This window comes from Paucimonas lemoignei (assembly GCF_004342585.1).
Classification (GTDB): Bacteria; Pseudomonadota; Gammaproteobacteria; order Burkholderiales; family Burkholderiaceae_D; genus Paucimonas; species Paucimonas lemoignei.
The window spans coordinates 226,937-281,399 of record NZ_SLZQ01000004.1; the positions used below are offsets into that span (position 1 = coordinate 226,937).

Annotated in this window: 62 protein-coding genes, 1 tRNA gene and 1 pseudogene (2 of these 64 cut by a window edge); 30 read left to right on the plus strand and 34 right to left on the minus strand. The window is 60.4% G+C overall.

Going from position 1 to position 54,463, the window contains the following annotated elements; all coding sequences use genetic code 11:
• The 9 genes from bioD to aceK form a co-directional block, all read right to left on the minus strand.
• A protein-coding gene (bioD, locus tag EDC30_RS08375; protein WP_132258369.1) for a dethiobiotin synthase crosses the window boundary here: on the minus strand, window positions 1-149 show its 5' portion. Its footprint begins 568 nt before the window's first position; 149 of the gene's 717 nt are visible here — the first part of the coding sequence; its start codon is at window positions 147-149; its stop codon lies off the left edge, out of view.
• Window position 150: 1 nt separating this feature from the next.
• Entirely contained in the window at window positions 151-1,326 is a 1,176-nt protein-coding gene (gene bioF / locus EDC30_RS08380) for an 8-amino-7-oxononanoate synthase (RefSeq protein WP_132258370.1), read from the minus strand.
• Complete coding sequence (gene bioA / locus EDC30_RS08385; protein ID WP_132258371.1) at window positions 1,323-2,663, minus strand: adenosylmethionine--8-amino-7-oxononanoate transaminase; 1,341 nt, start codon at window positions 2,661-2,663, stop codon at window positions 1,323-1,325. Before bioA ends, bioF begins: the two co-directional genes overlap by 4 nt.
• 12 nt (window positions 2,664-2,675) lie before the next feature.
• Window positions 2,676-3,347 carry an enoyl-CoA hydratase-related protein gene (locus EDC30_RS08390; protein ID WP_165973768.1) on the minus strand — a complete coding sequence of 224 codons (672 nt, stop codon included), beginning with the start codon at window positions 3,345-3,347 and terminating at the stop codon, window positions 2,676-2,678.
• Window positions 3,348-3,354: 7 nt separating this feature from the next.
• Window positions 3,355-3,753 carry a YchJ family protein gene (locus EDC30_RS08395; protein ID WP_132258373.1) on the minus strand — a complete coding sequence of 133 codons (399 nt, stop codon included), beginning with the start codon at window positions 3,751-3,753 and terminating at the stop codon, window positions 3,355-3,357.
• A gap of 18 nt (window positions 3,754-3,771) precedes the next feature.
• Window positions 3,772-4,377, minus strand: a complete 606-nt coding sequence (locus EDC30_RS08400; RefSeq protein ID WP_132258374.1) for a 2-hydroxychromene-2-carboxylate isomerase — start codon at window positions 4,375-4,377, stop codon at window positions 3,772-3,774.
• A gap of 38 nt (window positions 4,378-4,415) precedes the next feature.
• Complete coding sequence (locus EDC30_RS08405) at window positions 4,416-5,081, minus strand: SDR family oxidoreductase (RefSeq protein ID WP_132258375.1); 666 nt, start codon at window positions 5,079-5,081, stop codon at window positions 4,416-4,418.
• A 65-nt stretch (window positions 5,082-5,146) separates the two neighbouring features.
• The gene (locus EDC30_RS08410; RefSeq protein WP_132258376.1) at window positions 5,147-6,328 is read right to left on the minus strand and encodes an acetyl-CoA C-acetyltransferase; all 1,182 of its coding nucleotides are present in this window, start codon (window positions 6,326-6,328) and stop codon (window positions 5,147-5,149) included.
• A gap of 87 nt (window positions 6,329-6,415) precedes the next feature.
• Window positions 6,416-8,212, minus strand: coding sequence for a bifunctional isocitrate dehydrogenase kinase/phosphatase (gene aceK, locus EDC30_RS08415; RefSeq protein ID WP_132258377.1), 1,797 nt, complete (start codon window positions 8,210-8,212; stop codon window positions 6,416-6,418).
• 221 nt (window positions 8,213-8,433) lie between these two features.
• Between aceK and EDC30_RS08425 the strand changes: the two genes are divergently transcribed.
• On the plus strand, window positions 8,434-9,498 hold the full coding sequence (locus tag EDC30_RS08425) for an MBL fold metallo-hydrolase (protein ID WP_132258379.1): 1,065 nt from the start codon (window positions 8,434-8,436) through the stop codon (window positions 9,496-9,498).
• 398 nt (window positions 9,499-9,896) lie between these two features.
• Window positions 9,897-10,310, plus strand: a complete 414-nt coding sequence (locus tag EDC30_RS08430; protein ID WP_132258380.1) for a hypothetical protein — start codon at window positions 9,897-9,899, stop codon at window positions 10,308-10,310.
• On the opposite strand, the gene EDC30_RS08435 is transcribed toward EDC30_RS08430, so the two are convergent.
• The 4 genes from EDC30_RS08435 to argS form a co-directional block, all read right to left on the minus strand.
• Window positions 10,307-11,116 carry an SDR family oxidoreductase gene (locus EDC30_RS08435; protein ID WP_132258381.1) on the minus strand — a complete coding sequence of 270 codons (810 nt, stop codon included), beginning with the start codon at window positions 11,114-11,116 and terminating at the stop codon, window positions 10,307-10,309. The genes EDC30_RS08430 and EDC30_RS08435 overlap by 4 nt on opposite strands.
• Window positions 11,117-11,204: 88 nt before the next feature.
• Window positions 11,205-11,879, minus strand: coding sequence for a thiol:disulfide interchange protein DsbA/DsbL (locus EDC30_RS08440; protein ID WP_132258382.1), 675 nt, complete (start codon window positions 11,877-11,879; stop codon window positions 11,205-11,207).
• A 19-nt stretch (window positions 11,880-11,898) separates the two neighbouring features.
• Complete coding sequence (locus EDC30_RS08445) at window positions 11,899-12,537, minus strand: SPOR domain-containing protein (protein WP_132258383.1); 639 nt, start codon at window positions 12,535-12,537, stop codon at window positions 11,899-11,901.
• A 28-nt stretch (window positions 12,538-12,565) separates the two neighbouring features.
• Complete coding sequence (argS, locus tag EDC30_RS08450) at window positions 12,566-14,302, minus strand: arginine--tRNA ligase (RefSeq protein ID WP_132258384.1); 1,737 nt, start codon at window positions 14,300-14,302, stop codon at window positions 12,566-12,568.
• Window positions 14,303-14,590: 288 nt separating this feature from the next.
• Between argS and EDC30_RS08455 the strand changes: the two genes are divergently transcribed.
• The gene (locus tag EDC30_RS08455) at window positions 14,591-15,292 is read left to right on the plus strand and encodes a hypothetical protein (protein WP_132258385.1); all 702 of its coding nucleotides are present in this window, start codon (window positions 14,591-14,593) and stop codon (window positions 15,290-15,292) included.
• Window positions 15,293-15,429: 137 nt separating this feature from the next.
• Here EDC30_RS08455 and EDC30_RS08460 read toward each other — a convergent pair whose 3' ends face one another.
• The gene (locus EDC30_RS08460; protein WP_243656705.1) at window positions 15,430-17,778 is read right to left on the minus strand and encodes a putative bifunctional diguanylate cyclase/phosphodiesterase; all 2,349 of its coding nucleotides are present in this window, start codon (window positions 17,776-17,778) and stop codon (window positions 15,430-15,432) included.
• Between the two features lie 457 nt (window positions 17,779-18,235).
• Here EDC30_RS08460 and EDC30_RS08465 point away from each other — a divergent pair, with 457 nt between their 5' ends.
• Window positions 18,236-19,783: a CYTH and CHAD domain-containing protein gene (locus tag EDC30_RS08465; RefSeq protein WP_132258387.1), complete on the plus strand. Its 1,548-nt coding sequence runs from the start codon at window positions 18,236-18,238 to the stop codon at window positions 19,781-19,783.
• An 18-nt stretch (window positions 19,784-19,801) separates the two neighbouring features.
• Here EDC30_RS08465 and pgl read toward each other — a convergent pair whose 3' ends face one another.
• Both pgl and EDC30_RS08475 read right to left on the minus strand, forming a co-directional pair.
• On the minus strand, window positions 19,802-20,560 hold the full coding sequence (pgl, locus tag EDC30_RS08470; protein ID WP_132258388.1) for a 6-phosphogluconolactonase: 759 nt from the start codon (window positions 20,558-20,560) through the stop codon (window positions 19,802-19,804).
• Between the two features lie 72 nt (window positions 20,561-20,632).
• Window positions 20,633-21,556 carry a hypothetical protein gene (locus EDC30_RS08475; RefSeq protein ID WP_132258389.1) on the minus strand — a complete coding sequence of 308 codons (924 nt, stop codon included), beginning with the start codon at window positions 21,554-21,556 and terminating at the stop codon, window positions 20,633-20,635.
• A gap of 274 nt (window positions 21,557-21,830) precedes the next feature.
• Between EDC30_RS08475 and EDC30_RS08480 the strand changes: the two genes are divergently transcribed.
• Window positions 21,831-22,175, plus strand: a complete 345-nt coding sequence (locus EDC30_RS08480) for a hypothetical protein (RefSeq protein WP_165973769.1) — start codon at window positions 21,831-21,833, stop codon at window positions 22,173-22,175.
• Between the two features lie 106 nt (window positions 22,176-22,281).
• A tRNA-Ser gene (locus EDC30_RS08485) sits at window positions 22,282-22,372 on the plus strand.
• A gap of 33 nt (window positions 22,373-22,405) precedes the next feature.
• Here the strand turns inward: EDC30_RS08485 and EDC30_RS08490 are convergent.
• The 16 genes and pseudogenes from EDC30_RS08490 to EDC30_RS08565 all read right to left on the minus strand — a co-directional run bounded on the left by EDC30_RS08490 (window position 22,406) and on the right by EDC30_RS08565 (window position 32,665).
• On the minus strand, window positions 22,406-23,635 hold the full coding sequence (locus tag EDC30_RS08490) for a site-specific integrase (RefSeq protein WP_132258391.1): 1,230 nt from the start codon (window positions 23,633-23,635) through the stop codon (window positions 22,406-22,408).
• 163 nt (window positions 23,636-23,798) lie between these two features.
• Window positions 23,799-24,533, minus strand: coding sequence for a hypothetical protein (locus tag EDC30_RS08500; protein WP_132258393.1), 735 nt, complete (start codon window positions 24,531-24,533; stop codon window positions 23,799-23,801).
• Complete coding sequence (locus EDC30_RS08505) at window positions 24,530-25,084, minus strand: hypothetical protein (RefSeq protein ID WP_132258394.1); 555 nt, start codon at window positions 25,082-25,084, stop codon at window positions 24,530-24,532. The genes EDC30_RS08500 and EDC30_RS08505 overlap by 4 nt, the downstream gene beginning before the upstream one ends.
• Window positions 25,081-26,085, minus strand: a complete 1,005-nt coding sequence (locus EDC30_RS08510) for a phage Gp37/Gp68 family protein (protein WP_132258395.1) — start codon at window positions 26,083-26,085, stop codon at window positions 25,081-25,083. Before EDC30_RS08510 ends, EDC30_RS08505 begins: the two co-directional genes overlap by 4 nt.
• The gene (locus EDC30_RS08515) at window positions 26,082-27,830 is read right to left on the minus strand and encodes a DNA cytosine methyltransferase (protein ID WP_132258396.1); all 1,749 of its coding nucleotides are present in this window, start codon (window positions 27,828-27,830) and stop codon (window positions 26,082-26,084) included. Before EDC30_RS08515 ends, EDC30_RS08510 begins: the two co-directional genes overlap by 4 nt.
• A pseudogene (locus EDC30_RS19730) lies at window positions 27,827-28,039 on the minus strand (DNA translocase FtsK); the annotation flags it as partial. The pseudogene EDC30_RS19730 and the gene EDC30_RS08515, both read right to left, overlap by 4 nt.
• 726 nt (window positions 28,040-28,765) lie before the next feature.
• Window positions 28,766-29,257: a hypothetical protein gene (locus EDC30_RS08525; RefSeq protein ID WP_132258398.1), complete on the minus strand. Its 492-nt coding sequence runs from the start codon at window positions 29,255-29,257 to the stop codon at window positions 28,766-28,768.
• 3 nt (window positions 29,258-29,260) lie between these two features.
• The gene (locus tag EDC30_RS08530) at window positions 29,261-29,512 is read right to left on the minus strand and encodes a hypothetical protein (RefSeq protein WP_132258399.1); all 252 of its coding nucleotides are present in this window, start codon (window positions 29,510-29,512) and stop codon (window positions 29,261-29,263) included.
• The gene (locus tag EDC30_RS08535; protein WP_132258400.1) at window positions 29,509-30,048 is read right to left on the minus strand and encodes a deoxynucleotide monophosphate kinase family protein; all 540 of its coding nucleotides are present in this window, start codon (window positions 30,046-30,048) and stop codon (window positions 29,509-29,511) included. The genes EDC30_RS08530 and EDC30_RS08535 overlap by 4 nt, the downstream gene beginning before the upstream one ends.
• The gene (locus EDC30_RS08540; protein ID WP_132258401.1) at window positions 30,042-30,242 is read right to left on the minus strand and encodes a hypothetical protein; all 201 of its coding nucleotides are present in this window, start codon (window positions 30,240-30,242) and stop codon (window positions 30,042-30,044) included. The genes EDC30_RS08535 and EDC30_RS08540 overlap by 7 nt, the downstream gene beginning before the upstream one ends.
• Before the next feature lie 127 nt (window positions 30,243-30,369).
• Complete coding sequence (locus EDC30_RS08545) at window positions 30,370-30,732, minus strand: nucleoside triphosphate pyrophosphohydrolase family protein (RefSeq protein WP_132258402.1); 363 nt, start codon at window positions 30,730-30,732, stop codon at window positions 30,370-30,372.
• Window positions 30,733-30,743: 11 nt separating this feature from the next.
• The gene (locus EDC30_RS08550) at window positions 30,744-30,935 is read right to left on the minus strand and encodes a hypothetical protein (protein WP_132258403.1); all 192 of its coding nucleotides are present in this window, start codon (window positions 30,933-30,935) and stop codon (window positions 30,744-30,746) included.
• A gap of 1 nt (window position 30,936) precedes the next feature.
• The gene (locus EDC30_RS08555; RefSeq protein WP_132258404.1) at window positions 30,937-31,236 is read right to left on the minus strand and encodes a hypothetical protein; all 300 of its coding nucleotides are present in this window, start codon (window positions 31,234-31,236) and stop codon (window positions 30,937-30,939) included.
• Window positions 31,224-31,352 (minus strand): hypothetical protein, encoded by a 129-nt coding sequence (locus EDC30_RS19905; RefSeq protein WP_279389753.1) that lies wholly within the window; start codon window positions 31,350-31,352, stop codon window positions 31,224-31,226. Before EDC30_RS19905 ends, EDC30_RS08555 begins: the two co-directional genes overlap by 13 nt.
• A complete protein-coding gene (locus tag EDC30_RS08560) occupies window positions 31,349-31,786 on the minus strand; it encodes a DUF7673 family protein (protein ID WP_207907242.1) in 438 nt (145 codons plus the stop codon). The genes EDC30_RS19905 and EDC30_RS08560 overlap by 4 nt, the downstream gene beginning before the upstream one ends.
• A gap of 207 nt (window positions 31,787-31,993) precedes the next feature.
• Window positions 31,994-32,665, minus strand: coding sequence for a LexA family protein (locus EDC30_RS08565; protein ID WP_243656697.1), 672 nt, complete (start codon window positions 32,663-32,665; stop codon window positions 31,994-31,996).
• A gap of 79 nt (window positions 32,666-32,744) precedes the next feature.
• Between EDC30_RS08565 and EDC30_RS08570 the strand changes: the two genes are divergently transcribed.
• Window positions 32,745-32,942 (plus strand): helix-turn-helix domain-containing protein, encoded by a 198-nt coding sequence (locus tag EDC30_RS08570; RefSeq protein WP_165973770.1) that lies wholly within the window; start codon window positions 32,745-32,747, stop codon window positions 32,940-32,942.
• Window positions 32,943-33,073: 131 nt separating this feature from the next.
• Here the strand turns inward: EDC30_RS08570 and EDC30_RS08575 are convergent, their stop codons facing one another.
• Complete coding sequence (locus EDC30_RS08575; RefSeq protein WP_132258406.1) at window positions 33,074-33,379, minus strand: hypothetical protein; 306 nt, start codon at window positions 33,377-33,379, stop codon at window positions 33,074-33,076.
• Between the two features lie 139 nt (window positions 33,380-33,518).
• On the opposite strand from EDC30_RS08575, the gene EDC30_RS08580 reads away from it, so the two are divergent.
• From EDC30_RS08580 to EDC30_RS08675, 21 genes are all read left to right on the plus strand, one after another.
• The gene (locus tag EDC30_RS08580; RefSeq protein WP_243656698.1) at window positions 33,519-34,016 is read left to right on the plus strand and encodes a phage regulatory CII family protein; all 498 of its coding nucleotides are present in this window, start codon (window positions 33,519-33,521) and stop codon (window positions 34,014-34,016) included.
• Window positions 34,016-34,471, plus strand: coding sequence for a hypothetical protein (locus EDC30_RS08585; protein ID WP_132258407.1), 456 nt, complete (start codon window positions 34,016-34,018; stop codon window positions 34,469-34,471). The genes EDC30_RS08580 and EDC30_RS08585 overlap by 1 nt, the downstream gene beginning before the upstream one ends.
• The gene (locus EDC30_RS08590) at window positions 34,458-37,271 is read left to right on the plus strand and encodes a DUF5906 domain-containing protein (protein WP_132258408.1); all 2,814 of its coding nucleotides are present in this window, start codon (window positions 34,458-34,460) and stop codon (window positions 37,269-37,271) included. Before EDC30_RS08585 ends, EDC30_RS08590 begins: the two co-directional genes overlap by 14 nt.
• A gap of 253 nt (window positions 37,272-37,524) precedes the next feature.
• Window positions 37,525-37,767, plus strand: a complete 243-nt coding sequence (locus EDC30_RS08595) for a hypothetical protein (RefSeq protein WP_132258409.1) — start codon at window positions 37,525-37,527, stop codon at window positions 37,765-37,767.
• A gap of 5 nt (window positions 37,768-37,772) precedes the next feature.
• Window positions 37,773-38,378 carry a hypothetical protein gene (locus EDC30_RS08600; RefSeq protein WP_132258410.1) on the plus strand — a complete coding sequence of 202 codons (606 nt, stop codon included), beginning with the start codon at window positions 37,773-37,775 and terminating at the stop codon, window positions 38,376-38,378.
• A gap of 339 nt (window positions 38,379-38,717) precedes the next feature.
• Complete coding sequence (locus EDC30_RS08605) at window positions 38,718-39,320, plus strand: hypothetical protein (RefSeq protein WP_165973771.1); 603 nt, start codon at window positions 38,718-38,720, stop codon at window positions 39,318-39,320.
• 130 nt (window positions 39,321-39,450) lie between these two features.
• Window positions 39,451-39,975, plus strand: coding sequence for a hypothetical protein (locus EDC30_RS08610; RefSeq protein WP_132258412.1), 525 nt, complete (start codon window positions 39,451-39,453; stop codon window positions 39,973-39,975).
• Window positions 39,975-41,993, plus strand: a complete 2,019-nt coding sequence (locus EDC30_RS08615) for a phage terminase large subunit family protein (RefSeq protein WP_132258413.1) — start codon at window positions 39,975-39,977, stop codon at window positions 41,991-41,993. Before EDC30_RS08610 ends, EDC30_RS08615 begins: the two co-directional genes overlap by 1 nt.
• 8 nt (window positions 41,994-42,001) lie before the next feature.
• Window positions 42,002-42,235 carry a DUF6148 family protein gene (locus tag EDC30_RS08620; protein WP_132258414.1) on the plus strand — a complete coding sequence of 78 codons (234 nt, stop codon included), beginning with the start codon at window positions 42,002-42,004 and terminating at the stop codon, window positions 42,233-42,235.
• Window positions 42,235-43,818, plus strand: coding sequence for a phage portal protein (locus EDC30_RS08625; protein ID WP_132258415.1), 1,584 nt, complete (start codon window positions 42,235-42,237; stop codon window positions 43,816-43,818). The genes EDC30_RS08620 and EDC30_RS08625 overlap by 1 nt, the downstream gene beginning before the upstream one ends.
• Before the next feature lie 27 nt (window positions 43,819-43,845).
• Window positions 43,846-45,177 carry a signal peptide peptidase SppA gene (sppA, locus tag EDC30_RS08630; RefSeq protein WP_132258416.1) on the plus strand — a complete coding sequence of 444 codons (1,332 nt, stop codon included), beginning with the start codon at window positions 43,846-43,848 and terminating at the stop codon, window positions 45,175-45,177.
• Window positions 45,178-45,214: 37 nt separating this feature from the next.
• Window positions 45,215-45,589 carry a capsid cement protein gene (locus tag EDC30_RS08635; protein WP_132258417.1) on the plus strand — a complete coding sequence of 125 codons (375 nt, stop codon included), beginning with the start codon at window positions 45,215-45,217 and terminating at the stop codon, window positions 45,587-45,589.
• A 54-nt stretch (window positions 45,590-45,643) separates the two neighbouring features.
• Complete coding sequence (locus tag EDC30_RS08640; RefSeq protein ID WP_132258418.1) at window positions 45,644-46,576, plus strand: phage capsid protein; 933 nt, start codon at window positions 45,644-45,646, stop codon at window positions 46,574-46,576.
• A gap of 68 nt (window positions 46,577-46,644) precedes the next feature.
• On the plus strand, window positions 46,645-46,815 hold the full coding sequence (locus EDC30_RS19465) for a hypothetical protein (RefSeq protein WP_165973772.1): 171 nt from the start codon (window positions 46,645-46,647) through the stop codon (window positions 46,813-46,815).
• Between the two features lie 11 nt (window positions 46,816-46,826).
• A complete protein-coding gene (locus EDC30_RS08645; protein WP_132258419.1) occupies window positions 46,827-47,132 on the plus strand; it encodes a head-tail joining protein in 306 nt (101 codons plus the stop codon).
• Window positions 47,129-47,704 (plus strand): hypothetical protein, encoded by a 576-nt coding sequence (locus tag EDC30_RS08650; RefSeq protein ID WP_132258420.1) that lies wholly within the window; start codon window positions 47,129-47,131, stop codon window positions 47,702-47,704. The genes EDC30_RS08645 and EDC30_RS08650 overlap by 4 nt, the downstream gene beginning before the upstream one ends.
• 19 nt (window positions 47,705-47,723) lie before the next feature.
• On the plus strand, window positions 47,724-47,912 hold the full coding sequence (locus EDC30_RS08655; RefSeq protein ID WP_132258421.1) for a DUF2635 domain-containing protein: 189 nt from the start codon (window positions 47,724-47,726) through the stop codon (window positions 47,910-47,912).
• Window positions 47,912-49,390: a phage tail sheath C-terminal domain-containing protein gene (locus tag EDC30_RS08660; protein ID WP_243656699.1), complete on the plus strand. Its 1,479-nt coding sequence runs from the start codon at window positions 47,912-47,914 to the stop codon at window positions 49,388-49,390. Before EDC30_RS08655 ends, EDC30_RS08660 begins: the two co-directional genes overlap by 1 nt.
• A 53-nt stretch (window positions 49,391-49,443) precedes the next feature.
• On the plus strand, window positions 49,444-49,803 hold the full coding sequence (locus tag EDC30_RS08665; RefSeq protein WP_132258423.1) for a phage tail tube protein: 360 nt from the start codon (window positions 49,444-49,446) through the stop codon (window positions 49,801-49,803).
• Window positions 49,804-50,127, plus strand: a complete 324-nt coding sequence (locus EDC30_RS08670; RefSeq protein WP_132258424.1) for a phage tail assembly protein — start codon at window positions 49,804-49,806, stop codon at window positions 50,125-50,127.
• Between the two features lie 139 nt (window positions 50,128-50,266).
• Window positions 50,267-51,874, plus strand: coding sequence for a phage tail tape measure protein (locus EDC30_RS08675; protein ID WP_132258425.1), 1,608 nt, complete (start codon window positions 50,267-50,269; stop codon window positions 51,872-51,874).
• On the opposite strand, the gene EDC30_RS08680 is transcribed toward EDC30_RS08675, so the two are convergent.
• Window positions 51,871-52,122, minus strand: a complete 252-nt coding sequence (locus tag EDC30_RS08680; RefSeq protein ID WP_132258426.1) for a hypothetical protein — start codon at window positions 52,120-52,122, stop codon at window positions 51,871-51,873. The two genes, EDC30_RS08675 and EDC30_RS08680, sit on opposite strands and share 4 nt — an antisense overlap.
• Before the next feature lie 12 nt (window positions 52,123-52,134).
• Between EDC30_RS08680 and EDC30_RS08685 the strand changes: the two genes are divergently transcribed.
• Window positions 52,135-53,280: a DNA circularization protein gene (locus tag EDC30_RS08685; RefSeq protein WP_132258427.1), complete on the plus strand. Its 1,146-nt coding sequence runs from the start codon at window positions 52,135-52,137 to the stop codon at window positions 53,278-53,280.
• Window positions 53,277-54,463, plus strand: partial view of a phage baseplate assembly protein gene (locus EDC30_RS08690; RefSeq protein WP_132258428.1) — the 5' portion only. 1 nt of this gene lie beyond the right edge of the window; the window shows 1,187 of its 1,188 coding nt (coding positions 1-1,187); its start codon is at window positions 53,277-53,279; the stop codon is cut by the window's right edge — 2 of its three bases fall inside, at window positions 54,462-54,463. Before EDC30_RS08685 ends, EDC30_RS08690 begins: the two co-directional genes overlap by 4 nt.

Genomic DNA, 54,463 nt, shown 5'->3' on the forward strand with positions numbered 1-54,463 from the left:
TCCCGCTGCACGGCGCCGGCGGCGACCGGCTTCATGCCGGCGGCACGGATGCCATTTTCCGCCAGCACGTGCAGCATGGTGGCGGAAACCAGGGTCTTGCCGATATCGGTATCGGTACCGGTGACGAAGTATGCGCAGGATGCAGTCATGTCATGTCTCCAGGTTGTTAAGGGCTTGGGCCAGTTGATCCACTTGTTCTGCAGTGTGCGAAGCCGACACCGTCACGCGCAATCGCGCGGTGTTCGCCGGCACGGTGGGCGGACGGATCGCCGGCACCCACAAGCCTTGCTCATGCAATGCGGCGGCGACATCCAAGGCTTCCTGATTCGGGCCGATCACCACCGGCTGGATCGCCGTAATCGATGGCAGCCGTTGCCAGCGTTTGAGTTTAAGCGTCGCATCGAACCGGCCGATCAAGGCTTGCAGGTGAGCGCGGCGTGCCAGGCCTTCCGGGCCGGCGATGATATCCACGCTGGTCAGCAAGGCATGCGCCAGCGCCGGCGCGGCGGCCGTGGTGTAGATGTAGGGCCGGGCACGCTGCACCAGCCATTCGACTACCGTCTCATGCGCCGCCACGAAGGCGCCGCCGACGCCGGCAGCCTTGCCCAGCGTGCCCATGTAGACCAGGTTGGGAGAACGCAGCTTGAAATGTTCCAGGGCGCCGCGACCGTGCTCGCCCAGCACGCCGAAACCATGGGCGTCATCAACCACGAGCCAGGCGTCATGGCGCTCGCAAAGCGCCAGCAATTGCGGCAGCGGGGCGATATCGCCATCCATGCTGAAGACGCTATCGGTCACCACCAGCTTGGTCTTGGCACCGCTTGCGGCAAGCAGGTTTTCCAGCGCCGCCACATCGCCGTGCGGATACACCTGCACCTGCGCGCGCGCCAGACGGCAGCCATCGATCAGCGAGGCATGATTCAAGCCCTCGGAAAAGATTACGGCATCGGCGCCGCCAAGCGCTGACAGCAGCGCCAGATTCGCCATGTAACCGGTGCAGAAATACACCGCGCGCGGCCGTTCCAGATGCAGCGCCATGAAGTGCGCCAGCTTGTCTTCCAGTTGCGCATGGGCGCGGCTGTGGCCGCTGACCAGGTGCGAGGCGCCACTGCCGGCGCCGTACAGGCGGGCACCTTCGCGCAGCGCTTCGACCACTTCCGGATGCGCCGCCAGGCCCAGGTAATCGTTGCTGCAAAATGCCAGCATGTCGCGGCCATCGACGGCGACGCGCGGCGCGCAGGCGGTGTCGGCGGTGCGGCGGCGGCGCTGCAGGCTTTGCTCGCGCAATTGCTGCAAGCCCAGCTCCAAGTCGTCCAGCAGCTTCATGGCGCGATCACCTTGTCAAAGACGGTGCGCGTGCGCTCGGCGAGCAACTGCAGTTCCTCGTCATCGAGGATATATGGCGGCATGAGATAGACGGTCGTGCCGATCGGGCGCAGCAGCAATTCATGTTCGAGCGCAGTCGTGAAGTAGCGGCGCGAGAATGTCCCGGCATGCTCGGGATTCTGGATCGCGGCATCGAACGCCCAGATCATGCCGCGTTGGCGGAAGTGGCGTACCTGCGGGTGTGCTGCCAACGGCGCCAGCGCCTCGGACAGGCGCGCCGCCTTGGCGCGGTTGCGCTTCAGTACATCGCCTTCCTCGAAAATTTCCAGCGTCGCCAGCGCCGCACGGCAAGCCAGCGGGTTGCCGGTAAACGAGTGCGAATGCAAAAAGCCGCGCGTGACATCGCGGTCGTAAAAGGCCTGGTACACCGTGTCGGTCGTCATCACCAGCGACAGCGGCAGATAACCGCCGCTGATGCCCTTGGAGAGGGTGAGAAAATCCGGCCAGATGCCGGCTTGTTCGCAGGCGAAATACGTGCCGGTACGGCCATTGCCGACGGCAATCTCGTCGGCAATCAGGTGCACGCCATAGCGATCGCACAGTGCTCGTACCTGTTTCAGGTAAGCCGGATCATGCATGGCCATGCCGGTGGCGCATTGCACCAGCGGCTCGACGATCACGGCAGCGATGTATTGCGAGCGTTCCTGCAGCAAGCGCTCCAGTTCGCCGGCGGCGCGCAGCGCGACATCCGCCGCCGTTTCGCCTTCCTGCGCCAGGCGCGCATCGGGGCTGGCAACGACATGCACATTCCGCAGCAGGCTGCCGTAGGCTTCGCGAAATAGCGGCACATCCGTCACCGCCAGGGCGCCGAGCGTCTCGCCGTGATAACTGTTTTTCAAGCACACGAATTCGCGCTTGTCCGACTGCCCGGCATTGCGCCAGGCATGCGCGCTCATCTTCAAGGCGATCTCGACTGCGGATGCGCCGTCGGAAGCGTAAAAGCAATGTCCCAGCGCCTGACCGGTCAACTCGGCCAACTTTTCCGACAGGCGGATCACCGGCTCGTGAGTGAAGCCCGCCAGCATGGCGTGTTCGAGCTTGTCGAGCTGATCCTTCAGGGCGGCATTGATGCGCGGATTGGCATGGCCGAAAAGATTCACCCACCACGAGCTGATGGCATCCATGTAACGCCGGCCATCGGCATCGTACAGCCAGGCGCCCTGGCCGCGTTCCACGGGGATGAGCGGCACGGTTTCATGGTGTTGCATTTGCGTGCAGGGATGCCAGACGCTTTTCAAGCTCCGCGCCATCCATTCCGCTTGCTGATTCTGTTTCAAAATTTGACTCCGTCAAACTGCCTGATCCGGCTGGCGCGATGCCAACTGGCGTAATAACTGCCGGCGCCGGGCCAGCGCTTGCGGCTCTGTTCGCAACAGCGCGCCGACCATGATTTGCAGGCGTTCGTCCAGCGCATCCGCCGCCACCACCTCATGCACGAGGCCGAGTTGCCTGGCGTCGAAGGCGGAAAAGCGCTCGCCGGTTAAAAAATAACGCTGCACCGCGCGCGCCGGCATCGTTCGGGCCAGCCAGGAAAGCATGGCCTCCGCAGGCTCGCTTGCGTCATGCATGCTGAAGCTGGCCTGGCCTGCCGCCAGCACGATATCGCAGGCGGCAACAAGCGCCATTCCCACGCCATGGCAATCGCCCTGCACACTCGCCACGACCGGCACACGGCAGGCATGAATGGTATCGAGCAATGCCGCTATCGCCGCCGCCTCCGGCCGGCCGGGATTGGTAACATGCCCAGGATTTTCATCCGACGCGACGCCGGCACAAAATACCGGTCCACGCGCGGCCAGCACGATGGCACGCAACGATGGCGCGATATTGAGTTCGCCGAACACGGCGGACAATTCATCGAGCATCGTGGCATCGATGGCATTGCCATGTCCCGGACGATTCAGCCATACCGTCGCCAGGCTGCCGCCACCATGCTCGATGTCCACTGTGCGATATGCCATGCCAGCCTCAGGCGTCGTTGGGAAAACTGCCATCGACGTAATACCAGCGGCCATCCTCGCGGAGGAAGCGGCTGATCTCGTGCATGCGGTGCGCCCGTCCGCCCACCTTGTAGCGGGCGACGAATTCCACCGTCGCCTCGTCGCCTGATGGAACATGGCGGCGCACGTCCAATCCCAGCCATTTCATGCCAGGCTCGTTCGATACCAGCACGCCGTCCGGCAGCGTGCGCGGGTACCAGGTGGCGCGCACGTATGCTTCATTGCCCAAGGTGTAAGCGGTATAGCGCGAGCGCATCAATTGCTCGGCGGTCTGCGCGATTTGTCCCTGGTCGAGAAAGCGCCCGCAGCATGTCGCATACTCGCCGCCACCGCAGGGACACTTGCCGGATTCACTGGTGCGCGCCATGGCTTCGTTCAGCCTTCCTCAAATCTTCCCGTCTTTTAACAAGGCTTCGAGTTGCGCGAAACGGTCGAAGCCCCAGAAGGATTCATGGTCGACGATGATGAAGGGCGAGCCGAACACGCCACGCTTCATTGCCGCGTCAACTTGTTCCTTGAACTCGTCCTTGATGGCCGGGTCATTGCTGCCCTCGATCATTCTGGCTGCATCGATACCAAGGTCGAAGGCAATCTGCGCGAGGACTTCCGGGCGATCGATGCGCAAGCCATCGACAAAGTAAGCATGGTAGACCGCCTTGGCAAACGCCACCGCTTTCTCTTCGCCATCATGCTGGCGAATCCACAGCATGGCGCGCGCCGCCGCCTGCGTCGACAGGGGAAATTCCGCCGGCTTGCGGTAATGGATGCCATAGAATCGCGCGGTCCGCTCGAAGTCGTGCAGCGAATATTCGCCCTTGAGCGGCACGGTCGGCAAAGGCGCGGCGCCCGTGGTTTTGAAAATCGCACCCAGCAATACCGGATGCCACTTGACCGTGCGCCCGTATTTCGCCGCCAACTCGTCGATGCAGGTGGAAGCGAAATAGCCATAAGGCGAGGAAAAATCGAAATAGAAATCGATCGGTTTGCTCATGTTGTGGGATTCTTCTTGTATGAAATGAGACCGCTTGCCTACCAGGGCAGCGGCGTGCCATCAAAATTGCGGAAGCTGCCGCTTTCCTCCGGCTTGAGCTTGGCAATCACGTTAAGCATGCCCGCCACGCTTTTCTCGGGCGAGATCAAGGCATTCGGCCCGCCCATATCGGTTTGCACCCATCCCGGATGCAGCACCGCGAAAGTCGCATGGCGGTATTGGCAGGACGCCGCCTTGACCGCCATGTTGAGCGCTGCCTTGGAAACGCGGTACACCCAGCCCTGGCTTGACGATGCATCGTCGATGCTACCCATGCGGCTGGACAGGAACACACACTTGCCGCCCGCTTTGACCATCGGCACGACGGTCGGAATCAATTGCATGGCACCCAACACATTGGCATGCATGACCTGGTCGAAGGCTGCTTGCGTCGGCGCGGAATCGGCGCCCTGGTCCGGCCCGTAAACACCGGCCACGAACAGCGCCAGGTCCAGTTGTTCGCCATCGAGTTGCCAGCCCAATGTGGCAATCGACTCGGTCTTGGTGACGTCGAGCTTCAGGGTCTTTGCCCCGTCGCTCTGCAATTGCGCCAGGCTTGCATCGTCGCGCGCGGTGGCCCAGACGCTCCAGCCGCCTTGCAGCAATTGCCGGGTAAATTCCCGGCCGATGCCGCGCGACGCGCCAATCACTAATGCAGTAGGCATATCGTCTCCTTTCGCCAGACCTCCCCTTCCCGATCAAGAGAAAGGGAGGCCCGAATCAATGGCAATTACAGCATTTCGATCGCCATGGCGGTGCCTTCACCGCCGCCGATGCACAGCGAAGCGACGCCGCGCTTGCCGCCGGTGCGCTGCAAGGCGCCGATCAGGGATACGATGATGCGCGCGCCGGAAGCGCCGATCGGGTGACCGAGGGCGCAGGCGCCGCCATGGATATTGACCTTCTCGTGCGGGATGTTGTGCTCCTTCATCGCAGCCATCGGCACGGCGGCAAAGGCTTCGTTGATCTCGAACAGGTCGACTTCCGCGGTGCTCCAGCCCACCTTGCTGTAGAGCTTGGCGATGGCGCCCACCGGCGCGGTGGTGAACCATTCCGGCGCTTGCGAATGACGGGCATGGCCGAGGATGCGGGCGATCGGCTTCAAGCCGAGCTTTTGCGCAGTCGACTGGCGCATCAGCACGAGCGCGGCGGCGCCGTCGTTGATCGACGACGACGACGCGGCAGTGATGGTGCCATCCTTCTTGAAGGCCGGCTTCAAGGTCGGGATCTTGTCGAGCTTGGCTTTCAGCGGGCCTTCATCCTTGTCGATGACGGTCTCGCCGCCGCGTCCCTTGACGGTCACCGGGGCGATTTCGTTATTGAACCAGCCGTTGGCGGTGGCGGCCTGGGCGCGCTTGACCGACTCGATCGCGAAGGCATCCTGGTCTTCGCGGGTGAAGCCATACTTGGCGGCGCATTCCTCGCCGAAGGTGCCCATCGAGCGGCCGGCTTCGTACGCATCTTCCAGGCCGTCGAGCATCATGTGGTCGTAAATCGTGCCATGGCCGATGCGGAAGCCGCCGCGTGCCTTTGTGACCAGGTACGGTGCATTGGTCATGGATTCCATGCCGCCGGTGACGACGATCTCGTTGGTGCCGGCGAGGATGGAATCGTGGCCGTACATGGTGGCTTGCATGGCCGCGCCGCACATTTTCGACAGCGTGACGGCGCCGGTGGAAACCGGCAAACCAGCCTTGATCATGGCCTGGCGTGCCGGCGCCTGGCCCTGGCCGGCCATCAGGCAATTGCCCATGATGACGTCCTGCACCTGCTCCGGCGCGAGGCCGGCGCGCTCGACGGCGGCGCGAATGGCGACGGCACCGAGTTCATTGGCCGACAGCGAAGAAAAATCACCCTGGAAGGCGCCCATGGGAGTACGGGCAGCGCCGACGATAACGACTGGATCTTGCATATTGGTCTCTCCAATTGATAGTAATAAAAACCGCTCAGCATCCGGCCGGACGCACGACAGCGTGCCGGCATTCCCCTCAAAAACCGCTCACGCCGCTTGCGTGGATGGCACCGGCGGGCACATCTGGTTGCAAAAGCGTATCTCGGCCGGATAGGGAAATATGTCTTCAATATAGCCTTGCATTATCCGCTGTTTCCGGCTTTCCCAGTATTGCGGCGTTAGCAAATCGGCATGGTATCTCATGAAATACTTGCGCACCTTCGGATTGCCGAGCAAGAAAATATCGAACTGTTCCGGAAACACATCGTTTTTCGCGATCGGGTACCAGGGCTCGGCCGACATTTCATCTTCCTCGTTGCGCGGCGCAGGAATCGCGCGGAAATTGCAATCAGTGATGTATTCGATTTCATCGTAATCATAAAACACCACGCGGCCATGCTTGGTCACGCCGAAATTCTTGTACAGCATATCGCCGGGGAAGATATTCGCCGCCACCAGGTCCTTGATGGCATTGCCGTATTCGCGTATGCCATGCTCGAGCGCTTCGTCGTCGCCGCGTTCTTCCGCCTCGGTCAGCCAGATATTGAGCGGCACCATGCGCCGCTCAATATACAGGTGGCGAATGACGATCTGGTCGCGCTCTTCCTCGACCATCGACGGCGCGGTGGCCTTCAATTCCGCCAGCAAGTCCTTGTCGAAGCGATGGCGCGGAAAAGCCACGTAAGAAAACTCCAGGGTATCGGCCATGCGGCCGACGCGGTCGTGGTGTTTCACCAGCAGGTATTTCTCCGCCACCAGCGCCGGCGTCGTTTCCTTAGGCGGCGGGAAGGAATCCTTGATCACCTTGAAGACATACGGGAAGGATGGCAATTCGAACACCGCCATGACCAAGCCGCGGATGCCGGGCGAGGCCTGGAAACAATCCGAGGAATGACTGAGGTGATGCAGGTAATCGCGGTAAAACAGCGCCTTGCCGAGTTTTTGCAAACCGAGAATCGTATAGATCTCGCTCTTCGGCTTGTTCGGCATGATACTGCGTAAAAAGTGCACGTACGCCGACGGCACTTCCATGTCGACCATGAAATAGGCGCGGGTGAAGGAAAACAATACCGTGATCAGGGCCGGATCGACGATGATGGTATCGAGCAGCAGCTTGCCCTTGCGGTTTTGCAGGATCGGGATCACGAAGGGATAGGTACGATAGCCATTGATGCCCTTGCCTACGATGTAGGCGCCCTTGTTGCGGTAAAACAGGCTCGACAGTACCTGGATCTGGTGATTCGCTTCGCCATGGATGCGGCCGAAAATCTGTTCGATGCAGCGCTCGACGTAACCGATATCGCGGTCGAGGTCGACGAATTCTGCCTCCAGCTGGAAATTGGTGATGATGCGCTGCCAGACATTGCGCATGCCTTCGCGCCCCGGATAATACACGCGGTAAGTCGGCACGCCCTGCACCGGCTCGATGTATTCGGTGGATACCGCCGGGCGCACGAAAATGAAATCGTTGTTGAAATACGCGCGGTGCAAAATATTGCAGCACACCGAATTGAAAAAGGTCTCGGCCAGTTCCGGCTGCTTATGGTTGATCAGCAGCCCGATGTAATGCAGCTTAACCTCGCGCCAGACATCATCGGACAAATCTTCTTCGGCATATTCATCTTCCAGGATCTGAACGCATTCCTGCACGCGCTTGTCGTAAAAGGAAATGCGCTCGCGCGCATTGCGCTGCGCACTGGGCCAGTCGCCTTGTTCAAAGAGGACTTTGGCTTGCTGGCTGATCTGGCGAAACAGGCGGTAATGCTTGTCGAAGCCATCCAGAATCGTGCGCGCGATATCGAAGGCGATTTGCGACGACAGCAGTTTGGGGAAATCGGGTTGCATCTCGCTCTTTGCAAGAAGATCGGGACTGCTAGTTTAACCAATTCTGCTGGGCTACTGCGCGTTTGCCGGAAGACTTTGCTGCTTGCCGGCACGGCAAAGCAAATGCGCTTAAAATTTCAGAACGACCGTGCCGGGGCGAAAATTGTTGCGCATTGCATTACCAAAATTGCAATCAGCATCCACACGCCGGCCACTCCTTTTACCCACATCGAATATTCTTCATGAATCCGCTTGAATCTCAGTTGGACTATCCGTTTGGCGAAACCCTGCCCGCACCGGGCGCCGTGATCGAGGTCGCGCCTGGCATTCTCTGGCTGCGAATGGGCCTGCCGTTTGCGCTCAACCATATCAACCTGTGGCTGCTGGAAGACCAGATCGATGGCGATGACGGCCCGCGCAAGGGCTGGACCGTCATCGATTGCGGCATCGCCAGCGATGCCACGCGCGAAGCCTGGGAAAGCATCTTTGCCACGCAATTGCGCGGCTTGCCGATCTTGCGCGTCATCGGCACGCATTGCCATCCCGACCACGTCGGCCTGGCTGACTGGCTCTGCCAGCGCTGGCAAGCGCTGCTATGGATGAGCGCCGGCGAGTATGCCTTTGCCCGCATGATGTCGGCTGACTTGCCGGGTGCCGACGGCGCCTCGATGTTTCCGCATTTCCAGCGCCATGGCTTGCTGGACGCTTCCCGTCTCGAACAGCTGGAAGGCCGCCGGCATTACTATTCATCGCTGGTGCCGGCCTTGCCGCATGCCTTCGTACGCTTGCAGGATGGCCAGCAATTGCGCATCGGCGCGCATACCTGGCGGGTCATTACCGGCTTCGGCCACTCGCCGGAACATGTAGCGCTGCACTGCGACAGCCTCAACGTGCTGATCTCCGGCGACATGGTGTTGCCGCGCATTTCCACCAATGTCTCTGTATTTGCCATTGAACCCGAAGGCAACCCGGTCCAGCTCTACGTCGACTCCTTGGGCAAATATGCCGACCTGGCGGCGGATACCCTGGTGCTGCCATCCCATGGCAAGCCATTCCGCGGTTTGCATGTGCGTATCCGGCAATTATGCGAACACCATGCGGCGCGCCTTGGAGAAGTATGGGAAGCCTGCGCGGAGCCGCGCTCGGCGGCGGATATCCTGCCAGTCATGTTCCCGCGGCCGCTCGATTCCCATCAGTTGAGCTTTGCCTTAGGAGAAGCGCTGGCCCATCTGCATCAACTTTGGTATGCGGGTCGGGTGCGTCGCCTGACCGGAAACGATGGCGTGATTCGCTTTGTAACCGCCTAAACTAAACATAGTGACTTTCTTTAACCGTTGCTACCTTACACAGGCTACTGGTAATTCGCCTAGTATTAAGGTGCAACGGCTATTTCCGCATCAAATGTAACCGACTTTCCAACTGACATCCCAATCAATTTGGCTTACACTTGCTTACTAGATATCAATTATTCATGAAGGTGGTTTTTGCATAGCGAAAGCCATTCGGCGTTCTGTCGATGCTTCTTCGCGCATTCGGGTATAGCTTTCAGCCAGTAATTATTTTTTGCGCAAAATCTGCATTACAGGAATTATTGAATAGATCAAATGTCTGTCAAATAGACATTGATACAAATCAGCTGGGAAAATCGAGCGTCGGCTAGTGAAAGCCCGGCTGTCTTATTTTTGACAGGAAATAGTGCGCGGTCATGAAAGCATCAATTGAACGTGAGGATTTCAGTGAACGCTTGCAACAAGCATTGCGTAACGCTGACTATTCTCCCGATAGTCCTACCCAACTAGCGCGAGAGTTCAACATCCGCTTTTCAGGACGCCCGATTACCGTCCATGCTGCCCGTAAATGGCTGGTCGGCGAAGCCATTCCTACTCAGGAAAAATTGCGCACGCTCGCGCAATGGCTGGGCGTGCAAGCGGAATGGCTGCGATTCGGCAGCGGCCAGCAGGAACAGCGGCTTGCCGGCGCCACCGGCGAAGCAGGCGAGCGCTTCGATTCCAACGATGTCAAATTGATCGCCGACCTGCAGCGTCTGGATGAGCATCACCGCGCCATCGCCCGCGAATTCATTCGCATGCTGCTGCGCATGCACCGCGCCAAGGATTAAGACGCCAGCGGCGGCTCGCCCGCCTGCTCCGGCAACTGGCGCGGCTTGCGCCCCGCCCGCGCGCTCAAGGCATCAAACACTGCATTCGGCAACAGCCGCATGAGTTTCGCCACCACTCCCATCTGCCATGGAATGACCCGATAGCTGACGCCGGCCGCGATGGCTTGCTGCGCTCGCGCCGCGAATTTCTCAGCCGGCAGCAGGAAAGGCATGGGATAGGGATTAATGCGCGTCATCGGCGTATCGATGTAACCCGGCGCGATCGTCACCACGCGGATGCCGCTATCGCGCAATTCCACCCGCAGCGATTCGCAATAGCTGATCACCGCCGCCTTTGACGCGCTGTAGGCACCGGCGCCGGGCAGCCCACGGATACCGGCGACACTGCCGATACCGACCAGGCGACAGGCATGCCCTTGCGCCGCCTGCTGTTTCATCGTTGCGATAAACGGTGCAAAGGTCGCCACCGTGGCCGTCAAATTGGTGGCGATAATGCGCTCGAACACCGGCAAGTCTTCGGAAAATTCCGTCAGGGTACCCTGCGAAATACCGGCATTGGCGATCACGACATCCGCGCCTCCCGTCGCCGCGATGAAATCGGCAGCCGCCGCCGCCAGGGAAGCGTGATCCGTCACATCCAACGAATAGCAGCGATGCCGCGCCGGGTTCGGCAAACTGGCCGCCAGTTCACGCAAGGTTTCGGCGCGGCGCGCCACCAGCCCGAGGATGGCGCCGCTCTCGGCATAACGCCGCGCCAGGGCCGCGCCAATCCCGCTGGAAGCGCCCGTGATGAAAACTCGCTGCATGAATCTCACTCCTGAAAATAAAAAGTCCGCCGTCTTGCGAGCGGCGGACCGGTAAAGTCGTGGCGGCCTCGCCGCCCTCCTTATTTCCTTATTTCTTGGCAGCCGGCTTGGCGGACTTCGCAATCAGCCAATCCATGACTTTCATCGTGGCGGCATGCAATGCCGGTTCCGGCATGCGGCCATTGCCTTCGGAAATGATCGACGGCGAAGTCACGTAGCGGCCATCGATTGCCAGAGTCGGCACACCATTGATCTGGAAAGCCTGCTGCAGTTGTGGCACGCGCTTGACCTTGGAATCCACGCCGAAGGAATTATAGAGGTCGAGGAATTTCTGCTTATCGATTCCTTGCTTGGAGATGAAGTCGACGATCTGCGCTTCGGTGTCGAGCTGCTGGCGCTCGACGTGGATGGCACGCAGGATCTTCGGCTGCATTTCATCAGCCTTGCCCATGGCTTCCAGCGCATAGTACAGGCGCTGCTGCGGCACGAAGGAATCGCGGAACGCCACCGGCACGCGCTTGAAGCTGATCTTGTCGCCCTGCTTCTTTACCCAGTCGTGCAGCACGGGGTCGAGCACATTGCAGTGCGGGCAGTTGTACCAGAAGAATTCGAGGACTTCGACCTTGCCGGTGTTTTCGGTTTGCTGTGGCTTGTCGAGCGTCAGGTAATCCTTGCCGTTTTGCGGATTGTCGGGCGTGGCGCTCGCGCTTGCCGCCAACAGGGAAAAACCGACTGCCAGAAAAATACGAGAAAGAAGACGCATATAAATCCTTCTGAAAAAGTTATTTCTGAATGCGCACGACAGCGACATCGACGCCATTGTCGGATAGCTTCGAGCGCACCTTGTTCATGGCATCAACCTGGCCGAACGGACCGACACGGACGCGATACAGGGTACCGGTGTCGCCGTTGCGCTCATTGATGCTGCTCTCCACACCCAGCAGAGCCAGTTTAGCCTTGGCATTTTCCGCATCCGTCTGTTCGCGGAAAGCGCCGGCTTGCAGATAATACATCCACTTTTCTTCGCCTGCCGCGTCCTTGCCGGTGCCATCCTTGGCAACGGCATCAGCCGGCTTGGCCTTGTCGCTTGCCGCCTTGACCGGCGTAACCGGCGCTGCCGTATTTTCCGGCACGCTGACGACCGGGCCGGTCGCAGCCGGTTCCGTCGCTGCCGGCGCGGGGTCCTTCTGGAATTCCTTGGCCGCCTGGCGGGCCGGCTCACGGTTGCCGTACAAGGATTTGTTCAGGTCGGGCATCTGGGCGCCTTCGCCGGTATCCTTGGGCTTGAAGCCACGATCGACAAACGGGATCGGCGTTTTATTGATGGTGATCGCTACGCCGACTGCGATGCCCAGGCCGATGATGAGCCCGAGGATCAGCCCGAGAAAAGTGCCGCCGGCCTGTTTATGCCTGTAATTCATGTGTTTCTGCCGCTTCCAATAAAAACGATTACATCCTTGACGGCGCCGATACGCCGATCAGCGCCAAGCCATTGCGCAAGACCTGGCGGGTCGCCTGCAGCAAGGCCAGCCGCGCCAGGCGGACGGCCTCGTCATCGACCAGCACCCGCTCGGCATTGTAATAACTATGCAACTCGCCGGCCAGGTCGCGCAGGTAGAACGCTACCTGATGCGGGCCCAGTTCGTCGAGCGCTTTTTGCAGCATGTCCGGGTATTCCGCGAGACGGGCCAGCAAAGCCGCTTCGCGCGGCGATGTCAGTGGCGAAAGATCCACACCAGCCAGTGTCGATTCGTCACTGCCCCATTGGTTGAACACCGAGCAGATGCGCGCATGGGCGTACTGGACGTAGTACACCGGGTTTTCATCGGATTGCGCCAGCGCCAGGTCGACGTCGAACACGAATTCGGTATCGGCCTTGCGCGAAATGAGGAAGAAGCGCACGGCGTCGCGCCCGCGCGTCAGATCGCGCGCGCCACTCTCTTCCGCAGACGCTTCGCCGGCCGACCATTCGATCAGGTCGCGCAACGTGACGTAAGAACCGGCGCGCTTGGAAATCTTCACTTCCTCGCCATTTCTCATGACGGTGACCATCTTGTGCAGCACATAGTCCGGGTAGTCCTGCGGGATGCCCAGGCCGACTGCCTGCAGGCCGGCGCGCACGCGGGCAATGGTGCCGTGGTGATCGCTGCCCTGCACGTTGATGACCTTGGTGAAGCCGCGCTGCCACTTGGTGATGTGATACGCCACGTCCGGCACGAAATAGGTATAGGTGCCGTCGGACTTTTTCATGACGCGGTCCTTGTCGTCGCCGTAATCGGTCGAACGCAGCCACAGCGCGCCATCCTGCTCGTAAGTCTTGCCGGCCTTGATCAGCGCATCCACGGCGGCGGCCACCTTGCCGTCGGTGTAGAGCGAGGATTCGAGATAGTAATTGTCGAACTTCACGCCGAAGGCTTGCAGGTCCAGATCCTGTTCATGGCGCAGATACGCCACGGCAAAGCGACGGATCGAATCCATATCCTCGACGTCGCCGCTGGCGGTCACCGGGGCGCCATCGGAAGCCGACACGGTTTTCTTCGCCAGGAAGTCGACAGCGATGTCGGCGATGTAGTCGCCGTTATAAGCGGATTCCGGCCAGCCGGCGTCGCCCGGCTTCAAACCTTTGGCGCGTGCCTGCACGGAAGTGGCAAGCGTGGCGATCTGCACGCCGGCGTCGTTGTAATAAAACTCGCGGGTGACGTCGTAGCCCTGCTCTGCGAACAGCGACGACAGCGCATCGCCCAGCGCGCCCTGGCGACCATGGCCGACGTGCAGCGGGCCGGTCGGGTTGGCCGAGACGAACTCGATCATGACGCGCTTGCCGGCGCCGCTAGTGCCCTTGCCGAAGCGTTCGCCCTGCTGCTGAACGGCTGCCACGACCGCCTGCTTGGCGGCATCGGCCACGCGCAGGTTGATGAAGCCGGGGCCGGCAATCTCGGCGCTGGTGATCAGTTGTTCGCGCGCGGGGATGGCCAGCAGGTTGGCTACCAAGGCTTGCGCCAGTTCGCGCGGGTTCTTTTTCAGCGGCTTGGCCAGCTGCATGGCGATATTACAAGCGATGTCGCCGTGGGCCGGGTCGCGCGGACGCTCCAGCACGACATTCGGGGTAAGGTCGCTGCCGGCGACGAGGGGGGCCAGCGCCTGCTGGAACAAGCCAATGATTTCTTGTCTTTGAGTTGCGAGCATGAAAATATCAGTCTATACGGCGTCGGGCGCCTGGATTGGAATTCAGCCGTGATTATACTGGCTAGGCTGGCCGGACTGCCCATATTGCCTGCTTACTGGAAATATCGACCATCCTACCTTGGCGCGTCGCCTTCACCTGTAACATAATGAAACAGGATGTGAAAGCGGTAAGCCACGGCGGCAAAACTTGCGCAAACGATAAAACCAAGCCGCCGAATTTGGCAAGATAGCATTATTCTCCTTGTTGAGACCCCCTACGCATTGGCGCCCTTATCGAAGGAGCTCGATATGAAAAACCCGATTCTTTTGCCGGTCTATGCGCTGGCGCTGACCATGCTTGCCCCTGCGGCACTGGCGCAAGACAGTGGCAAATCCGCCTCCGGCCCCATTCCTGCCTCGCCGGAAGCGGCGGCCGGCGCGCCACAGGCAGACCATTCCACGAACGCTCCTCGCCCCGAAAGCGCATCCCGCGCAGAGCCGGCCCATCGCCCTGCCGCGGCGTCCAGGCGCGAGCCGACCCGCATCTACCGCCAGGTGCTGCCTGATGGCCGTATCGTCTATTCTGATGAAACGGTTAGCGGCGCCAAGGTCGACCATACCATCACCATGACGCCGCCCATCAAGGGCAACCTGTGGAGCACGGAGCCGGGCACGCCGCCGAAAGTCACGCCGCAACCCGTGCCGACGCCGGTTCAGCGCATCGATCCGGTACGCAAGCCGGCAGCGGGCAAAAGCACCATCGCCGTGCCGGATGCAGTGCTGAGCGAAGTCATACGCGCGGAAATGCTGCTGGAGGATGCGAAAAAGCGCCAGGCCGCCGGCACCAAGCCTTTGCCCGGCGAGGAGCGCGACAATAGCGATGGCGGCCTGTCGTTCAACCAGGCTTACTTCAGCCGGCAAAAGCGGCTCGCGCGCGATGTCGAGTATGCGGAAAGCGAGTTGAAGAAAGCGCTGGCCACGCGCGATGGCGTGGTACCGCCGCGTAAATGAGGTTCGCGGGGAAGTCGACTGTGCATTAGCTCGCATGGGCCCGCATTGGGGAGCGGAGGCCATCCCTGCGCGCTGCCATCCCGCGACGCCATAGATGACGCCGTTGCAGCGCCGCCGATCCGGCCACGCCGGTCTTGCTACGCTGATTTCACCACGCTGAAAGGAATAGCCCGGGCCGGACGCCGCTCGAACAGCTTTTCGCATTCGGCGGCGGTGACAGGCTTGTTGAAGTAATACCCCTGGCCGATGCCGCAGCCATGCCGCGCCAAAAACTCCTGCTGCTCGGCTGTCTCGATTCCTTCGGCCACCACGCCGATCTGCAACTGCCCCGCCATCGCCAGGATCGCCGTGACGATGGCGGCGTTATGCGTGTCGATGTGCACATCGCGCACGAAGGAGCGGTCGATCTTCAGGATATCGATGGGGAACTGGCGCAGGTACGACAGCGATGAATAGCCAGTGCCGAAATCGTCGATCGAGATCGTCACGCCCAGATCGCGGATCTGTTTCAGGCGTGCCGCGCTGTTGACCGGATCTTCCATGACGATGCTCTCGGTCAGTTCCAGTTCGAGCAAGTGCGGGTCCAGCCCGGTGCTTTCCAGGCATTGCGCGATCTTGCTCACCAGCGTCGGATCCTTGAACTGCCTTGCCGACACGTTGACCGACACGCCGATCGGTTCGGCTCCACGGCTTTGCCAATCCTGCGCCTGGCGGCAGGCTTCCTGCATCACCCAGTCGCCGATCGGCACGATCAGGCCCGACATTTCCGCCACCGGAATGAATTTCAGCGGCGCGATCATGCCCTGGCCGGGGCGGTTCCAGCGGATCAGCGCTTCGACGCCGACGATGGCATTGGTCTGCAAGTCATGCTGCGGCTGGTAATGCAAAATGAACTCGCCATTGTCGAGCGCGTGCCGCAACTGGTTTTCCAGGTTCAGGTTCTCGCGGGCCAGAGCGCTCATTTCGGCGGCATAGAAAGCAAAACCATTGCCGCCGGCTTTCTTGGCCTGGTACATCGCCGTTTCGGCGCGCAGGATCAATTGCTCGGGCGTGTCGCCATCGTCCGGGTAGGTGCCGATGCCGATGCTGGGCGTGAGATAGAGTTCCTCGCCTTCGATCGTGAAGGCTTGCTCGAAGCAGCGTTGCAGCTTCAATGCCGTGCGCGCCAGGTCTTGCGAATCCTTCACATACGGCAGCATGATCAGGAATTCATCGCTGCCGGGGCGGGCAATGATGTCCTCGGCGCGCAGGTTTTGCTTCAGGCGCTCGGCCACGGCGCAGATCAGCTCGTCGCCGGCGGCATGGCCAAGGCTGTCGTTGATGCCCTTGAATCGGTCCAGGTCGAACATCATCAAGCCGAGCTTGAACTTCTGGCGGCGCGCCAGCGACATCGACTGGCGCAGGCTTTCCAGCAGCTGGCTGCGGTTGGGCAGGCCGGTCAGGCCATCGTGCTGCGCCAGGTAGCGCACCTTGTCCTCGGCGGCGCGCTGGTCGGTGATGTCGCGCAGCGCCGCCAGCCGCACGCGGCGGCCCTCGTAATCGAAATCGCGCGATTGCACCACAAGCGGCACCTCGCGCCCGCGGACATCGGCCAAGGTGACATCATAGGTTTCATCGCGATGCGAGCGCAGCATCTTGTCCAGGCGGGCACGATGCGCGGGAATGACGAAATCGAGCGGCGAGCGCCCTACCAGGGCATCGACGGAAATACCTACCATGCGTGCAAATGCCTGGTTGGCGTTGATGATGACACCGTTTTCGTGGAACACCAGGCCTTCGCTGGCAACCGCCGCCAGGTGTTCGAAGCGAGCCTGGCTGGCGCGCGCGGTGGTGGTCGATTGCAGGGCGGCCTGTTCGGCTGCCTGGCGGATCGCCACTTCTTCCTGCAGCGACGCCACCAGCTCTTCATTATCGAATTGCACGCGCAAGGCTGCGCGCAGGGTGCGCGCCAGTCGCGTCGACGTCACCAGCATCAGGATCAGGAATACTGCCGCCATCACCGTCAGCTCGTGGCTGATCATGGTGGAACCGGCCAGGATGCCCCATGCCAGCATGGGCGCCGCCACGCAGGTCGCGAATATCCGGTACACCTGCGGCACAACCGAAAACATGGGCAGTGCGGCCGCGCTGATGCCCAGCGCCAGCACCGTCAGCGCAAGCCGGAACTCCAGTGGCAGGTATGCCGAAAACAGGATCGGGCAAAGCCCCCAGCACAATCCCGACAAGGCTGTGATGGCGGTAAATGCATCGGCCCAGCGCTTATATTGGCTCTCGCATCCGGCGACGCGTTTGCGCTTGCTGTGCATGCCGAGGAAAATTCCGGCCGCCAGAACGGTGATGCCTAGCCAACTCAACAGCAGCCACAGCGGAACCGTGGACGACACTGCCGCAGCAACCATCAGCGCGGTAGCTGCCGAAGCCAGCGCCGCGCCTTTGGATTGCTGATATAGCAGGTCGACCTGCCGGGACAGCAGGCGGTTCTCCATCTCCACTTTGGGCTCCGAGTAGGGTTTTTATCCGAGTATATTTCTACACGGAAATGTTGACGAGTGGCCGAACGGCCAGTGAATTGTCAAATGAACGTAAATTTTTTGCCACGCAGCAATAAAAGGGCGCGGATTGCTGAAAGCGCCGGTTGCCTGCGTCCTCCGTGATCGGCGCATCTTTCAACCATCGATAGCCAGATGCGACCAACGACGTGGAGACGGAAGTGTCAGATCAGCTCCAGCAGAACCGGCTGGTGGTCGGAGGCATCGCTTTCGGCATCCACAGCAATACTGCGCAAATGCGGCAGCAAGTCCCCACTAACAAAGAAATAGCCGAAGCTAAAGAGTGCGCCTGCTCCATCAGCCTGTCGTCCACCAGCCATTCAATATAATGTAGACCATTCCCCGGCAAGGAGCGAAGCTTGCGCGTGATGAACCTTATTCTGCGAGACAATCCATGGAAGTCGAATTAAAACTGACGATTGACCCTCGCCACGCTGCAACCCTGCGCCAGCTATCCTGGCTGCAGGCCTATGCCAAGGCGCCGGCGCGTACGCTGGACATGGCGGATATTTATTTCGACACGGCCGACCTGGCGATCCGCAACAGCAATGCCGGCTTGCGCGTGCGGGAAGTGGATGGCGCCAGGGTGCAGACGCTCAAAGGCGGCGGCGGCGTCGCCAGCGGTTTGCACAGCCGCCATGAATGGGAATCCACCGTGGCCGGCCCGCAGCCGGAACTGGATGCCTTGCGCAAGCTGGTCGATCCGCACAGCGCCTGGGCCAAGCTATTGGAGGAACCCGGACTGGATGCGCGCCTGGAAAAGGCCTTCACGACTTCTATCAAGCGCACCGTCTGGGACTTGCAGCTGCCGGACGGCGACCTGGTCGAATTGGCGCTCGATGAAGGCAGCATCAGCTGCCGCGACCGGACGATTCCAGTTAGCGAAATCGAGCTGGAGCTGAAATCTGGATTACCGGAGCATTTGTTCGACCTCGGCTTGAAGCTGATGGAGCATATCCCGCTACGCCTGGCCACCAGCAGCAAAGCCGCGCGCGGCTATGACCTGTTCCAGGCACAGGTGCCGACCGCCGTGCGCGCCAGGCCGATTCAACTGGCGCGCGAGATGAATGTCGAAGATGGCGTGCGCGTCATCGTGACCAATTGCCTGGCACAGATCCAGGGCAATGAAGCCGCGGTGCTGGACGGGCACGACCCGGATGCCATCCACCAGATGCGGGTGGGCTTGCGGCGGCTTCGCTCGACGCTCAAGCTGTTTGGAAAACTGGCGCCCTGCCCGCCCGACTTGCTAGCGGAATTGTGCTGGCTGGGCGACGCCCTTGGCGAAGGCCGCGACTGGGAAGTCTTGGTGGATTCGACCCTGCCGCGCATTATCGACGCGCTGCCTGAACAGGTGCAAGCGCTTACCCAGTTGCACCAGGCATGCGCCATCACCGCGCAGGAAAAGCGGCGGCAGGCGATCGATGCCGTAGCCTCGCCCCGGTTCGCGACGCTGGCGCTCAACCTTGGCGCCTGGTTGACCGGCAAGCGCTGGCGCGACGCAGGACGCAAAGCCAATAGTAAGAAACTGCAGGCGTCGTTACCTGAATTTTCCGACAAGGTGCTGAAGCGCCGGCATGCCACCCTGCTGCAGCGCGGCCGGCGCCTGGCCCGCGCCAATGCCGAGACACGGCACCGGCTGCGCATCGCCGCCAAACAAGCCCGCTATGCCGGCGAATTTTGCCAGTCGCTCTATCCGCCCAAGCGCATCAAGAATTATGTGGCGGCGCTGACCGGCCTGCAGGATGCGCTGGGTTGGCTGAATGACGCGGCAGTCGCCGCTGACTTGCTGAAAACTTGGCAGCAAACCGGCGCCACCGATCCCGCGCTGGCGGGCACGGCGGAATTTGTGCGCGGCTACCTTTGTGCGGCAGCCGACATGGAACAGCCGGAATTGCTCAAACTGTGGACGCGCTTTACCAAGACTAGGCAGCCATACCGCTAATGCCGCTGGCGGCCATGGCTAGTATTTACAGTGGAAAACCTGCAGCGTGACATGCGGGTCGGCCACCAGCCGCGCGAACGGGCCGGCGCTCTCCAGCGCGGAAGCGTCCACGGTGCCATCGTCCACCGCGGCAGCCAGGGCACGGGCGCGCATGATGACATCGAGCTTGTCGGCGCCGCCCGTCCAGACATAACAGACTTTCTGCGCCGCCAGCGCCTTGAGCGACAGGGTTACGCGCGCATGCGGCGCCTGCCCCGGCTGCAACGCCACATAGCGGCGATTGGTCGTGGCGGCATCCGGCCATTGCGGCGAATCGGGGAAAAGCGAGGCGGTATGTCCATCGGTGCCGAGGCCCAGCACGATGGCAGCCGGTCGCGCCAACGCCGGATTGGCGTTGGCGACCTGAGCGGAACGCCGAGCCCATAACCAGGGATCGGTCGCTGCCGCTACCGTTGCCATCAATGGCACCAGGCGCGCCGCGCTGGCCGGCCCCTGCAGCAAATGCTGGCTGACCAGCGCCGCATTCGAATCCGGGTGAGTCAAGGGCACGCTGCGTTCGTCGACCAGCGAGACATCGATCCTGGCCCAGTCCAGCGGCTCGCGCGCAAGCGCGGCGAAAAACGGCAGCGGACTGCGGCCGCCCGACACCAGCAGCAAGGCGCGCTCGCCGTTTTCCCCCGGCGCCGACAACGCTTGTTGCAAGTCCTTACTCACCTGTGAAGCCAAGACTTCCGCGGCTTCTTCAGCGTTATTAAATATCGTCAATTGCAAGGCCATGTTCCGCTCCCGGCACGGCGCAACCTCCGCCCGCCCTCGATAGAAGAGAACATGATATACGAAGCATCCTGTTCAGAAGCGGTGCACGTAACGCACTGCGGCAAGTTTTTCCAGCGGCGCCGAAGCCTCATTATTCGGATGGCGGCGCAAGGACACGGCCCAGCCGGCATAAGCGCTCGTTCCCACGGGAGTGACATAGTTCATTTCCGCAAGCAATTCTCGTCCGCTGGGTTCGGCAGCCTGCCAGCTACTACGCTCACCATTACCCATGCCCGGCATCGCCGAGGTCCACGCATAAGCCCGGATCGGCCGCGACACGGCAAACGACAAGCGGTCGCCGGCACGATACCGGTCCGCCATCACCAGGCCCAGCGACAAGGCATTGCTCCGCACGATGCCATCGGCGCTGGTGCGCCCCAGCGGCGTGCGGCCATAGGATGCCTGCGCCGCCAATGCCGTTTTCGGCGCGATCAGCCACACGCCGGTCAACTGCGCCGAACTGGTCGGCGCGCCAAGACCGAACGCCGTCACGCTGCGCCACACGCCCGGCCAGGGATTACCTTCCTTGCTGCGCATGAGCGAAAACGATAGCGCCGCGTGGTCGAATGAATGTGAAAATTCCAGCACCCGGGCATCGATGCGCGGCTGCACCGTCATCAAGGCCGGCGACAGCGCATCCGGATCGAAGGCGCGCGCCGCCATACCATGATTGAAGCCGGTCGCCAGCACGCCGAACTTGATGCGCACGCCACCCAGTTCCCGCCACACGCCGGCATGCCTGGCGTCCGGCGCCAGCGAAAACTGCTGCAATTGGACTTGCTGCTGCGCAGAAGTCGGCGGCGCCAGGCGGTCGAACGCCAGGCCGAACGCCATGGCAGGGGGAAGAATGAAACCACGCCCCAGCACGCCGGTTTCCTCGGCCCGTACCGGCGCAGCCCACGCCAACGTCAATGCCAGCGCCAGTGCCGCTGGCTTGAGATGAATGCACGCACACATACGCGCCTCCTTCCCTTGTTACGTAAACCAGTAATTGTTTTGCGTTTGGTCTACTCGTACATTCATTTTGTACGTTAATTTCCAGAAAGCAAGTTTTTATTCTGGAATGGCTGGTGAATGGCGGGAATAGGCGCAGAAAAAATCGCTCCCACGCATCAGCGACATGGTGTCGGCGTTCAAGAGAGAAATTACTCAAATATCCCATATTTATGGGATACCCAAATTAGCCGATTTGGCTTGTAATTGCTAATATGCAATTGTTTTAGAAATTATAATGATCATGCCTGCGCTCGACGACTTTACTGAACATTGGCGGGACCAGCCGAGCTTTCTGGTCGACTATTCCGGTAACTCCACATTTCTAGCGAAGGTGGAATACCATTCTGACCAAATCCATCATAGCCATTCCACGGTAGTACGGATTCGCAAGGCCGATAATGGCCAGGGCCAGATTTCCTTGCAAAAGGCGCCGTCCTCCCTGTTGCCGGGCTTTCCGCAATTGCTGTTTTCGCCACCGCTGCATGTCTATGATTACGACCGTAGCAAGCATGCCCTGCTGGTGCAGGGCCATTCCAACTTGCTGGGCGGCGCTTACAAAGTGGTCATCACCCCGGCGTAAGACATGCAAAAATAGCAATGCCTAGGCATTTTCCCTGCAATATGTCATGTGGCAGCGGAATTATTTGCTATAATCTGCGGTTTCGCGCCATGCGAACCCGAATCCAGGAGAGGTGGATGAGTGGTTTAAGTCGCACGCCTGGAAAGCGTGTATAGGTTCATAGCCTATCGGGGGTTCGAATCCCCCTCTCTCCGCCAAGATAAAGCGCCTAACTCTTTGATTTAAAAGACTTAGGCGCTTTTTATTTCTGGGTCGGATGGGGCTAAATGGGGTGATGTGGGCATTGAAATGACAGCTTTTTTGCCAGCATTTCCGAACATCGCAACCGCCTTATTGCCAGCCTCGGGCTGCGCGTCTTTAATCCATTTTCCATACACGCGGGCGATCATTGTCCAGTCCTTGTGACCCATCTGCTGGGCCACCCACATCGGTGACTCGCCGGCAGTCAGCATCATGCTCGCGAACGTGTGCCGGGTCTGATATGGACGACGGTAACGTACCTTCGCCAGCTTCAATCCACGCTTCCAGGCTTCACGGATAACCAGATCGCCGCGCCACCGTTTGTCGGTGCGCGGGTTGTTGAAGACTTGGTCGTAGGACAGGTAGGTGAATGCCTTCTGTGCCTGTAGCGCCTCGAGCGCCGGGCCGAGCAGCTTGATCTCGCGCCGGCCGGACCGGGTCTTCGGTGTTTCGCCTTCGCTTTTCGCAATGATGGCCGCCCGGGTCAATGACCGCCTGACCTGCAGCGTGCCGCGGTGCCAGTCAATATCCCCCCACTCCAGCGCGATCAGCTCGGACGTGCGCATGCCGGTCCAGAATGCAAACTGAAACAGGTTGCGCTCCTGCCCCTGCAGCTTGTCCAGAATGGCCGTCTGCTCTTCAGCCGAAAACGGGTCGACATCGTCGTCCTCCTGCGGCGCTTCCTTACTCTTGAATTGCCAGCCGTACAGCGGGTTCGATTCGATCAGGTCATCCTGAACGGCGTCACCGAGGGCGGCGCGCAGCACCGACAGGCGGTTCCGGATCGTCTTATTGCTGGTTTCCAGCTTGGCGCACCAGTCCTTGATGTTGACCCGCTTCAGGTCGGACAGGATTAGCTTGCCGAAACCAGGCGACAGGTGATTCACCACGGTCTTCCGGTAGCCCTCATAGGTCGATGCCTTGAGGTGGGCGCGTTGCCGCTCGAGCCAGTCGTCCAGATATTTTTCTACTGTGAGGACTTCGCCTTGCTTTTCGACGAAGAGTGCGGCGCGCGGGCTGTCTGGGAAGGTGATGCGATAGTTGAAGGTGCCCTTCTGGATCGCGTCGAGGATGGCGGCGCGGTGCTGCGCCGCGCGCTTCAGGTTAGGAGCGGTAGGGGCGAGCTTGATACGTTCGCGGCAGCGCTGCCCACGATAGGCAAAGGTGATTTCGATTGACGTTTCACTTGCGGCTTTGACGCCCGAGCCCTCTCGACCCATTGGTAATACCCCTCTACATCGATCAGGCGCCGGCCATCCGGCGCCTTTATCCAAACCTGATTCTCCAGCCACACCCCGTCGCGGATCTTGCTATTGATCGCGTCCTCGCTGTAGCCGGATTCCTCCGAAAACTTGTGGATGGTTTGATAGCGTAACATATTGCTTAAAAGATACGTTTAAACTCAATGACCCATACCCATGGGTTGACGTCCCAGCTGCCGGCGCCGTTAATCTGTTCCCATAGCCCCCGGTAGGCCAAAACCGGGTTACGTGTCAGGCCTTCGAATCTGATGTCTGTAGGGCATGGGTGGAAGCGCTCGAATCCATCCCGGATTCGGCGGATTCCTTCCGCGATCGCGTCCGCGTTGCTGATGCCTTGCAAGCGCTCGACGCGCACGCTGGTGATTTCGATATTGATGCGGCTAGCCCAGCGCGGCATGAAGCGAGCGTGCCGATACCGTCCAGCCTTAGGTGGTCCTGCTAGATAGATTGGGGTTCCGACTGTCATCCAGTCGCGCTGATTGCCGTCTGCCTCATACTGGATCGGTGCCCATGGTGCCGCGTAACCAGCGTTCAGGCACGCTGCAGCGATTCCGCTGCCGCTGAGCTTGTCCAGCTCGGCGGTGGATCGCCAGGCTTCCCGAACGTACAGACGGTCGCCGGGGCTGCCGTGCGGACATCCAATCACGTCCCCGGTGCGCGTGTGCCAGATTGCCCCTTGGTGAGCAACCTTTTGCCCCTTGTTGTCGTAGATTCCGCCGCCGCCGATAGTTGTTGGCTCCCACTGGCCAAGCGCATTTTCATGCGGTAAGACGATCGCACGGCGCGTCTGCAGCTTCGTGCCATCAAGGATGGCACGCACCATCGGCGCGCTGAATAGAATCGGGCGCTCTCTCATTGGGTGACCTCTTCCGGTGCTTCGATGCCGGGCCGCATTGCGGTTGCTTCGCCGGTCGCGTGCCGGTGCCAATTGAGCAGGGCTGCGGCACTCGAAATGATGTGGTGCAGGCCTTTCCCTTGATCGCCTCGGATAAAGGCCGCAAGAGATTTGCCGGCGAGGTAACCGATTAGCCAGAACCAGTCCTGCGGCGATTTGCCGGCGTCGCCTGCGCTGCCCCAGCGCTCCTGCTGGTGCGCTGCCTCGAGTTTGACTGCCTCGACGAAGTCATCGGTGTGCGGGGTGTTGATAAGGTTCTTCAACCGGCTCGCTTCGGCGCGTGCGGCGGCAAGTTCCTTCTCCGAAAATATCAGTGCGCCGGTGGCGGTGCGAATGGTCGCCTCCCTGCGCTCCAATTCCACCGCTTGCGTTTTGGCGATTCGGCAGACGTCGAGCGTGTCCTTTGCCCACTGTGGAAATTCAGGCTCGCCGCCGTGCTTCATGCACTGGACGTTGTACTCTTGGAGCGCATCACGCGCCATCGCGCGGAGCCGGTCGATTGCTTCGTTCATGCGATCACCTTCGGGAATGAGTCATGCAGTACGCCATCGAGCAGGCGTCCGGCGGCTTTCTTACCTGCGCGGTATAGAGTCGGCTCGTCGTCTATGTGGAACGTGCTGTCGCCATCAATCGTATGGAATGTCCATTCGTCAACGAACCAATCGGCTACTTGAACGCTCCGCATTTCAAGAGTGTTTGCTGCACATTCGCCAGGCGCCCACTCGCCCCACTGCTTGAAAAAGAAGGGCACGCCGGCTGCGGCGCACTGGTCGCGCAGACTGCGCACCCAGTCCGGATGCATTGGCCGCGCCTTCGGGCCGCTCTCGCCGCCTGCCACAAGCCAATCGATCCCCGGGCAGCCGCCACTCAGACGGGAGCCGTCGCAGCGCATGCAAGTAGTGCCGCCGCCGGCAGGATGCGGCGTGCTTCCGGCATCGCAGACCTGTGCGATATGGGGTGTCAGGTCGACCGTCGTAAGTAGGGGTTCCATTGACAGCCAGCGCACGCGCGCCGGCACCGCAAGCAGCTTCGGAATATCGCGGTCGGCTTCTTCCTGATTCACGACGCTGATGCCCAGCCAGACATTGCGCTGACCCATCAGCCAGTCATGGCAGCGGGCCTCGGAAACCATGCGATAGACATTGCCGATCCGCTTCGTCAGGAGCAGCCAGTCCAGGCGCGGGGTAAGCTCGATCAGGTCGAACAGTTCGCGCCGCCATTCCGTCGGTACTGCGTTGTCGAATACGTCAGCAAGTGACGCGCAAAACACGCGGCGCCGCCGGCCATGCTTGGCTTGGAACTCGTCGGCTTCGCGGTTCCACTTCATCGGTAGCGCCCAGTTGCTGGCACTGGTGCGGTGCCGTGTCGCATTTGGTCCCCAGCGCACGCTCATGGTGCGGGCCGGCGTGCTGACTTCCGCATAGCAGTGATCGCATCCGGGGGAAACCTTGGTGCATCCGATCCATGGATTGAAGGTCGCGTCGGTCCACTCGATTTTGCTGTTTTCGCTCATGCCGCCCTCGCAATATGGTGCTCGTGAGTGAAGTTGGCCTCGACCAGTGCCTTTGCCATCGGCGGGCAGACACTGTTGCCGATCATCCGGACCTGCGCGCTTTTCGATAGCGGCTTGCCGTTGACGACCGGGTCAAGGATGTAGGAGTCAGGGAAGCCTTGTGCGCGGGCCAGCTCGCGCGGCGTCAGCATGCGCATGCCAATGTCGACGATCGCGTAGTCTTCGCCCTTGATCGTTACCAGGCCGAGGCGGTCCTTGGTCGGGATAGTGTGCATCGGGTCGGCCAGGCTTTGGTCCTGACCGCCCTCGGTGTAGTACTTGATCAGGAATGCGCGCACCTCGCCAATGTGCCCGCCGCCAGCTGTCAGCGTCGGTGCTGGCTGGGCAACCTCCTGACCGAACTGATTGTTGCGGAGCTTCACCAGGTGGGAAGTCACCAGCGAATGGTGATCCGATGACGTCACGGTTCCGGCTGGCACGTCCGCGCGGATCCCGGTGACGCCGCTGTAATGCTTGGCAAGGAATGCGGATACAAGCGCATGCCTGTTTTCGGTCGGCTGCGTTGCCAGAGGATCGTTCAGCGGGCCGCCGCGCACATCGCCCGGCCGCTTGTCGCTGTAGTAGCTGCTGATGTGGGCGGTGATCAGCGCGTGGTGCCCGCCCTTGACCTGTGCGCAGATCGTGCGCAGCGGCTCGTCTGCCGGCATGCAGCGCGGCGACGATGCATTGGCATGCTCGGTCATCACCGGTGCCAGCGTTGGCACCACAACGGCGCGGTGATTTTCCGCAGTCAGTGTGCCGAAAGGCTTATCGCTTGCCGCCGGCTTTCCTGAATAGACCGGTCCGCCGGCGCCGACGATAAACGGATCCGCGCTGTTCACCACAAACTTCATGATGCCCTTGGCGATCCGGCGCAGCGTGGCATCCTTCAATGGGCGCTTGCGCTCGAAAATTGACGGGCAAGGGATCGACCAGTCGATGCATTCAGCGGCGGTATGCCACGGCAGCAGTTTGCCGGACTTGACGGCATCGCTCTTCGGATCGCCGTGCGTCGGTGCTGGCCAGACGATCGGGCGGCCGTCGCGGCGTGCAATCAGGAACAGACGCTTGCGGATGGTCGGCGTGCCATAGTCGCAGGCGCGCAGCACCCGCCATTCGACCTGATACCCGAGCCCGGCATGAAGGCGCTCGATCGGGAAGTCATGGCCGAGCACATCATAGATTTCCTGCAGGTCCGGATGATCTTTCGGGATACCGGTCGTCAGTGCCAGCACGAAGGCTTTAAAAGTGCGCCCTTTCTCGCTTTTGAGCGGCTTGTTGTCTTCGCCCAGCGGTCCCCAGTCCTGAAACTCTTCGACGTTCTCAAGCGCGATCACGCGCGGCATCTGGAACGTCGCCCACTTCAGAGTCACCCAGGCGAGCCCGCGGATCTTCTTCTCGACCGGTTTGCTGCCCTTGGCCTTGCTAAAGTGCTTGCAGTCCGGGCTGAACCAGGCGAGGCCGATCGGCAGCTGCCGCGTCACGAAGCCCGGATGTACGGCAAACACGTCTTCCGTATAGTGCGCAGCGGTCGGATGGTTTGCTGCGTGCATGGCCAGTGCTTCGCCGTCGTGGTTGATTGCGACGTCGACCTCGCGGCCGAGCCCCATTGCAATGCCGGTCGATGCGCCGCCGCCGCCGGCAAAATTGTCGATGGCCAGTTCATGCCCGAGCGGCAGGGCCATGGTGAAGATGTCGCGCTTCATGCCGACACCAAAATTTCACGGTTGCCGTTCGACTGCATCGCACTCACGATGCCGGCTTGCTCCATCATGTCGAGCAGACGTGCGGCGCGGTTGTAGCCAATGCGAAGGTGGCGCTGCACCAGGCTGATCGATGCGCGCTTGTGAGCCTTGACCAGCTGCACGGCGTCGTCATACAGCCCGTCCTCCGGAGCGTCTTCGGCGCCGGTCAGCAACAGCGAGCCAGGCGCCTCGGTCAGTTCGAATGGCACCGGCTTCGGGAACCAGTTCGGCAGGCCATCGAAGCAGTCGCGCAGCTTCATGATGCCGCCGAACACTTCCAGATCGGCGATGCCGCCGGCAACGAACATCAACGGGCTGTCGTCGTCCTTGGTGAAGAACCGGATCGACCGGAAGTACTCGCCGATTTTCAGTGCGTCAGCGAGGTACTGCGGCATCACTGCGCCGCTGATGCCTTCGCTGTAGCCGAGCGTGCTGGCCACGTTCTCGATGCGGGGGAATTTGCCCTCGATGAGAGAGTTGCCAACCTGAAAAAATAGCGGTGCAGCGTGCTTGTCGAGCCACTTGGCGTCACCGTTCGACATCACGTCGAGCGTGTTGCCGGCGGCGGCGTGCTTGAGCCCGTCCTTGCTGACTGAAACGATGATTTCCCGCTCGCAGTAGCCCTCCTGATCGCGCGCGACGACATAGCGGTGGCCGTCGGTGGCAACGACCATCACCGAGCCGTCCTCGAGCGGGCGGATGTTGATGCCGTTCAGGTAGTAGCGGATATCGCCCTTCGCCATGAACGGCGCGGCGATCTTGATCGCGATCGAGTTGACCCGGGCAATCATGTGCGGCGTCGCGTTGCTGCGGGTGTCTTCAGTGCCGGCAATCGCGAGCTGCTCTGGTGCGGTGTTGGAATTCATCGTTTCTCTTTCTTGATTGGTGATGTGCGGTCAGGCTGCCGCTGCGTGGTAGACGTTTCCCTCTTCCACCCGGCGCCGGACCTCCAGCAGGGCGGTGCGCAGCTCGTCCTTGGTGGCGAGCTTGATTTGTTCGTCGTGGACTTCCAGTGCCAGGCGAATGAGGCCGAGCGCCTCGCCGTCAAAGCGCCATGCGGCCGTGCGGTCCGCACGCAATTTGCACCGGAATGCGCCGTCCAGCGCGGTGATGAAGTGCTGCTCGTACTCGGTGCCGATGCCGAACTCGCACAGGATCAGCCCGATATTCAGGGCGAAGGTGACCATGCTCCAGTCTTCCTCGGTGGATGCGCCGCGCACCATGTTTTCGAGTGAAAGCCAGTAGGCGGTGGACAGGTCGCCGGCGTTCTCGTCTTCGAGCGGGCGACTGCCGAGCGCATCAAATGCGGCGCGTGCAATGCACATTTCAAAGACCGTCGACACCGGCAGCGGCCGGAAGGCAGGGTTCCACTTCTGGATCCAGAACATGGCTTATCCCTTCTTCCAGCGGCGCCGGTAAAGCACCATGCTGCTGACAATGCCGAGCGGGCCACCGATCACATACGCCACGTAATGAATCGGCGTGGTGGCATGAACAATCTGTAGCGCGCCCAGCTGGGCCACGGAGATCATCAGGCTGTTGGCGAAGGCGGCGCCATAGTGGCCGTTGTTGACGAACTGGGATTGCAGCCCCAGTGCGAAAACAAGGCCGAAGGTGCTGGCAAACAGCAGCAGGGTCGTCATGCAAACGCTCCGTCGATTTGCTCGAACAGATCGTCGAACGAGCCGTTGTTGTCGACCAGCTTGTCAACGCCAGGCTCAAAGGCCACACCGGACTCGCTGACATGCTGGTGTGCGGTACCGGCGCTATCGCGCTGAATGTGCCAGATGGCGCCGCCTAAGCTGCGGATGAGAGCGGCTTCATTCTCGAAGCGCACATCGGTGATGACGACGTTCTTCGAAACTGCCCAGTGGGAATTGATCGCGTTGCGCGCGACGATCAGCCACAGGTCCGGATGCACCAGCTGCCGCCCCCACTCGGTCCCGAGCGTCTGCATCAGCTGGCGAGGCGACTTGCCGATCTCCGGAAGCACCTGTTCCTTGTACGGGTGCGCAAAATGCATCGGGTCGATATCGAGCATGGCGGCGATACCATGGCGGATCGGATCGGCGAAGCCGACCGGCATGTATTGATAGTTCCGGCGAAGGTGATATCCGATCGTGTCCTTGCCGGCGCCTGCTTTGCCGGTGATGCCGATAAGGCGCGGGAGCTTCAGCATTGCGCAGCCTCCAGCGTCAGCTTCTCGACCGGCATCTTCCACGGCATGCCGCCTTGAGTGCCTTTAACCTGAACTAAGGCGACCTGCTGCCCGATGATCAAGTCCTTGCGGATTTGCGCGACGACGCCGCGCTGTGGGCCGTGATCGCTGTCGAAGCTGACGCGAGCGCCCGGTGTAATGGTGGTGGTGATCATTGATGCCTCACGCGTTTGTGGACTGGGTCGGCATCGCCTGCTGCTGCGCCCGCCATTGGCGGCCGATTTCGTAGCAGGCGAATCTGACCGCCATGGAAATGAGAGTGCGCTTCATGCTGGATGCCGATCAGGAGTTGCGTGCATCGAGCCCGCCCTTGTCCGCGCGTGCTTCGGCGGCGTGGTCGGAATAGGCATCGGGGAAACGCTGCTGTAGCTTGCTGATGTTGGCGGCGGCAATGTCTGCCAGTTGCATTCCGAGAGCATCGGCAGCGATCGCGAGATACCACATCACGTCGCCGATTTCCTCAGCGAGGTGCGCACGGCGGTCTTCATCGAGCGGCTTGCTGTAGATCGCCATGCGCTTGACTTCGGTGGTCATTTCGCCGGATTCGGTGGCAAGGCCAAGTGATGCGTGCACCAGTCGCTCGACCGGCGTCGGCAGTTTTTTTTCGGTGCGCAGTGCGTTGTTTTGGTAGGTGATGAGGTCCACGTTATTTCCCTTTAATCGAGGTCGTTTGCCTGCAGCTTTTTGACGTCTTGCCGCGCGAGGCGCTGCATGTGCCGGCGCGCGACGTTTTCTAGGATTGGGCGGTAGGTTGGGTGCTGGAGCATTTCATCGAGAGGCGTCGACACTTGAAGAAACCGGTGTGCGATTTCGAGTGCCAGGCGAGTCGGAGCGATGCGGGCACCCATGTCACACGCTTTCCAGCTCCGGGTGCTCGGTAAGTGCCAGCAGCGCCTCGGGCGAATCGATGCTCCAGTTCAGCCGAACGTGGCTGCCGATCTGGCGGCGGTCGTAAGCTGCACAAATTCGCTGCACAGCCGGCAGCATTCGCTCACGTACACAGGGGGCGCACTGGCAGTCTTCGATCGATTCAGCGCGGATGCGGCCGATCTGGGGCGTCAGGCCTCGGGCGGCGATATAGTCCTTGCCGCGAAGTCCAGCATACGGATCGCGCATGGAGGCGCGGATGGTGACTTTCAGATCATCCATTCGATCACTCCCGGCGCGAGTGTGACGATCGCGAAAATGATTGCGAGGTTCGCGTACTGATGGCGTGCGAGCCAGCCGTGCTCCACGTGCATGACGGCATTCCAGGCGCGCTTCATGCTTTTGCTCGCTTGGTGTAGTCGCGAATATTCCAGTCCTTCGCGAGCTGTTCCCAGATGCGTCCGCCATCTTCGAAATAGCAGTGCACTTCCCGCTGCGGCTGGAAGTCCATGCGCAGAACGGTCAGGCAGTCCTGAAACAGTTCGTAGTCGAGGCAGCGGAAATCGGTCAGATCGAACTTGAAGCGGTTGCCGTTGTAGAGGCCGAGTAGGAAGCTGGCGATGTAGCGGCATTGTCCAGAGTGGCCTTGGGCCACCTTCAGAAGCCGCTTCAATGCTTCAACGCCCTCGGCACGAATCTGCGGCAGTGCGGCTTGGCGCTCTGCTTCTTTGCGGCGCATTTCGGCGAACATTTCATGGACACGGTCCGGGTCGACTCGGGGTGCCTGAATAGCTGTCGGCAAGCTGTGATGTCTGGTCGGCTGGTTTTCCATCTGCGTCTCCGTAGAGTTGCCACAACGAAGTGTTGCGGCTTGGAATAAGTATAGTTCGCTAAACTTTATAAAGTCAAGAAAACTATACGGCGCAGAAATATTTCATGCCACCCGGAAAAAAGTGGGACAGGAAACTATTCTCTATGTTGTAAAAACGCAATAAAAAAGCCCGCTAATGCGGGCTTGGCGGACGCTTGAGAGGCAGGGCTATGGCATGTCGAAGCCGGCGTGCTGCACCACTCCGCAGAATTCATCGCCTTCTTCCAGTTTGAGATATCGGTTCGGCCACTCGGGATTCAACGCTTCGAGATATAGCTCCCCATCAACAGTAATCAGGCGCTTGAAAGTGGCTTCCATAGTCGTGTTGCGTCGGACAATGACGAACTTGCCCGGGAGCGCTTCGGCGTGGGCATTCACATATAGCAGTATTCCCTCTGGGAATGTAAACGGCTCCCCGGGAGGTGCAGTCATAGACTTCCCCTTCACCCGAAGAACATAACCACATTCACCGAGATCCTTGTGGCAGGGCTTCCATTCGTCAGCATCGCCCGGTTGGAAGTTGTCGCACAGCTCGGTCCACTGTCCCGCTTGAACCCATGAAATCACTGGATATTGCCTATTCTTTTTAATATCCGGGCCGGGCTCAACATTGTCCTCGACCCGCCTTAATTTTTTGGGCCCGGCACCAGTTGTGATCCAGGTGGCGCTGAAACCGGTGGCCAGTTCAATTCCCTGCGCGTATTCGTACTTCATGGACTTGATTTGACCATTGAGCCACTGCGTAGGGGTTCCTTTAGACACTTTTGCGGCCTTATAGAGTTCCGCTTGGCTATGGCCGGCGTCAAGGATTTCCTGAATGCGTTCGGAAAGTGTCGTCATGTTTAGGAATCTAAGCGATTCCTTGTTTAGAGTGCTTGACGTCAAGAGTTTAGACTCCTATACTTTCTGCATGGATACCTTGAAAATCATCGACGCAGTGGGTGGCAGGAAGGCCGTCATCGAAATGACTGGCCTCAGCCGTGGCCGTATTTCGCAGTGGGTGACCGACAAGGCCATCCCGACGCCATGGCTGAAATTCTTTGAGGCGAAATTCCCGGCGCTGGACTGGGATGCGCTGCGGGCGCCGGCAGAGGAAGAAAAAATCCCCACTCATTGACCAAGGGTTGCTTATCCGTGCAAACGGCAGCAGCCCCTTTTTTTTGCCCGGAATTCGGGCTTTGATAATTCTCAAAGGAGTTTCCCAGCATGACAGACCGGGATGAGCAGGCGGCAAGCAATCGAGTGGTGTCAACCATTCTTATTCGCTTCCATAGCGATGCGGTGAGCCTCGGCGCTTGCAAACCGCATGCGACCTTGGGCGTCGACTGTGCAGCCGTTAGCGTCGCACCAGGCGGGGAAAGTGACCGGATCGATGTGAGCTTTGATGACGATGTGTCCTTGGCGGACATATCGCTTGCGAGCCTGTTCGGCCTGATCCTGCCACTGCAGGAATGTGCTCGGCAGCTTGTGCCCGTCGGTGAACATGGCGCGCAGCGCGTCGTAGTCGCTTTCGCGATACCAGGCAATGCCGATCGCTTGAAGTTGTGAATTCATGGGTGGTCTTCCGGTGTTTGTAGGCTTGAGGAAGCTGAAATTTAGCACGATGGAAACCTGCCCTTCGTTGTTGTGTTGTTGTAGCAAGAATAAGTGAATAAAAAACATTTCACATCGGTAATAAAAAGGGAGGTTTACCGTGACCTGCAAGTATTCGGAGATTAACCAGCATGATGCGCTGTACAGGGTCGCGCGCGACTATCCAGGCGGCATCGAGGCACTGGCACAGCGACTGACTAAAACGGCGCCGGTGATGTACAACAAGCTGCGCCCGGGTATCCAGACGCACCACGCGTCGTTCGAAGAGACGACCGAGATCATCGAGTTGTGCGTCCAGGCGAACGTCAAGGACGCGATGCTGCCGGCCTATGCCTTCGCATGGCGACTGGGCCACGTGATGGTGCCGGTGCCGCGTGTCGACAATGTGCCGGATGAAGAGTTGACCCAGAACGTCTGCAAGACGATGAAGGAATTCGGCGATGTTGCCTCCTGTCTGTATCAGTCATTTGCCAATGACGGAGACATCGATGCCAACGAGCTGGAATCCTTCGAAAAGGAATTCCAAGAAGCGATCGCTGCAATGTGCGAGCTTCGGGCACGCGTGCAGGACCGGGCGAAGAAAGCGGAGGCAAAGTAATGCAGGGCTCCCTACCTCGCCGCGGCACTCCCGCGTTCGATGCGCTCGAGCGCGTTCATTCTCTCGGCGGCAAAGCATCCATTCACCAGCTGCTCGCTGCCGTCAATTCCAATTTCCGCTCACCCACTCGCCTCGACAAGCTGGCGATTCAACCGCTTGCGCTGCTGGGATTTGTGACCCGTCTGAAGACCGGCATTCAGATCACGCCGGCAGGTCAGGTGTTTATCGAATCCAATGCAGCGAAGAGCTCGATCGGTGCGAAGGTCTTGCCTTCTCAGCCGGCGCCGCCGACAAAGCCGCTGCACTCCGCCTCGGCGTTCGATGTCATCGAAGCGCGGCGCCCGGGTGCGCTCGATTACCGCAATATTCCCTCGTTGATGGGTGGTGTCCGGGTGCCTTACCGATCGTCCTGCCAAGTCACTGGGCAGAGCGGAGGTGGCGATGGCAACGATTGATCAGGTCGTCACCCAGATGCAGACTCACGGTCTGCCGCCCATTCCCGCCAATGGCATCGTCTGTGATGGCAAGTCCAGGCGCTTCGGGCCAAAGAAAAAGGCGTGGTACAAGCTGACCAAAATCACCACCAAGACCGGCAGCGAAGCGGTCTATGGTGTGTTTGGCTATTGGCGCGGTACCGACAACGGCGCCATCGGTGTGTCGCTCGGATCTGATGAAGTCGATGTCGAAGAAATGGCAGCGGTCCGGCAGCGACAGGAAGAAGCAGCCAGGCGTGAGGCTGAGCGCATTGCCGAGATCGCGCAGCTGGCTGCAAATCGTGCGCGCATGCAGTGGGATGCCGCCTCTGACGTTGCACCAGGCGTCACGCCGAAAACACCGTCTGCCTATCTGGAACGCAAGCGCGTCGAGCAGGAAACGGCACGCATCACCGACGACGGCACACTGCTGGTCCCGATGCGTCGGTATTCCCGCGATGGCGTGAAGCTGGTCGGCCTGCAGAAGATCAAGCCGGACGGCTCCAAGCTGTTTAACAAGGGAATGGACAAAGTCGGCGCCGCCTGCCTGCTGGGCAAGCTGCCGGCCGATGCGCCGCTGCTCATCATGGCCGAGGGTTATGCAACGGGCGGATCGATCCGGCTCGCCACGAAGCGCGATTTCCCGGTGATGCTGGCATTTGATGCCGGCAACCTGATCCACGTGGCGCAGCAGGTCCGTCGCGATTTCCCGGGCACGCACATCCTGTTTGCTGCCGACGATGACTGGCAGCTGAAAAAGCGGCTGGCGAAGCGACTGGTCAAGGACTTCAAAATCGCCGCGACGATCGTCATGGATGGTGACGCTGAGATTTTGACGGAGCGTGATTTTTCCGACGATGGCGAGTGCGATGCCGCGCTGAAGAAGCGACTCGAGGCGGCGGCCGGCACGCAGGTTGAACTTGCCGTCGACGGCACCGAGCAGATCCTGCTGTCCGAAGATGGTGAGCGTGTCCGGATCACGCCGGCATGGAAAAAGGATGAAAACGGCGTCGACTACCTCGAGGCCGATGTGCGCACCGATCGCGTCATCCGCACCCTGAAGCTGGAAAACGCCGGCATCGCCAAAGCCACGGCTGCAGCTCGGACCGTCGGCAATGCCTCCGTGGTCTGGCCATCATTCGCCGATCGAGGCGAGAACAAGTGGACCGACTTCAACGACCTGCACGTCGAACAGTCGCTCGATGCGGTGGTTGCCCAGCTGGAGGCGGCGATCGCTGCAGCGTTGCAATCGCCGAAAGATCGCAAAAAGCTGAATGATCTGGCGGCTTACGAAGAAGCGGAGCACTTACGGAGCAGCGTCGTGCCGGAATCTGCGTCTCGTCGGGAAGATTCCCCCGCGCCCCCTGTTGCAGAAACTCAGTCAGATGGTGCGCCGGCCGGTGATGCTGTTGCAGACAGCCAGGCGAGTGTTGCACCCGTCGCCGAAGCTTCCTCGGCCGGGGGGAAGGGTGAGGCCAAGAAAAAGCCGAAAAAGGAATATGGACAGGAGCACTGGGACAAGGTGCACCGTCTGGAAGACAATTTCGTGCTGATCTATGGTGATGACACGGCATGGGATAGCGAGAACCGGGTGATCATCAAGATCAACCATCTGCGGCTGGCGTTCGGATCGGACGCGGTCAAGTTCTGGCTCAATAGCCCGAAGCGCCGCATGGTCAACAAGGACTGCGTGGTGTTTGATCCGACACTGCAGGCGGATCCAGATGAGACGGTCAACCTGTTCGATGGCTTCAAAATGAAGCCGAAGCGCGGCAAATGCGACAAGATTGTCGAGCTGCTGCTGCACTTGTGCGGGAACGATGCCGAGGTGCTGGCGTGGGTGCTGCGGTGGATCGCTTATCCGCTCCAGAACCCAGGCGCCAAGATGCGCACGTCGATCATAATGCACGGCGATGAGGGCTCCGGTAAGAACCTGTTCTGGGAAAACGTCGTCGCCAAAATCTACGGCGAGTATGGCGGTGTGATCGGCAACGCGCAGATCGAGTCCCAGTTCAACGAGTGGGCATCGAAGAAGCTGTTTTTTGTGGCCGATGAGGTGGTGACCCGCAACGAGCTGCGGCAGCTGAAGGGCAAGCTCAAGCACATGGTGACCGGCGAGGTCATCATGATCAACCCCAAAGGCATGACCGAGCGGGCCGAGGCGAACCACATGAATTTCGTCTTCCTGTCCAACGAGCTGCAGCCGCTCGCGCTCGACAAGACGGACCGCCGCTATCTGGTCCTGTGGACGCCACCAAAGCGCGACGAATCCTTCTATCGCGAAGTCAGCGAACAGATCCGCAACGGCGGCATCGAGGCGTTCTATCACTACCTGCTGCATGAGGTGCCGATGGATGATTTCACCGAGCACACCAAGCCGCTGGTGACCGAGGCCAAAGTCAAGCTGATCGCACTGGGCCTGACGCCGCCGCAGCGCTTCTACCGGGAATGGTCCGGTGGTTTCCTCCCCCTTCCGTTTGTTTGCTGCTCTGCCATGCAGCTGTATCACGCCTTCTGTCGATGGTGTCACCTCAATGGCGAGCGCTTCCCGGTCACGCAAACCATGTTCGGAAGGGACGTAGAAAGAGCCGGCAGCGGCACGTTGCGACGACGGATCATCAAGTACGACCTCGGCAATGATGTGAAGCAGCGGACCGTGTATCTGGTCGGTGATCAGCCGGAAGATAAAAGCAGCCTGTCGCAGTGGGTGGAGGATGCTTCGGGCACTTTCGAGACGTATCTGAAGAAGTACCGGCACGTGTATGACCAGCCGAATGAATAGTTGAACCGTTCACATGCAGAAACCATTAACACGCCGTAACCCGCATGGAATAAGGGCTTGTGAATAGTTTGGACAGTATGAGCGGTTTATTTTGACTATATGTGTGTGCGTGCGCGCACGCGAGGAAGCAAAGAAGATGCGCCGTTTTTTAAGCAAATTCTCTTTTTAACTATTCAACTATTCACACTGTTCACAAAGCTAATAAACATAAGGCTTTCGGCGGTTAATAGTAGTTGAAGAGTATGGACAGTTGATGAAGCAGAAAGAATTTAAAGAAAAGATGCCCGAGTGCGCTGCCTTTATCGAGGACTTGTGCCAGGCATTCGGTACGGAAGCGATTCACGGCCAGATTCGCAAGGGGCTCAATGGTGAGCCGACATTCTGGGCGAAGGAAAACGGGCATGAGATCGGCACGCCGGTCGATTCTGGTGCCGAGTGGCGGGTCACATGGAACGAGCACGGCGTCGCAGTCGCAGAAAAAATTAAAAGGGGATGAGGACCATGAAGGAAGAGTTTGTCGAAATCACACCAGGCACTGACAGCGTGCGAGTCAAGGTGATCCAGTCCGGGCCCGCACCTGTCTCGAACGAGCAGGAAGATCCGATCATGCAGCGGATGGAAAACTGGCGGCGCACGGTGACCGGTTCGCTCGGTGGCGGTGCTAGTGGATTCTGTGCTTCATGGGCAAAGTGGTACGTGGACTTCCGCACGAAACGCGAAGCCGAGATTGACGACATGCTGGACCTGCCAAGGTCGAAGGATGGGCAGATGCCGACTGTCGTGGCGGTCGATGTGCTGGATGGCTGGATTGTCGAAGCCAGCGTGCGGCAGCTAGACGATGCGGAGAAACTGGTGTTGCGCCACTGGTACGTTTTCAAAAGTCCCGAGCACATCATCAAGCGCAAGCTGCTGCTGCGTCGCCGGGGTATTAACCAAATTCGTGAACTTGCATTGATTAAGTTAAAGAAAGTACTTGATCAAGTTCAAAATCCTGCTAACATTCCTAGCAACAATTTTCATGCCGGTAACGTTCCGCGCCCGAAGACGACAGTCACCCCTGAGGGGGTGTTGTCGTCTTCGGGAGATAAAGAAGCCTCGATCGATTAAAAGTCGCTCGGGGCTTTTTGCATTGCGGGTCCGTCATGGTTGACCGTTCATTCCCAGTCAACTCCCCATGGAGGCGATCATGAAGAAGTAAGGCGAGAAATACCTCATTTCGATTGCGCTGATAGTTGGCGCCGTGGAAGCCGGACGAGACGCGGTATGGGAACAAAATTGGCTGATGGTTGAGGAGTGCCCACCCTCGCGAACCAGGTGACGCCACACACGATCACGGTAAGCGCGGCCGCCGCTATATGCGTCCACCAAATCTCCGCCACGTACTCCCTACGATGGTTTCGCCGCCGATGCCTTACCGCTCGGCGGTTTTTTTATTCCGGTGCGCTCATGATGTCCATGTCCGTCAAGTCGAATGTCGATGCGGTCCGCAAGAACCTGACCGACATCGCCAAGAAGCAGCTGCCGTTTGCAGTCGCAAAGGGGCTGACTGCCACGGCGAAGGATACGCAGGGCGTACTCACCGAGGCACTGCCCCGGCAATTGGATCGCCCGACACCGTTCACGATGCGGGCCTTTGCCATCACACCGGCCACGAAGTCGAAGCTGTACGCCAAGGTGTTCGTGAAGCCTGATCAGTGGAAGTACCTCACGTACCAGTTCGAAGGTGGTGACCGCAAGCCGACCGGCCGCGCGCTTGTCCTGCCTAAGAACGTGAAGCTGAACCAGTTCGGCAACATGCAGCGCCGCGCCATCAAGCAGCTGCTCGCGAAGAAGAACGTCTTCAGCGGTGTGGTCGATGGCGTGCCAGGCATCTACCTGCGCAAGCAGTTTGCCTCGGGCACTGGTGTGCAGCTGCTGGTCGGCTATGCAGATCAAGTCAGGTATCGCAAGCGGTACCCGTTCCAGGCAATTGCACAACGATCGGTTTCAAAGGCGTTCGATCGCAATTTCAAGCGAGCACTCGATGAGGCGCTGGCGTCAGCGCGCTAGGGCCGGCAAGGCTTCAAGGTACTCCCAGCGCCTGACAAAACGAGGGTAATTCGCGCCCCGATCGCGCGCTAGTGACAGACTTCCACCGGAGTTAATGATTCGGTTAATGGGTTAAAACAGGTTAACGAAAATGGCTGAATTGATCACAAAAGCCGCGTATGCGAGGCGTCGCGGCGTCTCGCCGGCTGCTGTGACCAAGGCGGTCAAGTCCGGACGCATCACCGAGATCGACGGCAAGATTGACCCGGATGTCGCCGACATCCAGTGGTCACGCAACACCGACGTCGCCCAGTCGGCGCGCACCAGTGACTCCATCCTCAAATCGCCCACATCGACGAAAGAGTCCAGGCAGGAGGGGCAGGAGGACAGCGCGATCCTTGTTGCGCGCACCCGTACCGAAATCGCCCGGGCGGAACTCTTTGAAATCGAGATCGCCGAAAAGCGCGGCACGCTTGTGCTGGCCGAGGGTGTGAAGAAAGCGGCATTCGAAAAAGCACGCATCGTGCGCTCCGCGCTCGAAGGCCTGCCGGACCGGTTGGCGCCGGTGCTGGCGGCCGAGACGGATCCTGCACGCTGTCACCAGCTGATGATGGCTGAAATCAAGCGAGTCCTTCGTGAACTAGCAGCGGGGGAAGGCGAACAGACGAGGCAGTGATGGGGGCAAGGGACGATTTTCTCGACGGCGGGCAGATTTACTGCGAGGCGTTCGAAGCAGGCCTGATGCCTGATCCGGACCTCAAGGTGTCCGAATGGGCCGAGCACCACCGGCAACTGCCGCAGAAGGCATCGCCCGAGCCCGGGCCGTGGCGAAACGACCGCACGCCGTATCTGGTCGAGATCATGGACTGCATGTCCCCGGACTCACCGACCGAAGAGGTCGCGTTCATGAAGGGGACGCAGGTCGGCGGTACCGAAAGCGGCAACAACTGGTTCGGCTACGTGGTGCACCATTCGCCCGGTCCGATGATGATCGTGCAGCCGACGCTGAATCTGGCGAAGCGATTCTCCAAGCAGCGTATCGCGGCAATGATCGAGGAAATGCCGATCCTTCAGGAGCGCATCAAGGATTCCCGCTCCCGGGACTCAGGCAACACCACGCTGATGAAGGACTTCACCGGCGGCGTGCTCGTGATCGCCGGCGCCAATAGCGCGGCGGACCTGCGCTCGATGCCGTGTAAGTACCTGTTCTTCGATGAGGTCGATGCCTATCCGCACGATCTCGATGGCGAAGGTGATCCGATCGACCTCGCGGAAAAGCGGGCAACGAACTTCGCCAGGCGAAAAAACCTGAAGGTCAGCACGCCGACAACCAAGGGCTTCAGCCGTATCGAAGCGTCATACGACGCGGGCACCCGTGAGCACTACCACGTCGCCTGCCCGCATTGCGGCGAATATCAGTGGCTCAAGTGGGCCGGCATCAAGTGGGACAAGGCTGATGATGGCGCGCATCTGCCGGAAACCGCGCATTACGTGTGTGAGCACAACGGCTGCATCATCGCCGAACACCACAAGACGGCAATGCTTGCCGGCGGCATGTGGATCGCAGACAACCCTGCGGCCGGTCCGCGGCGCCGCAGCTTCCACCTGAGCGCGCTGTATTCGCCGCTTGGCTGGGCCAGCTGGGCAAGCATCGTCGAGCGATACCTGAAGGCGAAGAACGCGCTTGCGGCCGGTGATGACACGAAGATGAAAGTTTTCGTCAACACCGATCTGGCCGAAACATGGGAAGAGCAAGGCGACAAGGTCCAGACCAGCGACCTGCAGGCGCGTGCCGAACCTTACCGGCTGCGCACCGTGCCGATGGCGGCGCTACTGCTTACTGCTGGTGTGGACGTTCAGGGCAACCGTCTGGAAGTCAAGGTCAAGGCATGGGCGCCAGGCGAGGAAAGCTGGACAGTGGACTGGGTCACGCTGTACGGTGACCCATCCGAAGACGATGTCTGGAACCAGTTGGACGCGTATCTCGCCCGGCCGCTGACGCACCAGAGCGGCACTGCAATGGCGATTTCTGCCACGGCGATTGATACCGGCGGTCATCACACGCAGCGCGTCTACACGTACTGCCGCAACCGTGGCTACCGGAACGTGATCGCGGTGAAGGGTATGTCGACGGCTGGCAAGCCGATCATCGGCAAGCCGACCGACGTCGAGGTGAACCACCACGGCACGAAGATCAAGAAAGGCGTGAAACTGTGGCCGGTCGGTACCGACACGGCCAAGGCGTTGATCTACGGCCGCATGCGCCTGACTCAGTACGGGCCCGGCTATATGCACCACTCGACCGATCTTCCGGCGGAGTACTACGACCAGCTGACCGCTGAGCGACTGGTGACCCGGTACAGCAAGGGGCATGCGCTGATGTCGTGGGTCAAGCCGAACGGCAAGCGCAACGAGGCGCTGGACTGTGAAGTGTATGCACTGGCGGCCGCTTATTTCCTTGGCCTGCAGCGCTACAAAGAGCAGGACTGGGCGAAGTTGCGCAACCGCGTCAACCCGGCAGTGCGCGACATGTTCGCCGAACAGCCGGATCCAGAGCAGCAGGCGGATCCGGAGCAACCTGAAAACCAGCCCCAATCGCACCAGGCGGCAGCGCCTCTGACCGAAACCGTCGCCGCAGTTGGCGCACCGCCAGCGGCACCGCGGCGGCGCGTGCGATCGCGCGGCATAACCTAGGAAACATCATGGCAGGAATCACGCTTCAGCAGGCGCAGGCACAACTCGACGCATGGATGGCGGCAAGCACAGCGGTGGCAACGGGTCAGGAGTACTCGATCGGCACCCGCAAGCTGCGCCGGGCTGATGCCGCAGAAATTCGCCAGCAGATCATTTTCTGGCAAAGGCAGGTTGCGCAACTTGGAGCAACGTCGAGAGGTGGCCCGCGCGGCATGCGGGTCAGTTATGGAGTACCGCGCTGATGGCACAGAAAATCAAAGTCAATGTCATGCCGAACATCGTCGACAAGGTCGTCACGTACTTCGACCCGGTGAAGGGGCGGCAGCGCCTCCAGGCGCGGGCGCAGATGGCGCTGACGGGCTCCTACATCGGTGCCGACAAATCGCGTCGCAGCTTCCGGAACTGGTTCACGTCCGGCAACAGCGCCGATGATGACCTGCTTCCGGACCTGCCGACGCTGCGAGAGCATTCGCGCGACCTGATGCGCAATGCGCCGCTGGCTGCCGGCGCCGTCAACACGGTCGTCACGAACGTGGTCGGTACCGGCCTTGCGATGCAGGCGCGCATCGACAATCAGTTCCTCGGGCTGACAGATGAGGAAGCGAACCAGTGGCAGAAAAACACTGAGCGCGAGTATCGCCTGTGGTGCGAGAACCGGTTCGAATGCGACGCCACGTCGACGCAGAACTTCTACGGCATGCAGGATCTGGTGTTCCGCTCGGCGCTAGTCAACGGCGACGTGGTGGCGGTCTTGCCGTCACGGCAGCTGCCAGGCTGTGCATACGGTCTCAAGGTTCAGGCAGTCGAAGGTGATCGGCTGGCAACGCCGCCCGACCTGATCACCAGCCCGAACATTTTCGGCGGCGTCGAGGTTGATGACTTCGGTGCGACGGTTGCGCTGCATATCGCGGACCGCCACCCGAATGCGCTCGCCCGGGTGCGAGGCAAGGTCAACTTCACCCGGATCGTGGTGCGTGGCGAAAAGAGTGGACGTGTCAATGCAATCCATCTGTTCCGCCGCACGCGGCCGGACCAGCGCCGCGGCGAACCGTATCTGGCAGCGGTGATCGAGCCGCTCAAGCAGCTGGACCGGTACACCGAGGCCGAAATCATGGCCGCCGTCATTTCCGGCATGTTCACGGTCTTCGTCGAGCATGCTGCCGATGAGGGGGCGCCGGCGCCGATCGATGGTGGCAGCGCGCCAGGCAGCGAGCCGGAAATCCAGCTTGCGTCCGGCGCGATCGTGGACCTCGAGCACGGCGCCAAGGCAAGCATCGCCAACCCGGGCAGGCCGAACGTGGCGTTCGATCCGTTTGTGATGGCGGTGCTGCGGCAGATCGGCGTTGCACTCGAGCTGCCGTTCGAAGTGCTGATCAAGCACTACACCGCAAGCTACAGCGCCGCGCGTGCCGCCATGCTCGAGGCGTGGAAGTTCTTCAAGATCCGCCGCATGTGGCTCGCTGACAATTTCTGCCAGCCGGTCTATGAAACATGGCTGGCAGAGGCGGTTGCCACTGGTCGCATCGCTGCCCCGGGATTCTTCGCGGATCCGGCGGTGCGCAAGGCATGGTGTGGCGCCGTCTGGCTGGGCGATGGACCGGGAAGTATCGACCCGCTGAAGGAAGCGAATGCAGTCGAAAAACGGATCGATATCGGCTTAACTACGCTGGCCGAAGAGGTTGCCGCATTCGATGGCGGCGACTGGGAGACGAAGCACTCGCAACGCACAAGGGAACATCGGATGCGCCGCGAGGCCGGGTTGCTGAAATTGCCGTCCGGGATTGCCGCACCTCCTGATCCACCATCTGACAACACTGACCAATAGCCCGCTCACGCGGGCTTTTTTACGACCATGAAACTACTCGACGTTCTGACAAGCCCGTGGGCGATCCAGCCCGACAAGCTCCGCGAAATCGGTGAAATCTATGCCACGCATCTGCGCGGCGAAAAGATCGATATCGGCGCCGTGGAGGCCCGTATCGGCCGCCCGCTGGCAAACGAGCCGCAAAACTACGACATCATCGACGGCGTGGCGATCGTCCCGCTGTTCGGTGTAATCGCCAAGCGCATGAACCTGTTCTCGCAGATTTCCGGCGGTGCCAGCGCCGAGCTGGCGATCCGTGACCTGCGCGCGGCTGCGGCAGATCCGAACGTCAAGGCGATTATCCTGCACATCGACTCGCCAGGCGGAACGGTGGACGGCACCCAGCAGCTGGCTGCGGTGGTGCGTCAGGTTGCGCAGGAAAAGCCGGTATCCGCCCTTGCCGACGGCACGATGGCCTCGGCAGCGTACTGGATCGGATCGGCTGCGCAAAGCGTCTACATCACCGACAAGACCACTCAGGTCGGGTCGATCGGTGTGGTGGCCACGCACGTCGATGTCAGCGGGTCGGAGCAGCAGCGCGGCATCAAGACCACTGAAATTTTCGCCGGCAAGTACAAGCGCATTTCGAGCCAGTACGGGCCGCTCACGGAGTCCGGCAAGCAAGTCATGCAGGACCACGTGGATTACCTCTATCAGCTCTTTGTCGAATCCGTCGCAGATCACCGCGGCGTGAGCGTCGACAAGGTGCTGTCCGACATGGCCGACGGCCGTGTCTTTATCGGTCAGCAGGCGATCGATGCTGGACTGGTGGACGGTGTTTCCTCCATGTCCGAACTGATCGCCCAGATGGCCAATGCAACAGTGCCAGCCGGTGTGCAGGCGAAACCAACCACCCCACAAAAAGGAAAGCGAATGGATCTCGCAACTTTGAAGAAAGAGCATCCCGATCTCGCGCAAGCGTTGATCGAAGAAGGCTTCGCCGCCGGCAAATCGGAAGGCGAGCAAATTGGCGCAACGAACGAGCGTGCACGCATTCTCGGCATCGAGGCGCATGGCATGCCCGGGCATGAGGCGTTGATTGCAACGCTGAAGGCTGACGGCAAGACCAACCCCGACCAGGCAGCAGCCCAAGTGCTCGCCGCTGAAAAGGGCAAGCTGAAAACGGCCGCTGCCGATCTGGCCTCGGACGCGCCGGCGCCGGTCCCTGCTGCAGCAGAACCTGCAGGCGCTGCCAAGCCTAAGGCGAATGACATTGCCACCCGCGCAAGTGCCATCGTCGCCGAGGAAAAGGCAGCTGGACGCGATATCAGTTACGCCGCAGCAGCTGCCCGGGCGTCGCGCGAACTCGCCGCCCAGTAATCCCGATTAACTGTTCATTACACAAGGACAAAACATCATGCGAATCGCAGGACTCATCGTTAACTACTTGGCCGAAACCGCTCTGGCCAAGAACCGCATCGTCTGCTTCGGCGCCACTGACGGCTCCGTCAAGCAGTCCGCCGCAGCAACCGACTTCCACATCGGTGTGACCGAAGGCTTTGCCTATGCCATCGGTGACCGTCCGGACATCGTGCGCACTGGCTTGGCCGACGTCGAATACGGCGGCGTTGTTACCCGTGGCCAGCCGCTGACTTCCGATGCGCAGGGCCGCGCTGTTGCAGCTGCCCCGGCCGCCGGCGCCAACAACCGAATCATCGGCTATGCCGAAGTGTCTGGTGTTGCTGGCGACATCGGTAGCGTCTTCCTCGGTGCGGAACAGATTCAGGGTTAATCCCGGCTCTGACCCAGTAACCGACTCACATACCCAATTTTTCAGGAGCCAAACATGAGTGCAGCAGCACCGTTTCCCATCAATGCAGCAGTAATCCAGGCGATCGTCATCGCTTATCGCAACGCCAAGATGATCGCCGACGGCGTCATGCCGCGTGTTCAGGTCGGCACGCAGGACTTCAAGTATCTGCGTCAGAACATGGCGGACCAGTTCACCGTGCAAGAAACTCGCGTCGGACGTAAGAGCGCGCCGAACCAGGTGGAAACCGTCGGTGATCTGGTGCCGGCGACCGTGTTCGAATACGGTCTGGACGAGATCGTTCCTGTCAACGACATCAAGAACGCGGCACCGGGTGTTGACCCGGTTGCGAACGCTGCCGAATTCGTCATGAAGCTGGTGACGCTCGACCGCGAAGTCCGCGTGGCCAACACCGTGTTCAACCCGGCAAACCACGTCAACAAAACGACACTGGCAGGTAACGCGCAATGGTCTGATTACGTTAATTCTGATCCGGTTACCGCGATCCTGACCAATCTCGACACTCCGGTGATCCGCCCGAATGTGATGGCGATCGGCCGTGCCGCATGGACCAAGCTGATTCTGCATCCGAAAGTCATTGACTACGTCAACGGCAAGGGCGGCACCAGCGGTGGCGTCACCCGTCAGCAGTTGGCCGATGCCCTCGAGTTGGAAGAGATTCTGGTCGGCGAGGCATTCGTCAACACCGCCAAGAAGGGCCAGGCAGCGTCCTATCAGCGCGCATGGGGCAAACACTGCGCACTGATTTACCGTGAGCAGCCGACGGATGTATCCCGCGCGACCACTTGGGGCTTCACTGCCGAGTGGGGTGATCGCGTTGCCGACACGCAGTACGGCAAGGATTTCGGTGGCCTCGAAGGTGGCTACAAGACCCGCGCCGGCGAACGCGTCAACGAAGTCGTCAGCGCACCGGACCTGTCCTACTTCTTCCAGAACGCGATCGCCTGATCGTAGCCCGGCAGATATCCCATCAATGAGCCCGTCTCCGGACGGGCTCTTTTCTTTGCGAGGAATACATGAAATTCAATGTCAACTGGAATCTCGACATGGGCGACAAGCAGCACAAGGCTGGCGACGTGATCGATCTGAAGGAAAAGGAAGCCGAGCCGCTGGTCGCATCCGGTGTGCTGACCCCGGTCGGTAAGGCTGCCGAAGGCGCAGAAGGCGGTACCGGCTCAACCCAATAAGCGAGAAACCAATGTTTGCCGAGGACATGTCGGTATTTTTCAACCCCGCAGAACATGCGCATGAAGCCACCAGGCAGATGCCTGATGGTTCGACCCAGTCAGCGGCGGTAATTTTCGACCGACCAGATTCGCTCTTCGTGGGCGATATGGTGCAGGGACCAAATGTGGAAATCCTGTATCCGGTTGGATCGCTCGAGGGGCTTGATCACGGCGATACGCTGACGATCGATTCCCTTTTCTGGAAAGTTACCTCGCTGCCTGAGCGGACTGAAGACGGCCGGCTCATGAAGGCGCAACTCAAAGAGGTGAATGCATGAGCGCACAACGCAAACTGATCCGTCACGCGGTGCGGGATGCGCTGAATGCCGTGCCTTTGCTGGCTGGGCGTGTCAAGGCATCGCGCGTCTATCCGGTCGCTGCAAAGAATTGCCCGGTCGTTCTGGTTTATACCGAGCGCGACCCGGCAACGAAGAGCAACGACTTCATGCAGAAGCGCGACCTGCAGTTGAAGATCATCGTCATTGTCCAGGCGGACGCCGATGCTGACGACGCGCTTGATGATCTGTGCGAGGCAATCGAAGTGCAGTTAGAAGCGCACATGGACGGCATGATTATGCCGTCCAGTCAGCTGGCGGATTTGGTCGACAGCGCGCAATACATCGACACCGTTCTGACCTATCAGGGTGAGGACGGGCGCGCTGACTTCGTCCATGCGGAAATGCAGTACACGATTTCGTATTACCACGAACCGGCTTATGAGTTTGACGAGCTGGGCAAGGTAAGTGTCGTGATCGATATGGCAAATCCCCGCAATGACCCGCCCGAGCCGCACACACCAGACGGACAGGTTGATGCTCGCGCAGACATCGTTTTCCCCGTCGACCCATAACACCAGTTAGGAACCCTTTATGAAAATCATCACAATTCAGCCGGTCGAAGGCCGGCTGGTTCGCGATCCCGGTACCGGGCGCGAAATCCAAGGCCCGACACAGGTCGACGGCGACGACGGATTCTGGATCCGTCGCGTAGCCGACGGCGACGTGGCGGTTGTTGACGAACCTGTCGAGTCGCAGGCTGCGAAGAAGGGATCGAAATAATGAGCATCAGCTTCAATCAAATTCCGGTCAACCTTCTGACGCCGGGCCAGTACGTCGAATTCGACAATTCGAAAGCGAACAAAGGGCTGGTCGTGATGCCGAACCGCATCCTGATCCTCGCCCAGATGCTTGCTGCCGGTAGCGCGGCGGCAAATGTGCCGTTCATCGCCACGCGTCTGGCTGACGTCCAGGCTTCCTGTGGCCGTGGCTCGCACGCTGCGCTGATGTTCGAAGCGTCGCAGGGCGTGACCGACACTGTCGAAACTACCATCATCCCGCTGGCCGATAACGGTGCTGGCGTCGCGGCAACCGGTTCGCTGGCCATTACCGGTGCGCCGACGCAGGCTGGCCTGATCAATGCTTATATCGCCGGTGTGCTGGTCCAGGCGGCTGTTGCGGTAACCGACACCCCGACTACGATTGCGGCGGCGCTGGCGGCGGCGATCAATGCCAACCCGGACCTGCCGGTCACTGCGGCAGCTGCGGTCGGTACCGTCACGCTGACGGCTCGCAACAAGGGCACGCTCGGCAACGATATCGACCTGCGGCTGAATTACTACCCGCAGTCGCAGGCGACGCCGGCTGGCATCAATGTAGCCATCACGGCGATGGCCAATGGCGCCGGCGACCCGTCGATCGCCACCGCGCTCGCGAATCTGGGTGAAACGCAGTACAACACCATCCTGATCGGCCTAAATGACGGCGCCACGCTGCAGCTGCTCGAAACTGAGCTGACGTCGCGCTGGGGGCCGCTCAAGCAGAACGATGGCCGTGCGCACACTGCTGTTCGCGGCACCGTCGGTACGCTGAACACGTGGGCCAACTCCCGCAACAGCGAGCACGTGATTTCGTGGTCGGTCGAGCAAGGTGGTTCGCCCATGCCGACATGGAAGCATGCGGCCGTGTGGGGCACGATCTGCGCGTTCTACCTCGGCGGCATCGACCCGGCACGTCCGGTGCAGACCTTGGTCGGTCCGGGCCTGCTGCCGGCGACGCAGGAAAAGCGGTTCACCCGGGCAGAGCGCAACAACCTGCTCAGTTACGGTCTGGCGACCTACATCGCCGATGCGGGCGGCAATCTGATGGTGGAGCGTGCAGTCACGACCTACACCCAGAACGCCGGCGGTTTCGTCGACCCCAGCTATCGCGACGCCGAAACGATGTACACGCTGTCGTACCTGCGTTACAGCGTCCGGGCCCGCATCGCGCAGAAATTCCCGCGCTACAAGCTGGCGAACGACGGCACCAACTTCGCCCCGGGGCAGGCGATCGTCACGCCGCGCACTATCCGCGGCGAACTGATCGCACTGTTCCGCGACTGGGAGGAAGTCGGTCTGGTCGAGAGCTTCGACCAGTTCAAGGCTGACCTGATCGTCGAGCGCAGCTCCACTGACGTCAATCGCGTCGATGTGTTGCTGCCGCCTGACCTGATCAACCAGTTCCGCGTCTTCGCGGCGAAGCTGGAATTCCGGCTGTAATCAACCCTGCGGGCCGGCTTTAGCGCTGGCCCGTTCTTCACAAGGAAAGCACCATGGCAGACAAGAAATTCACCGGCACGGCGTATATCAGCCTGAACGGCCGCCGCGTCGGTACCGTGCCCGGCAGCGGCAAACTCAGCCCGGGCGGCGTAGTGCGCACCCCGATGGCAATCGATGGCGGTGTGACCGGCTACACCGAAAAGCCGCAGCACGCGGAAATCGAATGCGAAATCGCAATGAGCGGCGATGTCGACATCATGGAAATCAACAACGCAACCGACATGACCATCATGTTCGAGACCGATAGCGGCCAGGCATACGTCGTGCGCAATGCGGCAGTGACTGAACCCCTGAAGCACGAAGCCGAGAAGACTCCTGCCAAGTTCTTCGGATCGAAAGCGGAGCCCGTCTAAATGGAAACGACAGCTAACAATGCAGCGAACGTCGTTCGCCAGCAGACCGGTGAAGTCATTCCATTCCGGCTTGCTTACCCGATCAAGCTCAAGGATGGCACTACGCTCGAGGTGCTGAACTTGCGTCGTCCGGTAGGTCGTGAAATGAGGAACATCGAAGTCACTGGCCGCAAGCCTTTCGACCTCACGCTTCAGGTTGTGCAGGCAACCTGTGGCCTCACTCATGATGAAGCGGACCTTCTGGATGGCGGTGATGTGAACGAAATCATGGAGGTCGTTCTGCCTTTTTTGGAAACTGGCCGTGGCGGGAAGCAGTCAAGCTGATCGCTTGGGCTTTCCGCTGGACTCCTGATGTGATCTGGAATCTCGACACGGCGGATCTGGACTTTTGGGCGGACATCGCCAAGGAAAAATACGAGGCGATGAAGAAGGCATCATCGTCCTCCTGAAACAAGGATTCAACATGACAAACCGTGCCGAAATCGTCATCACCGCACTGGATAAAGCCAGTGCGGTGATCAACCGGATTGCTGATCGCATGGATGCGCTCGGCAACAAAAGCAATATCGGGAAAGCGTGGGAGCGGCTGGGAGAGACCGCTGGCATGGAAAAGGTAAGCGGCGCGCTGTCCAAGATCGGCGGCAACCTGCAGGCCATCGCCGGATACGGCACCGTGGCGGCCGGCGCGATCGCCGGCGTCTTTTCGACAGCGGTCAATGCCGTCGACGACTTTGGCGACTCGATGGCCAATGCCGGCATCAAGGGCAAGCAGCTGGTGGAAATCAGCGCGCTGCGGGATTACCTCGGGCAGTTCGGCGTATCGGCAGAAGATTCGTCTGCCGCCATGCTGAAGCTGACCGGCAATATCAGCTCGGCCGTTGCTGGCAACAAGGAAGCACAGGCGGCGTTCGCAGCAACCGGCATTTCGATGGATGATCTGAAGAAGAAGACGCCCACCGATGTGCTGATGAAAATGATGGACGTTTTCAGCCAGAGCGACAAGTCGGGCGCCAAGCTGAAAGTGCTCCAGGCGCTCGCCGGTAAGAGTTCGGTCAAGATGGCCGAGGGCTTGAGTCAGGGCGTGGAGAAATTCGAGGAATACAAGCGGCAGGCCAAGGCGGCGCTGCTGACCGAGAAGGACTTCGAGGATGCTGGCAACGCTGCCGACAGCATGACCCGCATCACCGGGCTGATCGGACGTGCTGCACAGAAGATGGCGGCGGTCGCTGCGCCGAAGCTGCAGGCGTTCCTCGACAAGCGCGAGGCCGGGCTGCTCGAGCTGATCCCGAAGCTGGTCGACTGGATGGATCGATTCGTCAATTCCTTCGACGAAAAAAAGGTGATGGAGTTTTTTGACAACGTCGGCAGCGTGGTGTCTGGTGTCGCGTCAGTTTTCAAGTGGTTTAACGACAATACCAGTACCACCACCAAGGTAGTAGCGGTGCTGGGCGTGGTGTTTGCGCCAACGATCGCGGCGCTGTTCTCGATCGGCTCCGTCGCACTGCCGCTGGTAATCGCAGGCATGAAGGCGCTGGGTGCCGCGGCACTGGCGAACCCGTTTGTTCTCGTCATTGCAGCGATCGCCGCCGGCGTCTATCTGATCTACAAAAACTGGGGCAGCATCGTCGAGTACTTCAGCGGCGTATGGAGCAGGATCAAGGCCGTCTTCGAGGTGAATTTCTTCGATGGACTGATCCAGCTCTATCTAGAGTCGTGGCAGGCACTGGGCAACGGCATCATCGGCATCATCAAAAGCATTCCGCTGATCCGGGATCTGGACATCGTCAAGAACATGTCGCAGCTCGATTTCGCCTCCAAGCGAGCCGAAGAGATCGCCGGCAAAAAGTCGGCGGGCGCCGCCGGCTCTTCACCGGCTTCCAGCGCGCCCGAGCAGTTTGGACGTGGCCAGACGGCTGCACAGCTGCTCGCTGGCGGCGGGAAAACCGAAGTCGGCGGTCGTATCAAGATTGAACTGACAGGGGCGCCGGCCAAAGTGACGCAGCTGTCCAGCAACAACAGCGCGGTGCCGATCGATGTCAGCGCCGGGCTGTACGGGGTGGGCGGGGCCTAATCGGTTTTTTCGAGTTCACGGTCGGCCATCTTGCGAACGCCCAGCACGATGCCGGCCGTGAGAATCAGCCAGATGACCCATGCCTCGGCGCTCCACTGGCGGATTGTGTTCGGGAATTCAGTCGACAAAAACCACACCAGGCCGCCGGCAATAACCGGGCCGAGGGCGTCGCCGCTCTTGATCAATTGGGCTCGGTCTGATGCCCGGGCCATTGCTTTTTGCATTTTCAACTGTTCTTCTTTTTCCATGTGGTCCTCCCTATGACTTGGCGTGATCAATTACAGCCCGCGTCGTTTCGCGGCGTCCCGTTCGAGGTGATGTCGACCAGCCTGACAGCCGGCCGCCGCCTCGCGCGGCATGAGTACCCGCAGCGCGATGTCCCGTATCTGGAAGACATGGGGCGCCGCGCCCGCGAATACAAGGTGGAAGCATACATCATCGGACCGGAATACATGTCCGGCCGCGACCAGCTGCTGGCAGCGATCGAAGAAGAAGGCGCTGGCCAGCTGGTGCACCGCTATCACGGTACCAGGCTGGTGACGGTGACCGAGTGCGAGCTGACCGAGTCGACCGAGTTCGGCGGCATGGCTAAGTTCACCCTGAATTTCGTCGAGGCTGGCGAGCAGGCCCAGCCGTCTGTCGGCATTGATTCCGCTGCCGAGCTGGTACAGGTGCAGGACGTTGCCTACGATGCCATCGCCGAAGACTTCAAGCAGCAATTCTCGATCGACGGCCTGCCCAGCTGGGGTGTTGGCGACATCCAGTCGTCAATTACCGATTTCTTGATGCTGGACGATTTCCGGCAAATTATCTCTGCTGCAAACGGTTTCAAGTCAAAGATCGGCGATCTGCTCGGCCTGCCAGGCTCGCTTGCATCCGAAATCATCAGTCTGGTGCGTTCTCTGGCGCGTGTAGTCGATATTCTGGACCAGCCCTATGTGCCGACGAGCCTCGGCGCCGGGAGCGTCCAGAATGCCTCTGTACGGGGTGTGGTGCAGCGGCAGCAGTCCGCAGTAACCACGCTGGTCAAACGCGCCGCACTGGTGCAGCAGGCGGGCTTGGTATCGAACGCCGAGCTATCGACGGGCAACGACGTGCAGTCCGCCCGGTCGGAAATCCTGCGAGCCTTTGACGAGCATGACTATGCAGTCGGTGCGCCGCGTCCATCGGCAGCTGTGGCGACGTCGCTCAAGGCCGTACGCACGGCGGCGCTGATCAATCTGTCCAGGCAGAGTGCAGCGCTGCCGCGAACCTATGCCCTGCAGCTGCTTGAGCCGCAGCCGGCGCTCGCCTTGTCGTATTCGCTCTATGGCGACTTGCGGGCCAGCGATATCGTCCGGCGCAATGCAGTCCGGCACCCAGGCTTCGTGCCAGCCGGTGTACCACTTCAACTCGCGGCGGAATGATGGAACAAAGAAACAAGCTCACGCTGCACGTCGGCGGGCGCATCTACGGCGGCTGGACCAGTGTGCTGGTCCGGCATGGCATTGAGCAGATCGCCGGCACATTCGACATCAGCCTGACCGAGCGCTGGCCAAACCAGCAAACCGAGTGGGCGATCCCGCCGGGCGAGTTTTGCGAGGTCAGGATCGGCGCGCACGTGGTCGTCAATGGCTACGTCGATTCGGTCAGCGTCACCTATGACGCAAACGATCACCGGATTCAGATCAAGGGCCGGGACCGAACCGGCGACTTGGTCGACTGCTCGGCGCCCAGCCAGGCATTTTCCGGGCTGACGTTCAAGCAAATTGCCGACAAGCTGTGCGCCCCCTTCAGCGTCAAGGTCTACGACGAAACCACCAGCGAGAAGAAGCTGACGGTCCAGCAGAAGAAGATTGGCAAGCAGGGGACGCCGCCGAAATCGAAGCGGGTCGAGGGCAGCCTGCCGAAGTGTGCTTGCCAGAACGGCGAGACGGTCTTCCGGACGCTGGAAAAGCTCGCGCGCAATGAGGGGCTGCTGCTGGTTTCCGATCATGAGGGCGGGCTGCTGCTGACGCGTGCCGGCCGTGCTGGCCGGGTGGAAGTGCCGCTCGAGTTCGGCAAAAACGTGCTGTCGGCAAATCTCGATGTCTCGCATGCAAACCTGTTTTCCGAGATCACGGTCAAGGGGCAGTCAAGTGCGCAGGACGTCGACGATGTCGGCAAATTCGAGTCGGTCATTTCCAGCAAGACGACCGTCAAGCGCGCCGGTGGCGACGTAAAGACCGGCAGCAGCCAGATTGCCCGGTACCGGCCGCTGATCGTGGTCTGCGAGTCGCAGGCTGACGCCGCGCGGATCCGGCAACGGGCGGAGTGGGAGGTCGGCAACCGGGAGGCCAAGTCCCGCAAGTACGTTGCTACGGTGCAGGGCTGGTACCCGGATCCAAAAAGCGATGATATCTGGCGCATCAACAGCATGGTCCGGGTGATTGATCGACTGAGCAGGATTGACGAAGAGTGGCTGATCGCCGCCGTCAATTTCAAGCTCGACGAAGGTGGTACGACGGCGGAAATCGAGCTGACCAGCCCGAAGGCGTTCGACCAGCTTCCCGAGATCCCGCAGCCGAAAAAAGGCGCTGCCGACACGACAGGAAAATTTGAGAGGGTCTG

Excerpts from the sequence above, each read along its gene's own strand:
- EDC30_RS19905 (WP_279389753.1), bottom strand. The coding sequence starts at position 31,352 with ATGAAGCGCGCCTGGAATGCCGTCATGCACGTGGAGCACGGCTGGCTC.
- EDC30_RS08665 (WP_132258423.1), top strand. The coding sequence starts at position 49,444 with ATGGCAGACAAGAAATTCACCGGCACGGCGTATATCAGCCTGAACGGC.
- EDC30_RS08645 (WP_132258419.1), top strand. The coding sequence starts at position 46,827 with ATGTTTGCCGAGGACATGTCGGTATTTTTCAACCCCGCAGAACATGCG.
- EDC30_RS08455 (WP_132258385.1), top strand. The coding sequence starts at position 14,591 with ATGAAAAACCCGATTCTTTTGCCGGTCTATGCGCTGGCGCTGACCATG.
- EDC30_RS08560 (WP_207907242.1), bottom strand. The coding sequence starts at position 31,786 with ATGGAAAACCAGCCGACCAGACATCACAGCTTGCCGACAGCTATTCAG.
- EDC30_RS08565 (WP_243656697.1), bottom strand. The coding sequence starts at position 32,665 with ATGACGACACTTTCCGAACGCATTCAGGAAATCCTTGACGCCGGCCAT.
- EDC30_RS08585 (WP_132258407.1), top strand. The coding sequence starts at position 34,016 with ATGCAGGGCTCCCTACCTCGCCGCGGCACTCCCGCGTTCGATGCGCTC.
- EDC30_RS08530 (WP_132258399.1), bottom strand. The coding sequence starts at position 29,512 with ATGACGACCCTGCTGCTGTTTGCCAGCACCTTCGGCCTTGTTTTCGCA.
- EDC30_RS08510 (WP_132258395.1), bottom strand. The coding sequence starts at position 26,085 with ATGAGCGAAAACAGCAAAATCGAGTGGACCGACGCGACCTTCAATCCA.
- pgl (WP_132258388.1), bottom strand. The coding sequence starts at position 20,560 with ATGGCCTTGCAATTGACGATATTTAATAACGCTGAAGAAGCCGCGGAA.
- EDC30_RS08490 (WP_132258391.1), bottom strand. The coding sequence starts at position 23,635 with ATGGGTCGAGAGGGCTCGGGCGTCAAAGCCGCAAGTGAAACGTCAATC.
- EDC30_RS19465 (WP_165973772.1), top strand. The coding sequence starts at position 46,645 with ATGAAATTCAATGTCAACTGGAATCTCGACATGGGCGACAAGCAGCAC.
- EDC30_RS08660 (WP_243656699.1), top strand. The coding sequence starts at position 47,912 with ATGAGCATCAGCTTCAATCAAATTCCGGTCAACCTTCTGACGCCGGGC.
- EDC30_RS08425 (WP_132258379.1), top strand. The coding sequence starts at position 8,434 with ATGAATCCGCTTGAATCTCAGTTGGACTATCCGTTTGGCGAAACCCTG.
- EDC30_RS08590 (WP_132258408.1), top strand. The coding sequence starts at position 34,458 with ATGGCAACGATTGATCAGGTCGTCACCCAGATGCAGACTCACGGTCTG.
- EDC30_RS08460 (WP_243656705.1), bottom strand. The coding sequence starts at position 17,778 with ATGGAGAACCGCCTGCTGTCCCGGCAGGTCGACCTGCTATATCAGCAA.
- EDC30_RS08550 (WP_132258403.1), bottom strand. The coding sequence starts at position 30,935 with ATGGGTGCCCGCATCGCTCCGACTCGCCTGGCACTCGAAATCGCACAC.
- EDC30_RS08410 (WP_132258376.1), bottom strand. The coding sequence starts at position 6,328 with ATGCAAGATCCAGTCGTTATCGTCGGCGCTGCCCGTACTCCCATGGGC.
- EDC30_RS08440 (WP_132258382.1), bottom strand. The coding sequence starts at position 11,879 with ATGCGTCTTCTTTCTCGTATTTTTCTGGCAGTCGGTTTTTCCCTGTTG.
- EDC30_RS08670 (WP_132258424.1), top strand. The coding sequence starts at position 49,804 with ATGGAAACGACAGCTAACAATGCAGCGAACGTCGTTCGCCAGCAGACC.
- EDC30_RS08655 (WP_132258421.1), top strand. The coding sequence starts at position 47,724 with ATGAAAATCATCACAATTCAGCCGGTCGAAGGCCGGCTGGTTCGCGAT.
- EDC30_RS08600 (WP_132258410.1), top strand. The coding sequence starts at position 37,773 with ATGAAGGAAGAGTTTGTCGAAATCACACCAGGCACTGACAGCGTGCGA.
- EDC30_RS08540 (WP_132258401.1), bottom strand. The coding sequence starts at position 30,242 with ATGATCACCACCACCATTACACCGGGCGCTCGCGTCAGCTTCGACAGC.
- sppA (WP_132258416.1), top strand. The coding sequence starts at position 43,846 with ATGAAACTACTCGACGTTCTGACAAGCCCGTGGGCGATCCAGCCCGAC.
- EDC30_RS08390 (WP_165973768.1), bottom strand. The coding sequence starts at position 3,347 with ATGGCATATCGCACAGTGGACATCGAGCATGGTGGCGGCAGCCTGGCG.
- EDC30_RS08515 (WP_132258396.1), bottom strand. The coding sequence starts at position 27,830 with ATGAAGCGCGACATCTTCACCATGGCCCTGCCGCTCGGGCATGAACTG.
- EDC30_RS08675 (WP_132258425.1), top strand. The coding sequence starts at position 50,267 with ATGACAAACCGTGCCGAAATCGTCATCACCGCACTGGATAAAGCCAGT.
- EDC30_RS08595 (WP_132258409.1), top strand. The coding sequence starts at position 37,525 with ATGAAGCAGAAAGAATTTAAAGAAAAGATGCCCGAGTGCGCTGCCTTT.
- EDC30_RS08575 (WP_132258406.1), bottom strand. The coding sequence starts at position 33,379 with ATGAATTCACAACTTCAAGCGATCGGCATTGCCTGGTATCGCGAAAGC.
- EDC30_RS08400 (WP_132258374.1), bottom strand. The coding sequence starts at position 4,377 with ATGAGCAAACCGATCGATTTCTATTTCGATTTTTCCTCGCCTTATGGC.
- EDC30_RS08640 (WP_132258418.1), top strand. The coding sequence starts at position 45,644 with ATGAGTGCAGCAGCACCGTTTCCCATCAATGCAGCAGTAATCCAGGCG.
- EDC30_RS08685 (WP_132258427.1), top strand. The coding sequence starts at position 52,135 with ATGACTTGGCGTGATCAATTACAGCCCGCGTCGTTTCGCGGCGTCCCG.
- EDC30_RS08635 (WP_132258417.1), top strand. The coding sequence starts at position 45,215 with ATGCGAATCGCAGGACTCATCGTTAACTACTTGGCCGAAACCGCTCTG.
- EDC30_RS08650 (WP_132258420.1), top strand. The coding sequence starts at position 47,129 with ATGAGCGCACAACGCAAACTGATCCGTCACGCGGTGCGGGATGCGCTG.
- EDC30_RS08445 (WP_132258383.1), bottom strand. The coding sequence starts at position 12,537 with ATGAATTACAGGCATAAACAGGCCGGCGGCACTTTTCTCGGGCTGATC.
- EDC30_RS08465 (WP_132258387.1), top strand. The coding sequence starts at position 18,236 with ATGGAAGTCGAATTAAAACTGACGATTGACCCTCGCCACGCTGCAACC.
- EDC30_RS08500 (WP_132258393.1), bottom strand. The coding sequence starts at position 24,533 with ATGAGAGAGCGCCCGATTCTATTCAGCGCGCCGATGGTGCGTGCCATC.
- EDC30_RS08435 (WP_132258381.1), bottom strand. The coding sequence starts at position 11,116 with ATGCAGCGAGTTTTCATCACGGGCGCTTCCAGCGGGATTGGCGCGGCC.
- EDC30_RS08395 (WP_132258373.1), bottom strand. The coding sequence starts at position 3,753 with ATGGCGCGCACCAGTGAATCCGGCAAGTGTCCCTGCGGTGGCGGCGAG.
- EDC30_RS08475 (WP_132258389.1), bottom strand. The coding sequence starts at position 21,556 with ATGTGTGCGTGCATTCATCTCAAGCCAGCGGCACTGGCGCTGGCATTG.
- EDC30_RS08505 (WP_132258394.1), bottom strand. The coding sequence starts at position 25,084 with ATGAACGAAGCAATCGACCGGCTCCGCGCGATGGCGCGTGATGCGCTC.
- EDC30_RS08535 (WP_132258400.1), bottom strand. The coding sequence starts at position 30,048 with ATGCTGAAGCTCCCGCGCCTTATCGGCATCACCGGCAAAGCAGGCGCC.
- bioF (WP_132258370.1), bottom strand. The coding sequence starts at position 1,326 with ATGAAGCTGCTGGACGACTTGGAGCTGGGCTTGCAGCAATTGCGCGAG.
- argS (WP_132258384.1), bottom strand. The coding sequence starts at position 14,302 with ATGCTCGCAACTCAAAGACAAGAAATCATTGGCTTGTTCCAGCAGGCG.
- aceK (WP_132258377.1), bottom strand. The coding sequence starts at position 8,212 with ATGCAACCCGATTTCCCCAAACTGCTGTCGTCGCAAATCGCCTTCGAT.
- EDC30_RS08430 (WP_132258380.1), top strand. The coding sequence starts at position 9,897 with ATGAAAGCATCAATTGAACGTGAGGATTTCAGTGAACGCTTGCAACAA.
- EDC30_RS08680 (WP_132258426.1), bottom strand. The coding sequence starts at position 52,122 with ATGGAAAAAGAAGAACAGTTGAAAATGCAAAAAGCAATGGCCCGGGCA.
- EDC30_RS08610 (WP_132258412.1), top strand. The coding sequence starts at position 39,451 with ATGGCTGAATTGATCACAAAAGCCGCGTATGCGAGGCGTCGCGGCGTC.
- EDC30_RS08615 (WP_132258413.1), top strand. The coding sequence starts at position 39,975 with ATGGGGGCAAGGGACGATTTTCTCGACGGCGGGCAGATTTACTGCGAG.
- EDC30_RS08555 (WP_132258404.1), bottom strand. The coding sequence starts at position 31,236 with ATGGATGATCTGAAAGTCACCATCCGCGCCTCCATGCGCGATCCGTAT.
- EDC30_RS08480 (WP_165973769.1), top strand. The coding sequence starts at position 21,831 with ATGATCATGCCTGCGCTCGACGACTTTACTGAACATTGGCGGGACCAG.
- EDC30_RS08620 (WP_132258414.1), top strand. The coding sequence starts at position 42,002 with ATGGCAGGAATCACGCTTCAGCAGGCGCAGGCACAACTCGACGCATGG.
- EDC30_RS08605 (WP_165973771.1), top strand. The coding sequence starts at position 38,718 with ATGATGTCCATGTCCGTCAAGTCGAATGTCGATGCGGTCCGCAAGAAC.
- EDC30_RS08625 (WP_132258415.1), top strand. The coding sequence starts at position 42,235 with ATGGCACAGAAAATCAAAGTCAATGTCATGCCGAACATCGTCGACAAG.
- EDC30_RS08525 (WP_132258398.1), bottom strand. The coding sequence starts at position 29,257 with ATGTTCTGGATCCAGAAGTGGAACCCTGCCTTCCGGCCGCTGCCGGTG.
- EDC30_RS08405 (WP_132258375.1), bottom strand. The coding sequence starts at position 5,081 with ATGCCTACTGCATTAGTGATTGGCGCGTCGCGCGGCATCGGCCGGGAA.